This window comes from Enterococcus sp., assembly GCF_032555305.1.
Lineage (GTDB): Bacteria > Bacillota > Bacilli > Lactobacillales > Enterococcaceae > Enterococcus_A.
Genome location: NZ_JAWGOQ010000030.1, coordinates 1 through 57,671, shown reverse-complemented (window position 1 = coordinate 57,671; position 57,671 = coordinate 1). Strand labels below are relative to the sequence as shown.

General features: G+C 41.6%; 47 protein-coding genes (1 of these 47 running past the window's edge). 38 read left to right on the top strand and 9 right to left on the bottom strand.

The window, feature by feature from the left end; genetic code table 11:
- From ltrA to E6139_RS18260, 12 genes are all read left to right on the top strand, one after another.
- Positions 1 to 663, top strand: partial view of a group II intron reverse transcriptase/maturase gene (gene ltrA / locus E6139_RS18315; protein WP_410470550.1) — the final stretch only. The gene continues 669 nt to the left of window position 1, outside the view; only the last 663 of its 1,332 coding nucleotides appear in the window; its start codon lies off the left edge, out of view; the stop codon is at positions 661 to 663.
- 711 nt (positions 664 to 1,374) lie between these two features.
- Positions 1,375 to 2,304, top strand: coding sequence for a thioredoxin-disulfide reductase (trxB, locus tag E6139_RS18310; protein WP_316404970.1), 930 nt, complete (start codon positions 1,375 to 1,377; stop codon positions 2,302 to 2,304).
- Between the two features lie 129 nt (positions 2,305 to 2,433).
- On the top strand, positions 2,434 to 2,751 hold the full coding sequence (trxA, locus tag E6139_RS18305) for a thioredoxin TrxA (RefSeq protein WP_316404968.1): 318 nt from the start codon (positions 2,434 to 2,436) through the stop codon (positions 2,749 to 2,751).
- 46 nt (positions 2,752 to 2,797) lie between these two features.
- Positions 2,798 to 3,262 (top strand): glycine/sarcosine/betaine reductase complex selenoprotein A, encoded by a 465-nt coding sequence (gene grdA, locus E6139_RS18300; protein ID WP_316404966.1) that lies wholly within the window; start codon positions 2,798 to 2,800, stop codon positions 3,260 to 3,262.
- Positions 3,263 to 3,345: 83 nt separating this feature from the next.
- Positions 3,346 to 4,881 carry a glycine/sarcosine/betaine reductase complex component C subunit beta gene (gene grdC, locus E6139_RS18295; RefSeq protein ID WP_316404964.1) on the top strand — a complete coding sequence of 512 codons (1,536 nt, stop codon included), beginning with the start codon at positions 3,346 to 3,348 and terminating at the stop codon, positions 4,879 to 4,881.
- Positions 4,882 to 4,885: 4 nt separating this feature from the next.
- On the top strand, positions 4,886 to 6,043 hold the full coding sequence (gene grdD / locus E6139_RS18290) for a glycine/sarcosine/betaine reductase complex component C subunit alpha (protein WP_316404962.1): 1,158 nt from the start codon (positions 4,886 to 4,888) through the stop codon (positions 6,041 to 6,043).
- A 305-nt stretch (positions 6,044 to 6,348) separates the two neighbouring features.
- Entirely contained in the window at positions 6,349 to 7,674 is a 1,326-nt protein-coding gene (locus tag E6139_RS18285) for a glycine/sarcosine/betaine reductase component B subunit (protein WP_316404960.1), read from the top strand.
- 19 nt (positions 7,675 to 7,693) lie between these two features.
- The gene (grdH, locus tag E6139_RS18280; protein WP_316404958.1) at positions 7,694 to 9,013 is read left to right on the top strand and encodes a betaine reductase selenoprotein B; all 1,320 of its coding nucleotides are present in this window, start codon (positions 7,694 to 7,696) and stop codon (positions 9,011 to 9,013) included.
- A 71-nt stretch (positions 9,014 to 9,084) separates the two neighbouring features.
- The gene (locus E6139_RS18275; protein WP_316404956.1) at positions 9,085 to 10,590 is read left to right on the top strand and encodes a BCCT family transporter; all 1,506 of its coding nucleotides are present in this window, start codon (positions 9,085 to 9,087) and stop codon (positions 10,588 to 10,590) included.
- 180 nt (positions 10,591 to 10,770) lie between these two features.
- The gene (locus tag E6139_RS18270) at positions 10,771 to 11,469 is read left to right on the top strand and encodes a GntR family transcriptional regulator (RefSeq protein WP_316404954.1); all 699 of its coding nucleotides are present in this window, start codon (positions 10,771 to 10,773) and stop codon (positions 11,467 to 11,469) included.
- 42 nt (positions 11,470 to 11,511) lie between these two features.
- A complete protein-coding gene (locus tag E6139_RS18265) occupies positions 11,512 to 12,069 on the top strand; it encodes a DUF3841 domain-containing protein (protein WP_316404953.1) in 558 nt (185 codons plus the stop codon).
- On the top strand, positions 12,027 to 12,638 hold the full coding sequence (locus E6139_RS18260; RefSeq protein WP_316404951.1) for a DUF3841 domain-containing protein: 612 nt from the start codon (positions 12,027 to 12,029) through the stop codon (positions 12,636 to 12,638). Before E6139_RS18265 ends, E6139_RS18260 begins: the two co-directional genes overlap by 43 nt.
- Before the next feature lie 43 nt (positions 12,639 to 12,681).
- On the opposite strand, the gene abc-f is transcribed toward E6139_RS18260, so the two are convergent.
- Positions 12,682 to 14,175: a ribosomal protection-like ABC-F family protein gene (gene abc-f, locus E6139_RS18255; protein WP_316404949.1), complete on the bottom strand. Its 1,494-nt coding sequence runs from the start codon at positions 14,173 to 14,175 to the stop codon at positions 12,682 to 12,684.
- Positions 14,176 to 14,738: 563 nt separating this feature from the next.
- Here abc-f and E6139_RS18250 point away from each other — a divergent pair.
- The 7 genes from E6139_RS18250 (at position 14,739) to E6139_RS18220 (ending at position 25,446) form a co-directional block, all read left to right on the top strand.
- Entirely contained in the window at positions 14,739 to 16,487 is a 1,749-nt protein-coding gene (locus tag E6139_RS18250; RefSeq protein WP_316404947.1) for a glycoside hydrolase family 13 protein, read from the top strand.
- 75 nt (positions 16,488 to 16,562) lie between these two features.
- Entirely contained in the window at positions 16,563 to 16,934 is a 372-nt protein-coding gene (locus E6139_RS18245; protein WP_316404945.1) for a DUF1304 domain-containing protein, read from the top strand.
- Positions 16,935 to 17,082: 148 nt separating this feature from the next.
- On the top strand, positions 17,083 to 19,698 hold the full coding sequence (gene ppdK, locus E6139_RS18240) for a pyruvate, phosphate dikinase (protein WP_316404944.1): 2,616 nt from the start codon (positions 17,083 to 17,085) through the stop codon (positions 19,696 to 19,698).
- 629 nt (positions 19,699 to 20,327) lie between these two features.
- Positions 20,328 to 21,746, top strand: coding sequence for a dipeptidase PepV (gene pepV / locus E6139_RS18235; RefSeq protein ID WP_316404942.1), 1,419 nt, complete (start codon positions 20,328 to 20,330; stop codon positions 21,744 to 21,746).
- Between the two features lie 85 nt (positions 21,747 to 21,831).
- The gene (locus tag E6139_RS18230) at positions 21,832 to 23,751 is read left to right on the top strand and encodes an OPT/YSL family transporter (protein WP_316404940.1); all 1,920 of its coding nucleotides are present in this window, start codon (positions 21,832 to 21,834) and stop codon (positions 23,749 to 23,751) included.
- Complete coding sequence (locus E6139_RS18225) at positions 23,744 to 24,109, top strand: PqqD family protein (protein WP_316404938.1); 366 nt, start codon at positions 23,744 to 23,746, stop codon at positions 24,107 to 24,109. Before E6139_RS18230 ends, E6139_RS18225 begins: the two co-directional genes overlap by 8 nt.
- A 176-nt stretch (positions 24,110 to 24,285) precedes the next feature.
- Positions 24,286 to 25,446, top strand: a complete 1,161-nt coding sequence (locus E6139_RS18220) for an MFS transporter (protein ID WP_316404936.1) — start codon at positions 24,286 to 24,288, stop codon at positions 25,444 to 25,446.
- 19 nt (positions 25,447 to 25,465) lie between these two features.
- On the opposite strand, the gene E6139_RS18215 is transcribed toward E6139_RS18220, so the two are convergent.
- Together E6139_RS18215 and E6139_RS18210 are read right to left on the bottom strand one after the other, a co-directional pair.
- Positions 25,466 to 25,960: a hypothetical protein gene (locus E6139_RS18215; RefSeq protein WP_316404934.1), complete on the bottom strand. Its 495-nt coding sequence runs from the start codon at positions 25,958 to 25,960 to the stop codon at positions 25,466 to 25,468.
- 104 nt (positions 25,961 to 26,064) lie between these two features.
- A complete protein-coding gene (locus E6139_RS18210) occupies positions 26,065 to 26,343 on the bottom strand; it encodes a zinc ribbon domain-containing protein (RefSeq protein ID WP_316404932.1) in 279 nt (92 codons plus the stop codon).
- 249 nt (positions 26,344 to 26,592) lie between these two features.
- On the opposite strand from E6139_RS18210, the gene E6139_RS18205 reads away from it, so the two are divergent.
- From E6139_RS18205 to E6139_RS18185, 5 genes are all read left to right on the top strand, one after another.
- Positions 26,593 to 28,983, top strand: a complete 2,391-nt coding sequence (locus tag E6139_RS18205) for a Xaa-Pro dipeptidyl-peptidase (protein ID WP_316404930.1) — start codon at positions 26,593 to 26,595, stop codon at positions 28,981 to 28,983.
- Between the two features lie 198 nt (positions 28,984 to 29,181).
- Positions 29,182 to 30,090 carry a DMT family transporter gene (locus E6139_RS18200; RefSeq protein WP_316404928.1) on the top strand — a complete coding sequence of 303 codons (909 nt, stop codon included), beginning with the start codon at positions 29,182 to 29,184 and terminating at the stop codon, positions 30,088 to 30,090.
- Positions 30,091 to 30,169: 79 nt separating this feature from the next.
- Complete coding sequence (locus E6139_RS18195; protein WP_316404925.1) at positions 30,170 to 31,114, top strand: TMEM175 family protein; 945 nt, start codon at positions 30,170 to 30,172, stop codon at positions 31,112 to 31,114.
- 97 nt (positions 31,115 to 31,211) lie between these two features.
- Positions 31,212 to 31,760: a hypothetical protein gene (locus tag E6139_RS18190; protein ID WP_316404923.1), complete on the top strand. Its 549-nt coding sequence runs from the start codon at positions 31,212 to 31,214 to the stop codon at positions 31,758 to 31,760.
- Between the two features lie 203 nt (positions 31,761 to 31,963).
- On the top strand, positions 31,964 to 32,131 hold the full coding sequence (locus E6139_RS18185; protein WP_316404922.1) for a DUF3789 domain-containing protein: 168 nt from the start codon (positions 31,964 to 31,966) through the stop codon (positions 32,129 to 32,131).
- A 93-nt stretch (positions 32,132 to 32,224) separates the two neighbouring features.
- Here E6139_RS18185 and E6139_RS18180 read toward each other — a convergent pair whose 3' ends face one another.
- A complete protein-coding gene (locus E6139_RS18180) occupies positions 32,225 to 32,554 on the bottom strand; it encodes a hypothetical protein (protein WP_316404920.1) in 330 nt (109 codons plus the stop codon).
- Positions 32,555 to 32,791: 237 nt separating this feature from the next.
- On the opposite strand from E6139_RS18180, the gene E6139_RS18175 reads away from it, so the two are divergent.
- The gene (locus E6139_RS18175) at positions 32,792 to 33,286 is read left to right on the top strand and encodes an Lrp/AsnC family transcriptional regulator (RefSeq protein WP_316404918.1); all 495 of its coding nucleotides are present in this window, start codon (positions 32,792 to 32,794) and stop codon (positions 33,284 to 33,286) included.
- Positions 33,283 to 34,446: an aminotransferase class I/II-fold pyridoxal phosphate-dependent enzyme gene (locus tag E6139_RS18170; protein ID WP_316404916.1), complete on the top strand. Its 1,164-nt coding sequence runs from the start codon at positions 33,283 to 33,285 to the stop codon at positions 34,444 to 34,446. The genes E6139_RS18175 and E6139_RS18170 overlap by 4 nt, the downstream gene beginning before the upstream one ends.
- Positions 34,447 to 34,631: 185 nt before the next feature.
- Here the strand turns inward: E6139_RS18170 and E6139_RS18165 are convergent, their stop codons facing one another.
- Positions 34,632 to 35,822, bottom strand: coding sequence for an AI-2E family transporter (locus E6139_RS18165; RefSeq protein WP_316404914.1), 1,191 nt, complete (start codon positions 35,820 to 35,822; stop codon positions 34,632 to 34,634).
- Positions 35,823 to 36,058: 236 nt separating this feature from the next.
- Between E6139_RS18165 and E6139_RS18160 the strand changes: the two genes are divergently transcribed.
- Complete coding sequence (locus tag E6139_RS18160) at positions 36,059 to 37,186, top strand: AI-2E family transporter (protein ID WP_316404912.1); 1,128 nt, start codon at positions 36,059 to 36,061, stop codon at positions 37,184 to 37,186.
- 99 nt (positions 37,187 to 37,285) lie between these two features.
- On the opposite strand, the gene E6139_RS18155 is transcribed toward E6139_RS18160, so the two are convergent.
- Positions 37,286 to 38,680: an amino acid permease gene (locus tag E6139_RS18155; RefSeq protein ID WP_316404910.1), complete on the bottom strand. Its 1,395-nt coding sequence runs from the start codon at positions 38,678 to 38,680 to the stop codon at positions 37,286 to 37,288.
- A 401-nt stretch (positions 38,681 to 39,081) separates the two neighbouring features.
- On the opposite strand from E6139_RS18155, the gene E6139_RS18150 reads away from it, so the two are divergent.
- Positions 39,082 to 40,053, top strand: a complete 972-nt coding sequence (locus E6139_RS18150) for a hypothetical protein (protein WP_316404909.1) — start codon at positions 39,082 to 39,084, stop codon at positions 40,051 to 40,053.
- 17 nt (positions 40,054 to 40,070) lie between these two features.
- Here the strand turns inward: E6139_RS18150 and E6139_RS18145 are convergent, their stop codons facing one another.
- The gene (locus tag E6139_RS18145) at positions 40,071 to 41,036 is read right to left on the bottom strand and encodes a helix-turn-helix transcriptional regulator (RefSeq protein ID WP_316404908.1); all 966 of its coding nucleotides are present in this window, start codon (positions 41,034 to 41,036) and stop codon (positions 40,071 to 40,073) included.
- Between the two features lie 273 nt (positions 41,037 to 41,309).
- On the opposite strand from E6139_RS18145, the gene ptcA reads away from it, so the two are divergent.
- From ptcA to E6139_RS18100, 9 genes are all read left to right on the top strand, one after another.
- On the top strand, positions 41,310 to 42,329 hold the full coding sequence (ptcA, locus tag E6139_RS18140; protein ID WP_316404906.1) for a putrescine carbamoyltransferase: 1,020 nt from the start codon (positions 41,310 to 41,312) through the stop codon (positions 42,327 to 42,329).
- Positions 42,330 to 42,451: 122 nt separating this feature from the next.
- Entirely contained in the window at positions 42,452 to 43,873 is a 1,422-nt protein-coding gene (locus E6139_RS18135) for an APC family permease (protein WP_316404904.1), read from the top strand.
- Positions 43,827 to 44,924, top strand: a complete 1,098-nt coding sequence (aguA, locus tag E6139_RS18130; protein WP_316404902.1) for an agmatine deiminase — start codon at positions 43,827 to 43,829, stop codon at positions 44,922 to 44,924. The genes E6139_RS18135 and aguA overlap by 47 nt, the downstream gene beginning before the upstream one ends.
- An 11-nt stretch (positions 44,925 to 44,935) precedes the next feature.
- The gene (arcC, locus tag E6139_RS18125) at positions 44,936 to 45,865 is read left to right on the top strand and encodes a carbamate kinase (RefSeq protein WP_316404900.1); all 930 of its coding nucleotides are present in this window, start codon (positions 44,936 to 44,938) and stop codon (positions 45,863 to 45,865) included.
- A gap of 95 nt (positions 45,866 to 45,960) precedes the next feature.
- Positions 45,961 to 46,638 (top strand): CPBP family intramembrane glutamic endopeptidase, encoded by a 678-nt coding sequence (locus tag E6139_RS18120; protein ID WP_316404898.1) that lies wholly within the window; start codon positions 45,961 to 45,963, stop codon positions 46,636 to 46,638.
- Between the two features lie 174 nt (positions 46,639 to 46,812).
- Complete coding sequence (locus tag E6139_RS18115) at positions 46,813 to 48,147, top strand: PTS sugar transporter subunit IIC (RefSeq protein ID WP_316404896.1); 1,335 nt, start codon at positions 46,813 to 46,815, stop codon at positions 48,145 to 48,147.
- Complete coding sequence (locus E6139_RS18110) at positions 48,140 to 50,437, top strand: glycoside hydrolase family 3 C-terminal domain-containing protein (RefSeq protein WP_316404894.1); 2,298 nt, start codon at positions 48,140 to 48,142, stop codon at positions 50,435 to 50,437. The genes E6139_RS18115 and E6139_RS18110 overlap by 8 nt, the downstream gene beginning before the upstream one ends.
- 59 nt (positions 50,438 to 50,496) lie before the next feature.
- Entirely contained in the window at positions 50,497 to 51,465 is a 969-nt protein-coding gene (locus tag E6139_RS18105) for a LacI family DNA-binding transcriptional regulator (protein WP_316404892.1), read from the top strand.
- A 133-nt stretch (positions 51,466 to 51,598) separates the two neighbouring features.
- Complete coding sequence (locus E6139_RS18100; protein WP_316404890.1) at positions 51,599 to 52,987, top strand: glycoside hydrolase family 1 protein; 1,389 nt, start codon at positions 51,599 to 51,601, stop codon at positions 52,985 to 52,987.
- 64 nt (positions 52,988 to 53,051) lie between these two features.
- Here the strand turns inward: E6139_RS18100 and E6139_RS18095 are convergent, their stop codons facing one another.
- Both E6139_RS18095 and E6139_RS18090 read right to left on the bottom strand, forming a co-directional pair.
- A complete protein-coding gene (locus E6139_RS18095; protein ID WP_316404888.1) occupies positions 53,052 to 53,501 on the bottom strand; it encodes a hypothetical protein in 450 nt (149 codons plus the stop codon).
- Positions 53,502 to 53,571: 70 nt separating this feature from the next.
- Positions 53,572 to 56,145, bottom strand: a complete 2,574-nt coding sequence (locus E6139_RS18090; protein ID WP_316404887.1) for a transglycosylase domain-containing protein — start codon at positions 56,143 to 56,145, stop codon at positions 53,572 to 53,574.
- Positions 56,146 to 56,325: 180 nt separating this feature from the next.
- On the opposite strand from E6139_RS18090, the gene E6139_RS18085 reads away from it, so the two are divergent.
- Positions 56,326 to 57,276, top strand: coding sequence for a hypothetical protein (locus E6139_RS18085; RefSeq protein ID WP_316404885.1), 951 nt, complete (start codon positions 56,326 to 56,328; stop codon positions 57,274 to 57,276).
- The last annotated feature ends 395 nt before the right edge of the window (positions 57,277 to 57,671 follow it).

Genomic DNA, 57,671 nt, shown 5'->3' with positions numbered 1-57,671 from the left:
GAGCTGGATAAAGAGCTGCACTCACGAAACCTGCGGTTTGTTCGATACGCCGATGATTGTATCATCTTCGTGAAAAGCGAAATGGCTGCCAGAAGAGTCATGCGGAACATCGTTCACTTTATCGAGGAGAAGCTAGGACTGATTGTCAATGCGGAGAAATCAAAAATTATTCGCCCAAATGATCCAGACTTCAAATTCTTAGGATTTGGCTTTTATTGGGATTGGCAAGAAAAGAACTATCAGCCAAAACCTCACGCGATATCTGTGAACAATTTTCGTAAGAAAATCAAAGATCTGACAAAAAGGAATTGGGGCGTCAGTACGAGCTATCGAATAGAAAAGCTGAACGAGAAGATCAGAGGGTGGGTAAACTATTTTCGTATGACCAAGATGAAAACAGTCCTAGAAAAGATTGATAGTAACCTGCGAGTGCGTTTGCGAATGTGTATTTGGAAACAATGGAAAACACCTAAAAACCGACGAAAGCACCTACGCAAGCTCGGTATGTCGAAGAATGACGCATACAAAAACAGCTATTCCAGCAAGTCGATTGCCAGAATAGCCTACTCGTGGGTACTAACTACAACACTCACGAATGAACAAATAGCAAGCCAAGGCTTACTATTCGCTCGTTCATATTACCAAACAAAACATGTCATGTAAAACTGAACCGCCGTATACGGAACCGTACGTACGGTGGTGTGAGGGGACGATGAGTGAACTAATCACTCATCTCCTACTCGATCTGTTGATTGCGCAAAATTTTATTATCGAATTAGTCAATGGATCATTAAAAAATGAGAGGAAATAAAAAAACAAATTTTTCCAATTTAAGAGAACAGTAGCTGCAGATTTTTTCTAAAAATCAGTGATCAATAGTTGCTTTTCTTTAGCTAGTATTCGAAACAGTTATCAAAGAGCTTAGAATGGGTCGACGATGTAGCATCACACTCAAATAGAGAAAAGCAATCCTTCGACAATAGTAATTCTAAAGTGAAGTCAATAACGAACTTGAATAAAAAAGCATAACAGTTTTAATAAACTGGCTTACTATCAACTGACAGAAAATTTTCTAATACTTATTTGAAAAATAAATAACGAAAAATTTGAGTATAAAAGCGATTGCATAGTGTAATGATTGCTGATAGAATGAGTTTGAGTTCGTTAGTCGTTTGTCGACAATCGACTAATCGAACGGAAACCTGATTTTTTATGAGATTGAATTTTTCTCACCATTCAATTGTGACTCAAATCACAATATAAAGCTTTTTGTAAAGGTTCAAGGAAAAATCGGTCAAAATCAAAAAAACGATATTTTCAAAAATCACGATGATTAATCATCGTATTTTATAAAGAAAGGGATGGAGGATAGCTATGCAAGTGTATGACGTAATCATCATCGGTGCAGGACCAGCAGGTTTGTCAGCAGCCATTTATGCCGGTCGAGCGAGGCTAAAAACATTATTGATTGAAAAAGGAAAGGATGGTGGACAGATTATTCTGACCTCTGAGATTGAAAATTATCCAGGGAGTCTTGAAAAAGAATCTGGTCGCTCGTTGATCAAGCGGATGACGGAACAGGTAGCCTCCTTTGGGGTTGAACGGGCAGCAGATACGATCATTGAAGTAGATTTGTTGGATGACGTGAAGGTAATCAAAGGAAACAAAGAAGAATATCGTGGTCGTTCAGTCATTATTGCTTCTGGTGCGTATCCGCGTCCGATCGGCTGTGAAAATGAAAAGGAATTCATGGGTAAGGGTCTCTCTTATTGCGCAACCTGTGACGCAGCCTTTTTTGAAGATATGGAAGTCTTTGTGATCGGCGGTGGAAATTCAGCAGTAGAAGAAGCGATGTTCCTATCGACCTTTGCTCGTAAAGTGACGATCATCCAGAATTTAGCCGAGTTAACGGCAGATGCCATCGCGATCGAGCAAATTATGGCGAACGAAAAAGTTCACTATGTGTACAATTCGGTGGTGGAAAGTCTTGAAGGCGACGGCATCGTTGAAGCGATCACGATCCGCAACACTGAAACAAATGAAACGACCCGCTTCGAAGCTGACGAAGAAGACGGGCTGATCGGTATTTTCAGTTTTATCGGCTATTTACCGCAGTCGAAAATTTTTGAAAATGTCGTAGAAATGGAAAATGGCTACATCAAAACCGATGAAAAAATGGCGACGAACGTTCCAGGTGTTTATGCAGCAGGCGATGTCCGGGTGAAAAATGTTCGCCAGGTAGTGACTGCCAGTGGCGACGGTTGCACAGCAGCTGTCGCAGTCGAAAAGTATTTGCATCATTAGAATTTTTCTTGAAGTGTGGATTATTAATCTGAATAAGGATGTCAGTTCTGCTTCTTGCTTCAGTAAGCTTAGCAGAATGATATACGGCATGAAAATGAGACATTAATCTGAATAAGGAGTAGTGGACATATGAAAGTTTTAGACAAAAAGAATTTTGAAGCGGAAGTCTTACAGAGCGAAGGTACGATGCTGGTGGACTTTTTCTCAGAAACCTGCGAACCGTGTCAGGCTTTGATGCCTAGCATCGAAGAATTTGCTGACAAATATGGTGAAAATATTCCCTTCGCAAAATTAGATACGGCGAAAGCCAGAAGAGTGGCGATCGGACAAAAGATTCTTGGAATACCAGTCATTGCAATCTATCAGGATGGGGAAAAGGTCGAAGAGTTAGTCAAAGACGACGCGACTCCCGAAAATGTAGAAGCAATGATCAAAAAGTATATTTAACGGGTAAAACCGATTAAATAATATAAAAAAACAAGGAGGAATCAAGATGTTGCTGAAAGACAAAAAAGTTATCATCCTCGGCGACAGAGACGGCGTTCCTGGCCAAGCCATTGAAGAATGTGTGAAACCACTAGGCGCAGATGTAGTATTCTCATCCACTGAATGCTTTGTCTGAACGGCCGCGGGCGCAATGGATCTGGAAAACCAAAAGAGGGTAAAAGAATTTACAGAGGAATTCGGTGCTGAGAATATCGTTGTTGTTCTCGGTGCAGCAGAAGGCGAAGCTGCTGGTTTAGCGGCTGAAACTGTAACTTTAGGCGACCCTACGTATGCCGGTCCATTGTCAGGAGTCCAGTTAGGACTTGACGTATATCATATCGTGGAACCAGAAATGAAAGAAGCGATCGACTCTGAGCTGTATGAGGAACAAGTTGGCATGATGGAAATGGTACTAGACGTTGACGATATCGTTGACGAAATGACTTCAATTCGAAGTCAAATAGGTGAATAAGTTCAATGTACAGCTTTTTTGATGATGCTGGACATTGACTTGTCCAGCATCATCCCACAATTTTGAAAAGAAAGGATGTTTCTATGTATAGCGTATTGAAAGGGTCGAGCTATTTTCTTGCACATACCCCAGATATGGTAGTCCACAACGGCACTACTCAAACACTTCAAAGAAAAATTGATCCTGATTCAGAATACTTGAAAGAAATAAGCAAACATTTACGTGATTACGAAACTTGTGTATCCTATCCACCGAACCAAGTCTATATTGGCAACATGACACCAGAGGAACTCGAAAAGATCGAGACTCCTTGGTACGATAAAAAGTCTGTTGAAAAACGCCAAGGAGCTTTTGGTGAAATCATGCCTGAAGATGAATTCATCGGGATGATGAAATATGTCGATGTCTTTGACTTGGTCAAATTATCTGATGCGTTTAACAAATCAGTAAAAAGCAAACTAGATAACCATCCATTATTGGATGAGAAAGTTTTGGCAAAGTTTTCCGAGGAAGTTTCTTCTGAAGAAATCTCAGGTTTCATCGAAAATGAAAAGGCGGAGCCGATCTATTACAACGGCGAAGTCGTAGGCTGTGTAAAAGCCGCTCATAATTTAGATGATACCTTATTTGCCCATGTCATTTTTGAGAACCTTGTTTCAAAAGCATCTTGTACGATCGCGATCTTGCATTTACTGCAGCAGACTGGCATTGATCCAAGCGAAGTTGAATATGTTTTGGAATGTTCAGAAGAAGCCTGCGGAGATATGAATCAACGCGGCGGCGGGAACTTTGCGAAAGCAGCAGCGGAAATGGCTGGTCTGGAAAATGCAACAGGCAGCGATGTTCGCGGTTTTTGTGCTGGACCCACGCATGCCTTGATCCAAGCGGCTTCATTAGTGAAATCTGGTGTTTTCAAAAATGTCATTGTTGCCGCCGGCGGTTCTACTGCGAAGTTAGGCATGAACGGAAAAGATCATTTGAACAAAGGGATACCGATCTTAGAAGACTGTGTCGCTAGTTTTGCGGTATTGATCTCTGAAAATGATGGTGTCAGTCCAGAATTGAATATCGATATAGTCGGACGACATACCGTTGGAACAGGAGCGTCACCACAAAAGGTTATCTCATCACTAACCAGCATCCCATTGGAAAATGCCGGATTAAAATTAACAGATATCGATAAATATTCGGTTGAGATGCAAAATCCAGACATCACCAAGCCAGCGGGAGCAGGAAATGTGCCAGAGGCCAACTACAAAATGATCGGTGCACTAGCGGTCATGAAAAAACAAATCGAAAAATCCGAATTGGCTGATTTCGTCAAGCAGCACGGAATGGTCGGCTGGGCGCCGACTCAAGGGCATATTCCATCTGGTATCCCATATCTGGGCTTTGGGCGAAATGAAATTATGGCTGGTAAGGTCAATCGAGCAATGTTTGTTGGAAAAGGCAGCCTCTTCTTAGGCCGCATGACAAACTTGTTTGATGGAATTTCATTTGTAATGCAGAAAAATAGCGGAAAACAGGAAGAAACTGTTTCCGAAGATCAAATCAAGCAATTGATTGCGGAATCTCTCCGGGACTTCGCGAGCCATCTTGCTGGAAAGATAGAGGAATAATCCTATGGCCGGAAAAGAAACAAAACAGATGATCGCTGATGTGTTTCAAGAACTTGCGGATACGTTAGAGACCGGCCGAAGTGTTTCATCAACGGTAGCCTTGACTGCGCTAGGAAGCGAACATGATGAAGCGGAGTTGATTGAAGCCGCAAAAATGGCTGCGGATAAGGGAATCTCTGTAAAAGTCATCGGAACGCAGGAAATTGACTATTCAGGCATTGAAAGTCTTTTGGTTTCAGATGCAGATGAAGGGCATAAAAAATTAGAAGAGCTGTTGACTGAAGGCATTGCGGATGCTGGTGTGACAATGCATTATCCGTTTCCGATCGGTGTTTCCACTGTTGGTCGAGTTCTTACACCAGCCAAAGGGAAGCACATGTATCTGGCAACGACGACAGGCACTTCTGCGTTAACACGAGTAGAAGCGCTAGTGTTGAATGCACTATATGGTATTATCACGGCTAAAGCCTGCGGTATTGCGGAACCAACCATAGGATTATTGAATATTGATGGCGCGCGTCAAGCGGAGATCACTTTAAAAAAACTTGCGAAAAATGGTTATCCAATCCATTTTGCAAAATCGAATCGCAGCGATGGCGGAGCAATCATGCGGGGCAATGACGTGCTTGCAGGGACTTGTGATGTCATGGTGATGGATTCCTTAACGGGAAATATTTTGCAAAAGATCTTTTCTTCCTATAGTACTGGCGGAAATTACGAATCTCTAGGATTCGGCTATGGTCCCGGTGTAGGAGAAGGCATGGATAAGCTGATCATGATCGTATCACGTGCTTCAGGAGCACCGGTTGTTAGCGGTGCGATCGAATTCGCGGATGAATTGGTGCGAGGAAACTTCCAGCAAATTCAAGCAACGGAGTTTGCCAAGCTGAAGCAAGCTTCTTTAGACACGCTATTGAAGGAAGCGCAACCGCAAAAAGAAGCGGTGGAGGAAGAAGTTGCTCAACCAGATAAAGAGATCGTAACTGAGGAGATTCATGGAGTTGAAATTTTGGATTTAGAAGATGCTGTCCAACATTTGTGGAAGCAAGGAATATACGCTGAGAGCGGTATGGGGTGTACTGGTCCAGTGGTGATGATTGCGGAAAAACGCTTGTCTGAAGCAAAGGCTCACTTAGTTGATGCCGGTTATATCGGCAGCTGATCCAGCGTTCGTGATTTTCTAAACAAAAAAGTATCTGAATTTTACTCTATACAAAAGCATTCAATCGTTATGCATTGATTTGAGCTGGGATACCATTTTATCTGATTCAACCGGAAATGGTATCTAACTCGAAATTGAGAAAGGATTTCAATTCCTCTTTTCGCAGGGTTCATAATCAAAAAAACGATTCATGAAAATGACGGACTTATGAATCAAGCAGTATAGAGGAATGACATACGGCTCGAAGATAAGACTAATTTTTCCCAAGAAAAATTATTTCCTCAAAATGAGAAAGGAGCAAGCAAATGAAATTAGATATCGCAAATTTTCACGTCAAAGATATTCAATTTGGAGATAAAACAGAATATGTCGATGGTATCTTGACGATCAATAAAAAAGAAGCGTTAAATGTTGTTTTCGAAGATGAACACATCACGGAAGCAGAGCTGCATATTGTTAATCCCGGAGATGAAGTCCGATTAGTTCCGGTCAAGGAAGCGATCGAACCTCGTTATCGTGTTGGAGGAGGACCTGGATTTCCTGGTGTAACTGGAAAACTGATGCAGGCGGGCGATGGAGTGACTCATGCCTTGAAAGATATGAGCGTCCTAGTTGTCGGTCAGCATTGGGGTGGATTCCAAGATGGACTAATCGATATGAGCGGAGAAGGGGCGAAATATACCTACTATTCTCAACTTAAAAATGTCGTTTTGGTCGCTGATACCGATGAAGAATTTGAATGGCATGAACAGCAAAAGAAAAATCATGCTTTGCGTTGGGCAGGGATGCGTCTTGCTGAATACATTGGAGCAGTGACCAAAGGCTTGAAATCCGATGAAGTAGAGACGTATGAATTGGAGCCAGTTACGAAACGCAGTGAAGCAGTGAATAAATTACCGAGTGTAGTCTTTGTTTTACAGCCACAATCACAAATGGAAGATTCAGGATACAATGATTTGAATTACGGCTGGGACTGTAATCTGATGCTGCCGACCTTCATGCATCCGAATGAAGTATTAGATGGCGCAATGATCTCTGGTTCCTTTATGCCGTGCTCATCAAAATGGTCAACTTATGATTTTCAAAATTTCCCGATGATCAAACGTTTGTATGAAGAGCATGGGAAGACTATCAACTTCTTAGGGATTATTATGTCGAACCTTAACGTTGCCTTGGAACAAAAAGAACGTGCAGCATTATTTGTCGCACAAATGGCGAAAAGCCTGGGTGCTGACAGCGCAGTGGTTGCCGAAGAAGGATACGGTAATCCGGATGCTGACTTCACTGCTTGTTACGTGGCGCTGGAAGACGCGGGCGTGAAGACGATCGGCTTAACCAATGAATGTACTGGTCGTGATGGCGCAAGCCAACCACTTGTATCGATGGATGAAAAATGCGATGCGATTGTTTCTACAGGGAACGTGTCTACTTTGATTGAATTACCACCGATGAAGACTGTTTTGGGTGAGTTGGAAGCATTGGCTCGCGATGGACTTTCAGGCGGCTGGTCAAATGATGAGATCCTTGGAGCATCAGTGAAAGAAGATGGATCGATCATTATGGAAAACAACGCAATGTTCTGCGGAGACCAAGTAGTCGGCTGGTCAACGAAGACAATGGTTGAATTCTAGAAAATAGAGGAGGGAAACTATGAAAGCGATTTTATATCTCAATCAATTTTTCGGCCAGATCGGCGGCGAAGAATTCGCTGGCCATGAGCCGGAAATTAGAGAAGGAATTGTTGGCCCGGGGATGGCTTATAACAAAGCTTTAAAAGGCGAGGTAGAAATTACTCATACCATCATCTGTGGAGACAATTTCATGGGTTCGGAAACGGATGAAGCGATCAAACGCATTCTTGAGTTTTTAGATGATAAAGAGTTTGATATTTTCTTTGCAGGTCCAGCGTTTCGTGCGGGACGATATGGTGCGGCGTGTGGTCACATTTGTTCAGCCGTTCAGAAGAAATTTGGCGTACCTGCGATCACCTCGATGAATGAAGAAAATCCGGGTGTTGAAATGTATCGTAAGGAAATGTACATTTTCGAAGGCGGAGCAAGTGCGGCGGCAATGCGTAAAGATGTGGCGAAGATGACAGATTTTGCGTTACGTTTATTGTTTGGCGAAAAGCTGAATTCAGCCGCTGAAGAAGGCTATTTTGGTCGCGGCGTTCGTGATCAAATTTGGTTGAATCCTCCAGTGCCAGCAACAGATCGTGTCATCGACATGTTGCTGAAAAAAGTCAACGGGGAAGACTATCAATCTGAGTTGATCATTCCTAAATCGGAACGGGCACCAATCGCTCCAGCGATCCCAGCTGAAGAATTAGCCAAGATCAAAGTTGCTTTAGTGACTTCCGGCGGGATTGTTCCAGTTGGAAACCCAGACCGGATCCAATCTGCTTCAGCAACGAAATGGGGCAAATATAATGTGGAAGAAATGGACGAGCTGAAAAAAGGCGAGTTCATGACGATCCACGCTGGTTTTGACCCGGCTGCGGCCAATGATGATCCAAACGTGGTACTGCCACTGGATGTAATGAAAGAGTATGCAAAAGAAGGAAAAATCGGCGGCGTGTATCCATATTTCTACGCGACTGTGGGAACCGGAACGACACAAGCCGAAGCCACTCGGATGGGGCAAGAGATTGCTCAGGAATTGATTGATGACGGGGTTAAGGCCGTTATCCTCACCTCCACCTGAGGAACCTGTACTCGTTGCGGTGCAACGATGACCAGAGAAGTTGAAAAAGCCGGAATTACGATCGTCCAGATGGCGAACTTGATTCCAGTAGCTCGTACAGTAGGTGTGAACCGAATTGTACCGACGATTTCGATTCCATATCCATTGGGGGATCCTGCTACACCGAAAGATGTTCAACACAAGCTCCGTTACCATCGTGTGGGAGTCGCGTTAGATGCCTTATCCACTGAAATTGAAGAACCTCGACTCTTTGAAGTAAAAGTTTAATTGTCAAAAATAATGGCGAGCTGCTGATTGGCGGCTCGTCCAATAAAAAACTTTGAAGAGGAGATGTTCGGATGAAAAAAAATGTAGTTTTTTACGTATCTCTATTGATTACGGCCGTGATCGTATTGATCGGTCTGATCGCACCAGATCCATTTGCGCAAGCGATGAATAGCACGAAAGCCTTTTTGGTTGATACATTTGGTTGGTTTTATTTAATTGCAATGTTTGTTTTTGTCGTCTTCTCGTTATTGATTGCTTTTAGTCGCTTTGGCAAAATAAAACTGGGTCCTGATGATTCTGTGCCTGAATATAGCAATAAATCTTGGTTTGCTATGCTATTTGGAGCAGGGATGGGGATCGGCTTGGTTTTCTGGGGAGTTGCAGAACCGTTGAATCACTTTACAACTTTTGGCGGAACTGAGGAAGCTGCAAATATGGCAATGCAGAAATCTTTCTTGCATTGGGGCTTTCATCCTTGGGCGGCTTACTCGATTATTGGAATGGCCTTAGCTTATTTCCAATTTAGGAAAAAGACTCCCGGATTGATCAGCAGTATCTTCCTGCCGATTCTTGGAGAAAAAGGAGTTCGAGGTCCGATTGGAAAACTAATCGATATCTGTGCGGTCTTCGCGACTGTAGCCGGTATCGCAACGTCACTTGGTCAAGGAACCTTGCAGATCAATTCGGGATTAAACTATCTATTTGATATTCCTACTACGCGTTTAGTTCAAATCATCATTATCGTCGGTTTGACAGTGATTTATACATGGACAGCGGTCAGTGGGATCGATAAAGGAATCAAGCTGTTGTCTGATATCAATCTTTATCTGGCAATCGCTATACTGGTAGGCGCCTTCTTGATTGGTCCGAAAATCATGACTTTAAACATTTTTACCAACTCTTTTGGAGGGTATGTCAATAATATTATTTCAGAAAGCTTTTCGATCAATCCGTTCGGGGACAATTCATGGCTCGGCTCGTGGACGATCTTCTATTGGTCATGGTGGATCGCATGGGGACCATTTGTCGGGACGTTTATTGCCAGAATTTCCAAGGGAAGAACGATCAAAGAGTTTGTTCTTGGGGTTATGATTGCTCCTTCAATGGTCTCTTTCATCTGGTTCTCAGTTTTTGGCAGTCTTGGGCTTAACCTTGATATCGGGATCATCAAAAAAGCCAAAGAAGTGACGGAAACCGCGCTCTTTGTGGTCTTTGCTGAATATCCGATGGGCATGGTCTTTTCAATCATAGCAATCTGTCTATTGTGTACCTTTTTCATCACTTCGGCCAATTCCGGCATCTTTGTATTGTCGATGTTCTCATCGGAAGGCGACTTGAACCCCGGCAATGATAAAAAAATCTTGTGGGGTGTGATCCAAGCATTATTGGCGCTAGTTCTATTGATGACGGGTGGTTTAGATGCTTTACAAACCTGCTCGATCGTAGCAGCACTGCCGCTGACGGTAATCATGTTGCTGTGTGCCGCCTGTCTGTTCAAGGCGTTGATGCAGGAGAAAAATCAGCCAGACAAGATACCCGAGCCGCCAGAGCTAGAAAAATTAGAGGCTAAGCTATAGATATATGTGAATTAAAGTACAAGAAAGGAAGATAAATCAGCTACGTCAAATCAGTGGATTTGGCTGCAGATTCAGTACCGCTGAAACGATTGAAACGATCAAATTCCGAACGACAAGAGACTTAATTAAGGCTTTCTGATATAATTAATGCGTTATATCGGAAGGAGCGCTGATTTATTAATGGATATTATGCCTAGATACGAAAAACAAAGTTTAAGTGATATGGTCGTGTCCTATGTTAAAAATAGAATCTTGTCAGGAACTTTAAAGGGTGGCGATCGTCTAATCGAGACAGATATCTCAAATCATTTTAATATTAGCCGAGCTCCGGTAAGAGAAGCGATGCGTATCTTAAATGAACAAGGATTGATCACCTTTTCTCCTCGTAAAGGAAACCATGTGATCGAAATGGAACCTGCTGAAATAATGGAAGTATTTGAAATTCGGACCTCACTAGAAACACAGATTCTGCGTAAATTATTACGCAATCAAATGATCAAGGAAGAAGATTTTCAACGGCTGACAGAGATTGCTTTAGAGATGAAGGATGGCGAAAATCGCTGTCGAACGGAAGAGGACAAGGTTTATCTATTGAACACCCTGGATATTTCTTTCCATCGATACATTTGGCAATTGTCTGGAAGTGTGAGACGAGCACAGATATTGGAAAGCTTATTTTATCAGCTGCTGATTGTGATGAATGAAGATCTATCTTCTTTGGGAATTCTTGAGAAAAAATCGGAGGAGCATTTGGTTTTTGTCGAGGTTTTGCGGAAAAATGAACTGCCTTCTGTCGTTCGCGAATTTCATAATCATATTCAAAATTACGTGAAGGCTACTTTGCCGGAAGAGGAACAGAATTTTTGTTTGGATTGCTAAGAGCAAGCTATCTTTTGCTTATTTCTGATTTTTGGAGGAAATATGACAAATAAAGTTAAGGTTTGGACCAAACAACACGAGAATATTTTGCAAGTATTGGAACAATCTGGCAGGTATATTGCGAAAAGGGAATATATCGAACAGAAGATGGAGGACCACAGTAATCTTTATTTAGGTGTGTATGAGTGGTATGTGCATGCGGCTTCACGATTTGTTCCGCCGCCTCCAGATGTGAAGTATCCTATTTGGGTGTCCTTGTCAAAAGAAGAGAGCATTCAAAACAGTGAAGGAAATGCTATTTTGGAGATCGAGCTTGATGAGGATCAGCTGATCATCGTTGACTTGTTGAAATGGGGCAATATCGTTAATCATCTGTACATTCCTAAAGATATTGAGGATCAAAAGGAACACAATAAGATGCTGGAAAACTATGGAATTGATGACATTACTGCTTTTATGACGCCATTTTATCCTAATATTAAACGGAAAATCGAACAAAGCCATGAGCGCCTTTTTGATGATACCAGTGTGTTAGGGGATATGAAAGTGGGGACGATATGGGAAATTCGCGAAGAATGGATTACTCAGATAACCAAGTGACATTGTACACTTCTCAAAGCCAAGTGGTCGTTGATAAAATGCTTGAATCAGGCAGACACGTTGTTGAGAACACTTTTATAAAAGAAAAATATGGCGAAGCTTCGCACGTCTTTTTGCAAGCGTATAGCTGGTATCGTCAACATGCTGCGAGTGTCATAGAGCGGCCTTCTGATGCGGAGTCTGCCATCTGGACATTTTTGGATGTAAAGTACCTTGATTATTCTGCCGATTCGCAAATCATCAAGCTTCGTGTGCCAATCGAGAAGGTTGTTTTTTTTCGTATGTCTGATTGGAACAAGATTTTGAACTTGCGATTGCTGGGAACAGAAGAAGAGCAGGCAAAGTATTCTGAGAAGCTGAAAAAGTATCAGGTGGCCTACGAAGGTGATGTCTATACGACAGCATTTTACCCTCATTTAAAAACAGAGCTGGTTCGCAGCTGGCAAAAGTTGTTTCAATACGATCAAGCAATCAAGGAGACCAAAACGCTGCCTTTTGAAGATATTCAAGGCGGTATCTGGGAGCTTCGTAACGATTGGGTCGAATCCTTCATAGAATGGAAAATGTAGAAATAGCAAGAACCGTCCAAAGCTGATTTTTGGACGGTTCTTGCTATTTTTGTAAGGCGATTTGATTGGCGTGAACATTAGTTAAAAAGGTTTGATCATGCTCCACAATCAGCATTGTTGGTTTTACTTGCAATAACAGGTCTTCAAGCTGCTTTTGATTAAAGACATCTAGATAATTTAACGGTTCGTCCCAAATGTAGAGCTCGGCTTCTTGAGCCAGTGATTTGGCTAGCTCAACCTTTTTGCGCTGCCCCATGCTCATTTCCTCGATTTTATTTTGAAAGACATTCCGTTCCATACCGAGTTTTCGCAGATTGTTTAAAAAAGCAGAGTAGTCCAATTGATTTGCCTCAGCAAAATCTTGGAGGTTGCCGCGATTACTCTCATAATTTTGGCGAACATAACTGATTTTAGCGTTTGACCTCAGTAGTTCACCGTTGGCTTCACCTGCGAAGGTTCCTAACAAATAATGTAAAACACTGGATTTTCCAATGCCGTTCGGTCCGGTCAATGCAGTGATCTCACCCCGTTTCAGCTCGAAAGACAGCGGTGCGAAAAGGGACTCTTGTTCTGCATAATTCAGAGCTAGATTTTCGATTTTTAGCAGCTGGGCGTGCCGGCTTGATTGATAGTTCATCGTCAGGCGATCAACATCTTCTAGATCTTTTAACAATCCTTCTTTGGCTTCGATTTGATCGTACATCCGATTTTCGATATTTTTTGAACGTTTCATGGTACGGGCGGCACGAGCACCAACGAAGCCGGTATCCGCAACGCCACCACTGCCTTTTTCGGAGGGCTTGCCATATTTATCTGTTTCCCGTGAACGTGACCACTCCGCTTTTTCTGCGGCTGTTTTCTTCAGGCGCCCAACTTCTTTTTTGATTTTTCTGTTTTGGGCTAGTTCAAATTCGTCCCGCAGTTTTTTTTGTTCTTCATAGGTCGCGAAATTTCCTTGGTAAAGCACTAGCTGGCTTTTTTCGATGGCAAGGGTATGATCGGTGACTTGATTCAAAAATTGCCGGTCGTGACTGACGACGATAAAGCCATTTTTATGCTGCAAATAATTGGCGACGTGCTTGCGCCCTTGCAGATCCAAGTGGTTTGTCGGTTCATCGATCAATGGGAAAAGGTCTTCTTGCGTAAACAATAGAGCTAATAGTACCTTGGTTTGTTCGCCCCCAGAAAGGGTTTGATACGGCTGCCATAAGACTTGCGGATCTAATTGGATCAGATTCATTTCCCGCTCAAGTTCCCAGAGTTCAAAATCAGCGACTTCCAGCAGCGCGTAATACGTTAATTGATCAGACTCGTCGACCGTTGCCGGAAAATAAACCGGACGTAGTGGAAATTGGATTTCTCCCTGATAAGCATATTTTCCTAGTAGCAACTGTAACAGTGTCGTTTTTCCACGACCATTGCGACCGACTAGTCCCAGCTTCCAACTACTGTCGATCGTTAAGTTTGCATCTTCGAATAATAGATCGACTTGTTTATCAAAGCCGAAGGTCAAATGTGTGATTTTAATTGTAGACATAAAAATTCCTCCTTTTTGCTTCTCTAAGGAAACAAAAAATCCTAACCAATTTTCAGGAAAGGATAGGAGGTTGATGGTTTTTGCGAAGTTAACCGTCGAACTGACAGCTAGCTCATTAAGTAGAATTTATTTTTCCTACGCATATCATTTTTCTAACCTGCTAAAGCAGGTTAGAAAAACTGACAAAGAGACCATCCCTTGAAATCCTAAGCCAATCCTGAAAATCTGCCCACTGATCCAGTTGATTCGATATCAATCTATGATCGGTTTGCAGCTTCCAACATTCGCTTAGTTTTTCAATGGCATGATCCCTCGTTTCTGTTTTTATTAGCTTTATTAAAACAAAATTTTCTGGCTTTGTCAAAAAAATACGGACGCAGCCGCTTCCCCAAACATGCTACGCCCTGGAGTGATCCTCGATAAACGAGGCGAAGAAAATTTTTCTTCTATCATTATATTAGCATATTTTGGCAAAAAAAATGTGTTGGAACCCTTGGGAAATGTCTGAGTGGAGACGCTGTCAAAGTTTTTGGTACAATGAGAACAGAAATGGAGGTGGAGGGATGAATTATGCAGGAATTTATCATCGTCCCGAGAGCGAGTTTGCCTATCTGTATACGAAAGATTCAATGCGGATTCGCTTGCAGACAGCACGAAATGAAATAAAATCCGTTGGGTTGATCAGCGGAGATTTTTATACGTTCGCTGAGGAAAAATGGTATCAAAAGCAGCAATCAATGAACAAAGCCTATACGACGGATAATCATGATTATTGGGAGATTGAAGTGACTGCCCCGCACCATCGTTTGGCATACGCATTTTGTATTACGGACTATGCGGGCAAGAAAGTATTTTACACCGATCAAGGAGCTTTTGATTTTGAGGAGCAACGCTTGAACCGCGACAATCTTTATTTCCGGATGCCTTATTTCCAAGAGATCGATCGATTTAAGGTGCCGGAGTGGGTGGCGAAAACGGTTTGGTATCAAATTTTTCCAGAACGCTTTTATAATGGCGATCCTTCGAATGATCCCGATGATGTTTTACCTTGGGGAAGTGAGAAGCCAACACGGGAGAACTTTTTTGGCGGTGATTTACAGGGAATCATTGATAAACTTGATTATTTGGAAGACTTGGGTATAAATGGCTTGTATCTCTGTCCGATTTTTACTTCGCCTTCGAATCATAAATATGATACGGTGGATTATTATGAGATTGATCCGCATTTTGGGGACAAACGGCTTTTTCGTGAATTGGTGGAGAAGGCTCATGAACGGGGAATTCGGGTCATGCTGGATGCCGTGTTCAATCATTTAGGCGCGAGCTCACATCAGTGGCAGGATGTCGTATTACATGGGGAAGAATCAGCGTATGCGGATTGGTTTCACATCGATTCTTTTCCGCCGCGTTACACAGCAATTCCGGATTCGGAAATGGCAACAAATTTGAATTATGACACCTTCAGCTTCAATCCTCATATGCCAAAATTGAATACGGCCAATCCAGAGGTGCAAAAATATTTACTGGAGATCGCGACCTATTGGATTCGTGAGTTTGATATCGATGGCTGGCGTTTGGATGTGGCGAATGAAGTGGATCATCATTTTTGGAAGGAATTTCAACAGACGGTCTTAAAGCAAAAAGAGGATTTGTACATTTTAGGTGAAATCTGGCATACTTCTCAGCGCTGGCTGCAGGGGGACGAATTTCACGCAGTCATGAATTATGCCTTTACCGATAATATTAAAGCGTACTTTGTTGAGCAGTCAATCTTAATCTCACAAATGATCTTCGGAATGAATCGCCAGCAATTGCTGTATCGCGATCAAACAAACGAAGTAGCCTTTAATTTACTGGACTCTCATGATACACCTCGAATATTGACTCTGTGTCAAGGGAACAAAGCGTTGATGAAGGCAGTTTTAACCTTTATGTTTATTCAAAAAGGGACACCATGTATTTATTATGGTACTGAAGTGGGCATGGAGGGCGAAATGGATCCCGACTGCCGCCGTTGTATGATCTGGGAAGATCAGGATGAAGAGCTTCTAACATTTGTGAAGCAATTAATCGCTTTACGCAAGCAATTTTCGGAGGTATTCAGCTATGGCTCGATGTCTTGGCATTATGATGATGACAAAAAAGCCTTTTCTCTTACTCGCAGATACAAAGAAAAGACATTGATCGCAACCTTCAATGAGGGGGAATCCTTTGAAGTAGAGAAAACAGGTCGCAGATTGTTTGCTCAGAATTATCATGAAGGGAACACCTATCAGTTATTGCGCCACGGATTTGTCATCGAAATGCAATAGCCGCAAGTCGTTTTGATTGGAAAAAGTAAAAAAGATGAATATAGTAGTAGAATCAGTTGAAAAGAGGTTACTACTATGGAATTTTTCATTATTTTACTTTCAGGAATTATCGGCGTACTTCATTTAGTGATTATGGGGTTGGAAATGTTCGCGCCAGCAGAGAAACAATCTCAGACATTCGAAATGCCAATGGAGTTTGTCAAACAAAAAAATGCTCAGATCGCCTTGAAGAATATGGGGATCTATAATGGCAGCTTAGGGTTAGCGTTATTGACAAGCTTGCTCCTGTTTCAAGGTGATGCCAGATTAAAAGTTCTGTTGCTACTAAATCTGTTTGTGGTGATCGTAGGGCTCTACGGAGGGAAAACGGTGACAAAATCGATTTATTTGATTCAAGCCTTGCCGGCGTTGATCACTGCTCTCTTGATTCTAATCCAAATTTTTTAAAAGAAGCTTCGACTAGGAAATCTCTTAGTCGAAGCTTTTTTTGCATATATGTGCGTAATTAAAATGTATAAACATCTTATTGACTTTATATAAGCGTCATATTACACTGTTGTTAGGTTAAATAAAATTTTTTTAAGAGGAGAAGCGCATGAATCGTTGGGTTTACTTATTTTCAGAAGGATCTAAAGAACAAAAGGATTTACTAGGCGGGAAAGGTGCCAATCTTGCGGAGATGACCAAATTGGGTCTCCCTGTTCCGACGGGCTTCACTGTAACGACAGAAGCATGTTTACATTATCTAAATCACGGCAATCAGCTGATCGATGAGATGAAGGATCAAGTCATGGCTGCTGTTGAAAAATTATCTATTAAAACAGGCAAGAGATTTAACGACTTAGCGAATCCATTATTAGTTTCTGTTCGAAGCGGCTCAAAATTTTCAATGCCGGGAATGATGGATACGGTCTTAAACTTAGGATTGAATGATCAAACAGTGGCTGCTCTTGCTAAAAATAGTCAGAATGAACGCTTTGCATATGACTGTTACCGTCGCTTACTGCAGATGTTTGGCAATGTCGTGATGGGTTTGGATAATAATGACTTTGAGCATCGCATCACTGCGCTGAAAAAAATCAATGGTCTGTCCTTTGATAATGAACTGACCGCAGATCACTGGAAACAAATCGTAAGCGAATACAAAGAAATCTATCGAAAAAAATTGCAGCGAGAATTTCCGCAAGATCCGATTGAACAATTATATTTGGCGATCGAAGCAGTGTTCGGCAGCTGGAACAATCAGCGAGCCAAAACCTATCGCCGGCTCCATGATATCAGCGATGATCTGGGAACTGCTGTCAATATCCAAGAAATGGTCTTCGGGAACTTCGGTGAAACATCAGGAACTGGTGTAGTATTCTCGCGGAACCCATCATTGGGTGATCCCGGTCTATTTGGTGAATATTTAATCAATGCCCAAGGTGAAGATGTGGTAGCCGGTGTAAGAACACCTAAGCCGATCCTGGTTCTAGCTGAAGATATGCCAGAGCAATATAAACAACTAAAGGGTATCTGTGAAGATTTAGAGAAGCATTACCACGACATGCAGGATGTCGAATTCACGATTGAATGTGAAAAATTATTTATCCTGCAAACCCGCAGCGGGAAGCGTACCTCCAAAGCGGCGTTAACAATCCTGTTGGATTTTTATAAGGAAGGGATCATTGACGAAAAGGAATTAGTTAGTCGGATCGAAGCGAAGGATTTGGAAGCAGCCTTGCATCCGAACTTCGATGAAAAAGAATTGAAGAACCATGAATCATTTTTGTCTGGATTAGCGGCTAGCCCGGGCGCTGCTACAGGAGCGGCATACTTTACTGCCGAAGCAGCGACCGAGGCGAAAGCGCGGGGAGAGCGAGTGGTCTTAGTTCGTGAAGAAACATCCCCTGAGGACATCGAAGGAATCGCTGTTGCTGAAGCGGTAATCACTAGCCGTGGCGGCATGACCTCACACGCCGCAGTGGTTGCTCGCGGAATGGGTATCTGTTCAGTCGTGGGGTGTGAAGCACTGACGGTATTGGAAGGAAATAAGGCGACGGTTGGCGACAAGGTGATCGAAGAGGGGACAATCTTGTCTGTTGATGGAACTGCCGGGGACATCTATTTTGGCGAAATTCCGATGCAGGAAGTAACGAATACTGTCGCCTTAGACGAACTCCATGTGATTTGGGATCGTCACGCGAAGATCAAAGTTCGTGCCAACGCTGAAACACCAAATGATATCGAAACAGGAATGTCTTTAGGGGCAGTCGGTATCGGGTTGGCTCGGACAGAGCACATGTTCTTTGAAAAGAGCCGACTACTACAATTCCGCCAATTGATTCTAGCAGACAGCTTGGAAGAACGTTTAGCAGTGCTGAAAGAGTTGAAGGAGGTTCAAAAACAAGACTTCAAATTCATGTATGAAGCCGCTAAAGGTAAGCCAACAACGATTCGTTTACTTGATCCGCCGTTGCATGAATTTTTACCGAAGGGGGCTGACGAGTGCCGCGAAGTGGCGAAAGAATTAGGGAAGACGTATAATGAAGTGAAACGGAAAACCGATAATTTAGCTGAGGTCAATCCGATGCTGGGCTTCCGCGGTCTACGTTTAGGTGTTGCTTATCCAGAAATCTACCAAATGCAGGCAGAAGCAATCATTGAAGCGGCTTGCGAAGTAACCAAAGAAAATGAGTTTTCGATTCAACCAGAGATTATGATTCCATTCACTATAGATGCGGACGAGTTCGCTCGGGTACGTGCATCAATTGAAGAAGCGATCCAAAAAGGCCTGGAAGAAAAGAAACAAGCGATCGACTATCAAATTGGAACGATGATCGAGATCCCAAGGGCTTGCTTTGTTGCCGACGAAATCGCGAAGCATGCGGATTTCTTTAGTTTTGGTACCAACGATCTGACCCAGATGGCGCTTGGTTTGTCGCGGGATGATTCGCCGCGAATCATCAATCAATACATGGAAGAGGAAATTTTTGAGGATGATCCGTTCCAAGTCTTGGATGAAGCTGGGGTTGGAGCATTAATGAAGCTGGCGATCGAAGGCGGAAGAAAGGTCAATCCGAAGTTGAAGATTGGAATTTGCGGTGAAGCAGCAGCTCATCCTAAGTCCATCGACTTCTTAAATAACTTGGGAATTGATTATATCTCTTGCTCGCCATTCAGAATTCCACAGGCAAAAATGACATTGGCACAAACTGCGATTAAAGATTAGGGTGAATCAGGAATAAAAAAACAGCTATATGAGTTTTTGATTAAAATATAATAGGAATTAAAAAAGAGATAGTCTTTTAATAGGCTATCTCTTTTTTGTTATTAACAAGTTAATCCAAAAACTTAAAATTAATGATAGATAACAAATGGATGAGAAAGAACGTAGTTAAATGAATGAATTATAATTTGTAAACGGATTCAGTCTTCGTTATACTTCTTGTAGGGTTTAAATGTGTCATGTCATAGTAGAAATACCTCTTTTTTTTGACTTGCTTGAATAACATAAGTTTTTTAGAAAAAGCTTTATTTTTGATGAAAATCATCTTATTTCTGTTAAATGATAGTTTTTTCACAATGACTTATGAATAAAAATGCGGTATAATGCTGAACTGGGAGGTGAAACAAACTGCGGAATTAGGAATCATAGAATAACATTTCGGCATTCATAAACGGTCTTTTCCGTTGATTGTTTTGACGTATTGCATTCTCATAAAGGACGATGATTTTGTCTTTTTAAGGATATTTATTCTAAGCTGTCAAAATTTGAAACTATATTTAGACATGATCTTTCTAATGTATCTAACAGGTTCAAAAACTTGTTATAAAAAAAAGAAAGCAGGGATTAAAACAATGACAATTGATTGGCAAAAAGAAGTAGAAGCACGCAAAGACGACTTACTTAAGGACTTAGGCGATCTTATCCGTATCGACAGTGTTCGCGACGTGGAACATGGGACGAAAGAAGAACCTCTTGGACCTGGACCAGCGGCGGCTTTACGTAAAGTATTAGAATTTGGCGAACGTGATGGTTTCGTTACTAAAAATATCGAAAACGTGGCAGGTCATATCGAATACGGCGACGGAGAAGAAATGTTCGGATTATTAGGACACGTTGACGTAGTTCCTGTCGATGATAACTGGGATACAGATCCATTTGAACCAGTGATTAAAGATGGAAAATTATTTGCGCGTGGTTCAGCTGATGATAAAGGACCTTCAATCGCTGCTTATTATGCAATGCGCATCATCAAAGATTTAGAATTACCGATCTCTAAAAAAATCCGCTTCATCTTCGGTACTGACGAAGAAAGCGAATGGGTAGGGATCCACCGTTATATGGAAGTGGAAGAAATGCCTAAAGTTGGTTTTTCTCCAGATGCTCAGTTCCCAATCATCAACGGTGAAAAAGGAATCTTATCTTATGAGTTAACGTTCGCGCCTAAAGACGGTGCTGAAGCTGGTGACTTCGATCTAGTAAGCTTCAAATCAGGCTTGCGTACAAACATGGTACCAGGAGACGCAACAGCTGTTCTTAAGGTCAATGACGAAGCAAAAGTTGCTGATATGAAAGCTGCTTTTGACGCATTCATCGAAAAATCAGAAGTGAAGGGCGAATTTGCTGAAAACAATGGCGAAATCACCATCACTGTAATCGGTAAAGGTGCTCATGCCCAAGAACCGAAATTCGGTGTCAACTCTGCAACGTTCCTAGCAGCATTCTTAGCTGACTACAACTTAGACGGCAATGGTGCCAACTATATTCGTACAACTGCTGAATACTTACACCTTGATTACAACGGTAAGAAATTAAATGCTTACACAAAACATGATGTAATGGGTGAAACGACTTCATCAGCGAACTTGTTCGACTATACTGCTGAAGGTGACAAGAAGATTACGATCAATGTTCGCCATCCAGAAGGCATCGACAAAGATACGATCTTAGCCAACATGCAGGAAGTTCTTAAAGACGCAGACGTTTCAATCGCGATCATTGGCGACGTGAAAACTCCTCATTATGTTCCAGCAACGGATCCATTAGTGAAAACTTTATTGGACGTTTACGAAGAACATACTGGTCTTGAAGGCCATGAAGAATCAATCGGCGGGGGTACTTACGGACGAATCTTGGAAAATGGTGTCGCATACGGCGCAATGTTCCCAGGAGAAGAAAACGTAATGCACCAACCAAACGAATTTATGCCTATCGATAGCCTGTTCAAAGCAACAGCTATCTATGCTGACGCTATTTATCGCTTAGTTAAATAGTCGGTAATGAGTGCTAGGAATCCTGTAAGAACAGGATTCCTGCTCTCATTTTGGAAATGATAGTAAGGAAGGAATTTCAAAGATAATGAAAAAACTCTCAAAAGACGCTTTTGGTGGAGTAGCAGGGAAAGATTACGTCCCTTATGTAGCTGACAAGCCTAAAAAATCAGGCTCACCGATCATTATGATCTTAGGTATTTTATTAGCTGCACTATTTGCTGCGTCAACCGCTTATTCAGGTATGAAAGCTGGTTTGACCGTAGCTGCAGGTATTCCAGGCGCAATTATTGGTTCAGGGCTAGTCGCTCTGTTTGTAAAACCTAAAACAATTTTAGGTAAGAACTTATTGCAATTGATGTCAAGTGGTGGGGAATCTGTAGCATCAGGGATGATTTTCGTATTACCAGCCGTGATTTTAGTCGGCGGTAAAGTGAACTTTATCGAAGGTGTCGGAATCGGAGTTGGCGCTGTTTTACTAGGTGTCGGCGTATTCTCAATCGTTCAAGATTACATGCTGGTCAATGAGCACGGTAAACTAGTTTACCCTGAAGCAATGGCAATCTCTGAAACATTAGTCGCTTCAGATACTGGTGGCGATTCACTTAAATACATGGGAATCGGGTTTGGTATCGGCGGTATATTAACTGCTTTAACAGGTTCTGTATTTGGTGTTATGAACAACGTCGTTAGTTTTGTAAATGAAAGCTTCTACAAATGGAAATTTGAAACAGAAGTAAACCCTTTGTTAACAGGTATTGGTTTCATCGTTGGGATGGACGTGTCTGTCTTGATGTTTGCTGGTTCAATCTTAGCAAACTTCGCGATCGCACCTTTACTTGGTTACTTCATGGGCATGGCGGACAGCAGCGCGCACGTTTGGGATAATGCTTCTCAATTATTGAGTGCTTCAGACTTTGCTGTGATCTCAGGCTCATATGTTAAATACATTGGTGCTGGTATGATGATCTCTGGTGGTTTGATCGGTGCGATCAAACTGATCCCAACAATCGTTACTTCGATCTCTGCAACCTTAAAAGGTCGTAAAGAGGGTGCTGAAGTTGAAGGCGGCGGTATGCTACCATTAATCGTAGGTGCTGTAATGGGTATTGTAATGGGATTTGTGATTACTGGAAGCGTGGCAATGGCACTTGTTGCTGGTATCTTGTCAATCATTCTAAGTTTCCTATTCGTTATCGTAGCAGGTCGTTTGACTGGTACAATCGGTACATCAAACTTGCCAGTATCTGGTATGACAATCGCGTCAATGGTTATCTTGACGTTAGTCTTCGTTATGATGGGCTGGACTTCAGCTGAAAATACACAACAATTACTATTATTCGGTACATTCATCGTGTTAGCGATCTCTGTAGCGGGTGGTTATTCTCAATCACAAAAAGTTACTTTCGTAATGGGTGGAAACTTCTCAGAAGGTCGTCGTTACTTCTTGATTTCTAACATCGTTGGTGTCGTTATCGTTACTGGTATGATGGTAATCTTATCTCCACAATTAGCGATTACTGGATCAAATCCTCCATTTGGTTTGCCACAAGCGAACTTAATGGCGACATTGACTTCAGGTATCACTTCTGGCTCATTGCCATGGCACATGGTAATTGCCGGTATCGTGATGGGTATCGTGTTGCACTTCATGAAAGTGCCAATCATGACCTTCGCGATTGGTTTCTATTTGCCAATCTCAACAACTTCAATCATCTTGGTTGGTGCGTTGATCCGTCAATTGATCGATGTATTGAACAAAAAAGAAACAGAAGAAGTTGCGGAAGAACGCGTAACGCTAGGTGTCAGCTTGTCATCTGGTTTGATCGCTGGTGGCTCGATCATCGGTTTGATCGGAATCATTTTACAAGTAACTGGTGTGATCACTCCTGGAACTCCAACTGGATTCTTAGGTTCTAATGGGGCGGCATTCCTACTACTTGCAATCTTAGTAGTTGCGATCATTGTTCCTTTGTTAAGTGTAAAGAAAGTGAAACACAATGACTAATGAACAGCAAAATGCTGTAAACCCTGAAACAGAAGAGCTGCTACAGCGTGTTTATCGTCTTAAAGAAGACTTGCATTATGAAGTTCGTGACGGCATCGTTTTTGTCATCACCGAACAAAATGCATGGATCCAACGAGTCTTACGTAAGATTCACTATAAGATCCCAGAAACCTCTGAGATGGAATTAGACAAGTACGGCAGCTTCATTCTTCAACAAGTCGATGGGAAGCGGACGGTCAAAGAAATTGGTGAAAACCTTGGCGCAGCCATTGAAGAAGCCAATAATCAATTATATGATCGTTTGCTGATTTACTTGAATCATCTTGAGAAGAATGAAAAATATATTGAATTAGTTTAATTCGGAGCCCTTCAAGCATAGTTGCTTGGAGGGCTTTTTGTGCGGACGACCCTCCTGATAAAATAATCAATTTAATACCTAACAAAAGTACCGTTTAAAAGTTGAAAGCTCAGGTACAATAGATAGTAGTGATTTCTCTTCCATGAATTTCTAGAAGAGGACAAAGAGAGGGATATATGAAGAAAAGTATTCTATTTTTAGGTTTAATTTATTTAATATTTATTAGTTTAGGCCTGCCAGATTCGATTTTAGGTGTGGCTTGGCCAAGTATGAACCATGAGTTTCATGTCGCAGCAAGTTCTGCCGGAATCGTGGCGATGGTCGTTTCGCTTGGTACAATCTTGTCTAGTTTCCAGACCAATCGCATGATTCAAAAGATCGGTGTCGGCAACTTGATCGTGTGCAGTATCCTTTTTACGGTGATCGGATTGTGCGGATTTTCTTTTTCACAGAATTTTGTCTTTTTGATTATTAGCGTGATTCCGCTGGGATTAGGCGCTGGGGCTATTGATACAGCTGTGAATGATTATGTCGCGCTGCATTATAAGGCCCATCATATGAATTGGCTGCACGGATTTTGGGGGATTGGCGCAACGCTGGGGCCCATTATTATGGGGTTCTATTTGAAAAATCAGAACTGGCGAGGCGGGTATCTGATCTTAGCTAGTCTGCAATTTTTGCTGGTCGTTGTGGTCTTCTTTTCACGAAAACAATGGCGGCAACCCCAACAAACAACGCATTCTAGTGAGAAACAAGACTCCATGCTGACATTAATCAAGCAATCAGGGGTTCTTTTCTCTTTGCTTTGTTTTATCTTTTATGTCGGGATTGAAGCATGTATGGGATTATGGGGCAGCAGCTTTTTAGTCAGAGTGAAAGGTATTCCTGTTTCGACAGCTGCATTTATGACATCAACTTATTATGCTAGCTTGACTTTTGGACGCTTGGCGGCGGGGTTCATCACGTTTGTTCTTTCGAGTCGGAAACTGCTATATATGAGTGAATTATTATTGCTGCTAGGTGTTGTTTTCTTATCTTTAGGCAGTGGGAACTTCGCAGTTTTAGGTTTTATCTTCACGGGACTCGGATCAGCAGCCATTTTTCCGACGATGCTCCATGAGACGCCGGAACGATTCGGAACTAAAAATTCCGCACGGATTATGAGCTTGCAACTGGCATTGGCGTATACAGGGACAACGTGTCTGCCGCCTTTATTAGGTTTTCTAGCCGAACGCTTCAGCTTAGTCATTTTTCCGTATTTGCTGTTTTTATTCGGTCTCGTCTTGTTCTTTTCGACTGTTGTTTTAGAAAAAAAGGTGAGGGATAATCGAAATTAGTCGATTGTCTTTCACCTTTTTAGTTTAATCCTATCAGTACCACAAAAAAGGCCGAGAGAAGGGCCACAAAAATTCCGATTAAACAGCCTTTTAGAGCGCCGATGATGTGATGTTTAGGATTTCTGTAGTCCTTGATCATATCTTCGGTACCTGGAATCATTAGTTTTTTACTATGACAGAAGATGATCAAATCAAGCACGATCAAATCATAAAGATTTACAGTTGAAAATAAAACAAACACGTGAGCAAAGGCAGTTGTGAAACTTCTTTTTCCAGAATAGAACGCAATCACGGCAAATAGAACGGTCAAAAGCAGGCTGCCCAGAATTTTGCGTTTCCAATTTTTCTTCTCTATTTTATTAATGGAACTTTTGTATTGAGGCAGGCTGTAGACCCGTTGTCTGATCTTTGTTGGATACGAGGCAAACTGGGAGAATGGATCACGATATTGCGCTGGCAAAATAAGAAGCGTAAACAGACTGCATAGTATTAGGCATTGAAGAAATAAAAGCATGATTTTTTTCCTTTCCAAATCACGTAGTAGAAAGTTTTTCGTTCTATAATGAAAATAGAGCGCATTGAAAGGAACCCATTCAATACGGCTCTATAAAGACTGTATTAGCTAGATTTTTTCCAACGCTTTAAATCAGGGAAGAAGCTGTTCAAAAATTCTAAGGTTTCCTCTTCAGTTTTTCCTTGTTCCTCTAAAATCCCGGCTTCTTTCATATGCTGCAGACTGATAGCAATCATATCCTCCATCGTACAATCGTCCACGAAAGTACCATGTTTGTAGCAGTATAGACAGTAGTCATTATTTTGAGAGCCATCGTGTTCGGTCCCATGTGTTCCTTTCGTCAAGGGCATCCCGCAACTTTGGCAATAAGTCATTCCATTCATAAAAATCCTCCTTAAATGAAGTTCGGTAATCGTTTTCATTGAACTTTAACCGAACTTGTTGGTAGTATTTGTTATAATTATTTTATCAGAAAAAAAGCGATGCCAGACCAACTTTTTAAAATTCATTTATTAAATGTGATCGTTTATATCACAACAAGGTTTAAAAAGCAGCTGGAGGGCAGAAAGAGGGACCATTGGACTTATTTTTCTGAAAAAAATGACTATTACTATGAGCAAGGAGAGAAGTCAATGAAGATCAATCAATTTGGTTTAAAACGGGTATCGCTGGAGGATGCGAAAAAGGAATTAACGCAAGCGGGCTTTTTGACCATCGATTCAGCAAAGGATGCAACAAAATTATGGTTTGAATGTTTGCGGAAAAGTTTTCTTACAGTTCGTGATGAAGGTGGCTTTATCAATAAACTTGGCAATTTTTTAGCAGATGATCAAACGGATCTGAGTGAATTTTATCAAGCGCGTTCTCCTTTGACGAAGGAAGTTTTTTATACAGTAGGATTACAATTATTGGATTTTGAACCAACGATCGACTTTGAGCCGAGGGATGTTTTAGCAGAAGCAGAAAAAATCGGCATTCCAATGATTGATGGTGATTTTTCTACGAAAGAAACATTGATTGAAGCATGGTACTTATTATTGACCAGCCACACGAAAAATGGCTTGAACTACTTAGATAAGTTAGCTTCAGAAGGGTATTTTGAAGACAAAGAAATCAGCAAGCCATTCTTCTTCAATGGTAAAGCACAAGCAGTCTTTGACACGTCTAAATTGATTCGTGAAGTTGTTTATGTAGAGGCACCATTGGATACCGATAAAGACGGTAAACGCGATCTGTTGAAACTTGAGATTTTACGGCCTGCCGAAACAGAAGATGGTCTGCAAGTTGCCACTTTGTTTACTGCAAGTCCTTACAGCCAAGGCGTCAATGGACCAGCAGGGGAAGAGCTGACTTACGACGTCAATGTGCCATTGGAACGCAAAGAACCAACCGAAACGACTTATGAGGACATTCAATATAAGGCAGAAGCGGTTGAACTGCCACCGGAGCGAGAAGTGAAGGGCAAAAAAAATCACGCGACCGAAACCTTTACTCGGGAAAACAGCCATAGCTTGAATGACTTTTTCCTAGCACGTGGATTTGCGGTTGTTTATGGTTCTGGGATTGGGACGCGTGATTCTGATGGAATCCAAACCTGCGGATCGGTAGAGCAGACAACCGCCATGGTGGCATACATTGAATGGTTAGCAGGAAATCGTCGTGCCTTTACGAATCGGACCGACAATATCCGCATCAAGGCTTGGTGGAGCAATAAAAAAGTAGCCATGACTGGAAAATCTTATCTAGGCACACTTGCAACGGCTTGTGCTACGCGCCAAGTAGAAGGCTTGGAAACGATTATTTCTGAAGCAGCCATTTCTGATTGGTACCAATATTATCGTGATAACGGTCTTGTGATCGCACCGGGTGGATTCCCAGGTGAAGACGCGGATGTCTTAGCGATTGAGACCTTTAGTAAAATGCGCAATGCCGGTGATTATCTCCACAGTAAGAAATTTTTCTTAGATTACTTGAAGGAAATGGCCGAGCTGCAAGATCGCAGGTTCGGTAATTACAATACCTTCTGGGACGAACGGAATTACTTGCCATTCATTAAAGATATCAAGTGCGATGTGGTGATGGTTCATGGACTGAATGACTGGAACGTGAAGCCGCGCCAAGTTGGCGATCTGTGGGATGCTTTGAAGGATGTACCTGTCGCGAAGAAATTGATCCTGCATCAAGGACAGCACATCTATATCAACAACATGCCGTCAATCGACTTCCAAGACATGATGAATCTGTGGTTGAGCCATAAGCTTTACGGCGTGGAAAACAATGCGAAAGAAATTCTTCCAGATATTGTTTATCAAAAAAATACAGCTGCTGAAACCTGGGCTACCTTAAAAGACTGGGCACCTGCTGAAGAAAAAGTCTACCATTTAACTGAAAAAGGGTTAGCAGAAACACCAGCAGCGGGACAGTTCACCTTTAGTGATCAGCTGCCTGAGAAGCAATACCAAAGCTATACGAAAAATATTGATCTTTGGGAGAAGGAGCTTAAGGAAGAGGGTCCAATGGATGGGCATCGCTACTTAGCAAAAACAACAGCTTTGAATGAAGAGATCTTTTTAAATGGTCGTCCAACCGTCAAGTTAAAAGTCGCTTCAAGTGTGGATCTGGGGATGCTGAGCTTTGAACTGATCGACTTTGGTAATGCCAAACGTTTAAAACCCGTACCGGATGTTTTAGCTTTACATGGGTTGCCATTAGGACGGAATTGGCGTGAAGACAATTTAGTGGAGTTCAAAATAGGAGTAGAGGACGAGTACAAGTTGATCACACGTGGACACATTAATCTACAAAATCGTGAGAATCCTTGGAAGAACGATGATCTCAAAGCTAATGAATTTGTGGAGATCGAAGTGGTCTTGCATCCAACGATGTATCATTTGCCAGCCGGTCGACAAATCGGTTTGGCCGTTTATGGAACAGATTTTGGCATGACGGTTCGCGGCAATCAAGATATTGATTATACGATTGATTTGGCTGAATCTAAATTGATTCTGCCGATAGGAGAATAGGGAACATCAGAGAAGAACTTCAAAGGTTAGTCACACCGACTGATCTTTGAGGTTCTTTTAATGACAAAAAAACATTATGTGTATGTCTGAAGAGCTCAAGTCAGTGCTATAATGAGAAAAATAAAAAAGGATGGCAATCCTACTTTTACAGGTGAAGCAAGGAAAAACTGCTATCAAAAAATAGTTAAGGAGCAAGCAATGAAAATTCGGGGTGTGCTACTGGCCTGTTCGGCAGGTGCTCTGTGGGCGCTGTCGGGGATCATGTGTCAGATTCTTTTTGACGATTATCAAGTCTCACCGGAGTGGCTAGCGAGTGTCCGGCTTTTTTCGGCAGGTTTACTGCTGATCGCTATCAGTCTTTTTCAGCGAAATGTACCGCGTAAGAAGTTCTCAATGAACGACATCTTTAGCCTGGTATTGTTTTCGGTGATCGGTATGTTGGGCGTTCAATACACTTATTTCAAAGCAATCCAATATAGCGGTGCCGCGATCGCCACGATTTTACAGTTTACGGGTCCGATCTTTATTTTCATTTATTTAGTCTTGAATAAAGAAAAGCAGATCAAATTTATTGAAGTTCTACTGATGGCAGCGACCTTCATCGGAGTCTTTTTGATTGTGGCGGAAGGCAATCTTCAAACCTTGAATATCTCAACGATGGGTTTCGTGATGGGGATTGCCTCAGCAATTACGTTGGCATTTTATACGTTACAGCCGCGGAAATTATTAGTGAAGTATGGCGAGATGCGGATCGCCGGCTTAGGAATGCTTATCGGTGGAATTGCCTTTCAGCCAATACGTCCGAGCTGGCAGCCGGAATTTCAAATGGACAGTTTGTCGCTGGGATTAGTAATTAGTATCGTCCTATTTGGGACCGCTTTGCCTTTTTTATTTCAATTATCCAGCTTGCGGTTTATTGAAGCGTCGCTAGCCAGTGTTTTGACTGTCGTTGAGCCAATTTTAGCGACGATCTTGAGTGTGCTGTTGTTTAAGAGCCGATTCGCCGGAATTCAGGTATTGGGTTTCGTGGTGGTAATCGGTTCGGTGATTCTTTTGACTCGCTTATCAAATAAGAAAGTTCTACCAGAGGATGAACGAATTGAATAAAAATCGCTTTTCCTAAGCCCACCTTATCATTACTCTTTTTAATCGCTTTGGTATATGATTGGTCAGAGGAGTTGAGGATATGAAAGAACGCGTTGTAGTCTTTGGCGATGCGATCATCGCGATCATTCTGACGATCATCGTCTTGGAATTGCCGATTCGAACAGCGGCAAATGGTGCCGTTGATATGTATTCCCTGCTTAGAGCAGTAGGGATCTATTTTATTAGTTTTTGTTTTGTGGCAAATCTGTGGTTTCAGACTGGATATGCTTTTAATAAAATTGATCAGGTGAAAAATAAAGCTTTGGTCGCCTATTTATTGCTTTTATTTTTTCTATCGTTAGTACCATCTGCCACGCGTTTGCTGATTGAGGACACGACAAAGCAAACATTGATGATTTATGGGGTATTGACTCTGATCGTGACCTTAATAATGAGACGTTTGATCGTCGCTTTAACGGAGCAGTCATTGAAGCACGAAGAACAGTGCAAGCGTCGCATCAGTGAACTGAACAAACAGGATATGATGGCAATCGGTTTTCGGATTGTATTATTGATTTTTGGCAATTTTTTTGTACGACCAGCTTTGATCATCTATTTGATCCTGCCGATCATGGCTTTTTTACAAAACATCATTGATCGCGAAGAGGATAATCTGGTTGCTACTTTAGATGATGAACAGCAAGCGGACTATTTTCAAGATCGGAATCAGGTTTGGGGCAATTCAATGCGCAGGTATTCGAGCTTACTGCGGGATTCATTGAAGGCCAATGATGATCAAGACCCAGATCGCTGGCAGCAAGTGATGGCTGATTGGGAAGAGCATATCAGTAATGAAATCAATGAACGAAAACAGCGGCTTTCTTCAATGAACGAGCATGATAGACGTCGGACTGAAGCGGAGATTTCACGTTTAGAAAAGCAAAAACAGCGGATGACAATGCAAAAAGCGATGACTGAACGGCGCTTCAATCAACAGAAAGACAAGCAAGGTCCCCGTTTGAACCAACCGACGAAAAGAAATTAATATACCAAGGCGAAAAGCAACAGTTTTTTCGTCTTGGTATTTTTTTAGTCTCATTATATAATGAAGTATAAATATCGCAGGAGAGATAGGTGGTAAAATGGCAATCACTATGATCGAACATCCAATCAAAATGTATATTCGACGTGATCTGGGTATTACCGTTGAACAATTTGGCAAACTGGCAGGCATTCCCCAATCGACTTTAGCAACATGGATCAAACGTGAACGTCGAGTAGAAAAATTACCGATTGATTTTTATAGCGCCTTAGCGACAGTCCGCAAAGAGAAAATCGAAACCGTTTATGGCGAGCTGCTGGAGTGGCAGCAGCGTTATGACCGTTACAAGCAGGAAAGCCTGCAATCAATCGCAGAAGAGCAGCCATTGTTTTCGTTAGCAGCAGAAGAAGGGCGAACGGTTTATCGAATTTATCGTACGAAACAAATGGAAAGTCAACTGCTGGAGCCGTCGAGACGCTTGCGAAAAGCCATCGACCAATTAAATCCTCAATTGTTCATCCAAGTCATGATCGAGATCTACGGAACAGTTGAAATGCCGATGCCGACTTGGATCGCGAAGTCTTTTAACAAGAGCGAGCTGAAGGAAATCGGTCAGGCATTTTACAATGAACTATTAATGAAAGGATAAACGCCTGGCGGATATTATGATTCTTTTTCCGAACACAATCTAGAAGGCGAACTATTATGTCACCAAATCTCAAAGAAGCTCACAATTATCTATAAAATTCTCAGAGTTTTTTGATTGGAGAATTGTATAATTGATGTAGTCATTTGATAATGATAGTAATTGACTCGAGAGAGTGCGCTTTTTTTGAGAAGGTGGGAGAAAAAATGAGTATACTTATTGGCTTAGCATTATTTCTGCTTGGAGGTTTTTTGGGAGTCGCTGTGATGTGTATTGTCCAGGTTGGAAGTTTAGCTGATAAAGAAATTCGATATAGATATTCCGAACAGGAAGAAAAAAGCAATGAGAGCTCAAATAGAGAAAATTGGGTCTAGAGTATTTTTGGACAGGATGAAGCATCATTATAGAGATAAGAGGATTTATCGCAACTCAAAAGAAGAACTCAAAAGAAGCAATGATTCGCTTCTTTAGAGTTCTTCTTTAACTGTTTTGCTGATTTTCTTGAGTTCATCAGTCATCTGACCAGAGTGCTTGATGATATCTGATACTCGCAAGAAGCTGTTTTTATACATCGCTACTTCGCGGAATTTTTTATATTTTTCTTCAATCTCATTAAAGCTCGCTGGTTTGCGGTCGTCTTTTTCGACAGTTTCTGAACCATTCACATAATGCATCCCTAAAAATGAGAGAGCATCATTGATCCCATCTAAAAAAGCCTCATATTCTTCTTGGCGGATCTTGCCGTCTGCTAAACGCTGCCTCTGTTTTTCAATAAACATCTCGATTACTTGTTCCATTCACAATCCTCCTGCCTTTACGCATTTTGCTTGTAGCTCATCCTATTTATTGTACTATGAAACCCAGTGTTTGTGTTATAAAAAAATGGAAAAAATTTGAGTAAAAAGGGAATTTTTTGTCAATCTACCATTCATTAAGAAATTTTCAAAATAATTTGACAGTTTTTCTTTTTTTGGGAATAATAAACGAAAGATTAAAAGTAGCTAACAAATTGTTAAATTGAAGGAGACGTTCATATGGAACAAAGTAAACGCAAGCAACTATTGAAGCTAATCGAATCCGACTGTCGGTTGAGTATTGAGGAATATGCGGTGATGCTGGGCGAAGATGAAGTGATCGTTTCTGCTGAAATCAAACGACTGGAACAAGAAAAAATCATTTGCGGCTACAAAGCGTTGATTGATTGGGACAAAGTAGAGGATGATTGGATCGAAGCACTAGTTGAAGTCCAAACGATTCCTAAAGGTGAGGAAGGCTATCGTGAAATCGCTGAACGTGTAAGAAAGTTTCCTGAAGTCAAATCGTTCTTTTTTGTCAGCGGCGGCTTTGATTTTATCCTGCTGCTGCAAGGGCGCAACATCAAAGAGATCTCAAAATTCATTTCTACCAACTTAGCGTCAATTCCCGACGTTTCTGGGACCCAGACGCATTTCTTGCTAGACAAATACAAGGAGTGGGGTATCGACATGTATCAGGATGACTCTGACCCTAGAATTCAGGTGAGCCCATGAGAAATTTTTTAACGAAAAAAATCACGGATATTCAACCATCCGGTATAAGAAAATTTTTTGACATCGTCTCAGAACAGCCCGATGCGATCTCTCTTGGTGTGGGAGAACCAGATTTTGATACACCGTCTCATATGGCTCAGGAGGGCGTTCGATCGATTCAGGAAGGTCGCACCTTCTATACCGCCAATGCGGGTTTGATCGAATTACGGGAAAGAATCAGCGACTACCTGCTTTATCGCAATAAAGTTAAATACGATCCGAAGACAGAGATTGTGGTTACGGTCGGCGGTAGTGAAGCGATCGATATCGCTTTGCGCACGTTTGTTGATCCTGGGGATGAAGTGATTATTCCACAGCCTTGTTTTGTATGTTACGAACCTATCACACAAATTGTTGGAGGCACCCCAGTAACGATTGATCTGCAGGCGGAAAATCAGTTCATGCTGACACCTGAAGAACTGGAGAATGTTATTACTGAAAAGAGCAAGATCTTGATTTTATCCTTTCCGAATAATCCGACTGGCGGTACGATGGATCGCGAAGCTTTGATCAGGATAGCAGATGTCGTGAAGAAGCATGATCTGTTAGTCATTAGCGATGAAATTTACGCAGAGTTAGTCTATGATGAGCCCTTCACCAGCATTTCGGAATTGCCGGGAATGCGTGAGCGGACAATTGTCATCAATGGCTTCTCGAAAGGCTTTGCTATGACCGGCTGGCGTTTAGGTTTTATGGCTGGACCAGAAATGTTTATGGAGCAGCTTTTGAAGCTGCATCAGTACACGATCATGGCGGCGCCAACAGCAAGTCAATATGCAGCATTAGCAGGGTTGAAAAACAATTGGCAGGAAACAGTGGAACGGATGCGCTTGTCTTATGAGGAGCGTCGAAATTACTTGCATCATGCATTGGAAAAGATGGGGCTGCCTTGTTACAAGGCAAAGGGCGCCTTTTATCTATTCCCGGATATCAGCCAATATGGTTTAAGCAGCGAGGAGTTTGCTTTGCGGTTATTAGATGAAGAAAAGCTGGCGGTCGTTCCCGGCTCGGCTTTTGGAAAAAGCGGGGAAGGATTTTTACGTCTTTCTTATGCCTATTCGATCTATGAGCTAAAAGAAGCAATCCAGCGTTTGGAGCGTTTTGTGATACGATTGAAGTAAGAAACAGCAAAAAGGAGTGGAGGGATCCACTCCTTTTTGCGCGTTACGCTTTATGCAAATGATTTGGAATGTATTTTCTTTTAAGGGGCACGTACTAAACAATGAATGGAGTAGTTCAGTGAAATTATACGCGTACGAAAACAAAGCTCATTTTCCTTTTCAAGAAAAATGAGCGAGCGACACACCTAGTTATTGGGATATTCTTCTTGAGAGAATTCGGTATTTTCATATTCTCCATCATCCTTGCCATAATAACGATTATAGCGCTGCTTGAATTTACGGAACAGAAAAACGCCAAAAGCTTTAAAAACAGTGTAAGTTGGGATACCGAAAACTAAACCAAATAATCCAAATAGGTTTCCCATGACCAATAAAACTAGCACAATGGTGACAGGATGGACCTTCAATTGATCGCCTAAAACTTTCGGTTCAATCACATTACCATTCAAAATTTGTTCTACTATCCAGACGATGATCAGGCCGATCAGCATTTGAAAGGAATGCAACAGGGCGATTACCCCACAGGGAACAAAGGCAATAAATGGACCGATGTAAGGAATGATTGAAGTGACTGTAACCAGAATAGCCAGCGGAAGGCTGTAAGGCATACCGATAAGTAAAAATCCGACAAAGACAATCACACCATTAGCTAAAGCGACGATGAATTGCCCCTTTAAATAGTCGCCAACTTGGCTATTCAAGATCGCCCCCAGTTCATTGGAGTCATCACGAAACCTTGGCGGCAGCAGCTTCAAGAAATAGCTGTGAAAATGATGTGCATCCTTTAATAGGAAAAAGGTGATGATCGGTGCCGTGAACAGGATGACAAAAAAGCCGCTCACCGTTGAGAAAAGACTTCCGACAAAGGTCTGAATATCACCAAGAGAATTAGACAGAGTATTGATGATCTGATAGACAACATCCTCTAAGGAACCAAAGATTTCTTCTACCGGACTCTCAAGGACTGTCCCGTTTGCCAACTGCTGTAGGGTTTGATTAAAACTATCAATATGCTTCGGAAAATCATTCACCAGACTCGCTGTTTGACTATAAATCCTCGGTACCGCCCAGACACTGAAGGCGCCTAAGAGAAGCAGTAAAACAACGACGATTCCTAAAATAGAAATGATTCGCTTCACACCTTTTTTCTCAAAATAATTAGCGATCGGGGCCAATAAATAGTACAAAATCAAGGCCAGTAAGACCGGAGCGAAGACGGTCTTAAAAATAATCAATAGCGGATCAAAGATAAATCGAACATGGTAAAAAATAAAAATCAAAGCTCCTAGCAAAACTCCGGCAATCAACGTAAAAATGAGGTTCCGGCCGCCGATAAACTTGATCCAACGGGTCGCTTTTGTCGATGGTCGTTCCATTATTATCAAATCCTTTTTTTCTTTTAATTGTAACGAAGAAGGAAATAGGACACAAAAATTAGGCTTGAACCGTTTATTTATTAAAAAAAGGATCGGAAAAGTCCCAATCCTTGAATAAAATTGCCGCTTATATAAAATTTCTCTATGATTTTTACGAAAACCGTGTTTGCTTTTACTCATAAATGATAAGATGAAGCCATATCCTGGGGGATAAGAATTTTTTTAAGGAGGCTTTTATGCTGTCACGTTTCAAGCAATCAAAATTGTTCTTTTGGACTGCTGAGATTGTCTTAACTATTATCGGAATTTATTTTCTTTTGCAAATGCCGAATATCTTCAAACCAGTCGTTGGGATGGCTTCTGCGATTCTAATGCCGTTATTGATCGCGGGATTTCTATATTATATGTTTGATCCGATCGTTGTTTTTTTAGAGGAAAGAGGCGGGCTTCCACGTGTTGCAGGATTTTTAATTTCCTTTGTCGTGATTATGTTCATTATTATATTGATCATGATGAACGCTGTTCCTAAGATGATCGAGCAAACGGTCCAGCTTACACAGAATCTTCCGGTCTATGCGGAGGAAACAGGCCGGTGGATCAATGAGCTGGCTAGCAGAGAAGAGTTCAAGAACTTTAACCTAGAGGAGCAATTGGCTTCAGCAAATTTGACGATCAATAACTTGCTTAGAGTGGGGATCGTTAGTGTCACCTCAAGTTTGTCGCGAATCGTAGGTTTTGCAATGAAATTCTTCGTTCTTTTGTTCACAGTACCGTTTATTTTGATTTTTATGTTCAAAGATGGGCATAAATTCTTGGATGCTGCTTCGCAGTTTTTCCCTTTGTCTATTCGCAAAGAGCTGCGGCAGACGGTTCGCGAGCTGAATGAGACTCTGTCTGCTTATATCAGCAGTACGGTTTTAGACGCTTTTATCATTGGGATTTTAAGCTTTATTGCTATGACAATCTTCAAGCAGCCCTATAGCGTGCTACTGGCCATCTTCTGCGGAGTCACCAACATTATTCCCTATGTCGGGCCCTTTATCGGAGCTGTACCTGCTGTGATCGTCGGCTTGTTCATTTCACCGCTACAGGCGCTTTATATGGGTTTATCAATATTGGTGATCCAACAGCTGGATGGAAACCTGATCAAGCCGCTGTTGTTTGGTAAGTCATTGAATATTCATCCATTGACGATCATTTTAGTTTTGATTGGAGCTGGCAGTGTAGCTGGTATCGTTGGGATGCTGATCTGTATCCCGGTGTATGCCGTGATCAAAACGTTGATTATCAATCTCCACAAAATCTATCAGCTTCGCCGCGAAAGTCATTTGTTCAAGGACACTGGCGATGGACCAATAGAATAATAATCATGAAGAACCGCCAGCCAAAATGCGAGTCATTTTGGCTGGCGGTTCTTATTTGTGAAATTTCTGCATGTACAGTGATGAAAAAAATAACTACTTTTAATTACGATTGTCAGAATGGTGCAAAAATTTACTAAATATCGGTTTATTCCGTTCGAATTTGAAATGATAAATCGCTAGAAGTGCGATAAACCAGATTGGTGAAAAGATCAACGCTTCACGAGTATCAGCGGCTAGTGCCAAAACAAACAAGACAAATGCTAAAAATGCGAAGATCAGATAATTCGTATAAGGAAAGAGGGGCAGTTTAAACGAGCTCTTTGCAGCTAACTCAGGATTTGTTTTACGATAACGCATGTGAGTAAAGACGATCATACCCCAAATAAAGATAAAACAGATCGTCGCAACCGAACTAATTGTCGTAAAGATGTGGCTAGGGACGAAGAAGTTCAAGATTACTGCGATAAAAATGACGAGGGTCGAAAACACCAATGCGCTTCCGGGCACACGATTACGAGTTAGTTTTGTAAAACGTTTTGGCGCACTGCCTTCTTGAGCTAATGAACGCACCATTCGACTGGTACTGTATATAGCGCTGTTGCAGGCCGACATAGCAGAACTTAAAACAACTAAGTTTACAATCGAAGCGGCTGCGGCAATCCCAATTTCAGAAAAGACTTGAACAAATGGACTTTGATCCGCAGATAAACTTGACCAAGGATAAATAGACATAATCATGAATAGTGAGCCAAGGTAAAACAAAATAATGCGAAGCGGGATAGTGTTGATGGCTTTTGGAAGCACTGTTTTAGGGTCTGATGTTTCTCCACCAATTAGTCCAACGAGTTCAACGCCACAAAATGCGAAGGTTGCCATCTGGAAGGAGAGCATAAAACCATTTATCCCTTTTGGAAAGAAGCCGTGGTGACTCCAGAGGTTGCTGATAGATACAGGACCAGCACTGGTCTTGAAGCCGGCAAAAATCATAATTGCTCCGGCGATGATTAATGCGATGATGGCAACAACCTTGATCAGGGCAAACCAAAACTCCAATTCACCAAATAGTCCAACCGCTACTAAATTCAGTCCAAGCAAAAGCACCAGGGCGACTATTTCCGGTAGCCATTGGGGGATATGGGGCAGCCAGTAGCTAACATACAGACCTGTTGCCGTTAAATCAGCCATGGCGATGGCAATCCAGCAAAACCAATAGGTCCAGCCAGTTACAAAGGCCGCTTTATTTCCTAAGTAATCTGCAATAAAATCTAAAAATGAATGGTAATTTAAGTTCGAGAGCATCAACTCACCTAAAGCTCGCATGATTAAGAAAATGACACAGCCGGTGATCGTATAAGATAGAAGAATCGAAGGACCTGTTAATTGAATGGTTTTCCCAGCACCAAGAAATAAGCCGGTACCGATCGCTCCTCCAATTGAAATCAATTGGACATGCCGATTTTTTAATCCTCTATCCAATTCTTCATGTGTTTCCAATAAAATCAGTCCCTTTTTTAAGAATAGAACGAGTTTATCAAAATTTTGGAGATAGGTTAAAAATTTGCCCTCTTTATAATAAAACGGTTATAAAGCTCTAATAAATTTAAAATAACAAAAAAATAAAAAGAGTTGCTAAAGATTTCACTATAACCGATGTTTTGTAAAAGCTAAAATGCTATAATGTTGGCAATTGCCAGTTTTATTTCTGACTTTAGTCAGTTAGTAAAATGGTATGCGAAAAGAGAATAAGACTTTTTTTTCAATGAAAAAAGAATTCATAAAAATCGAAATAGCTGCTAGTTTCATCGTTGATATTTTTCATAGGCAGTGGTTAGAAAAAATACATGCGCTGCTTTTAGCGACATGACAATTTAAATAGTGAATAAGGGGGACCCGCTTTGAACAAGAAAACGATCGGTTGGGTGATATTAGGACTGGTTGTGTTCGGCGCTGTCAGTTTTGCCAGCTACCACATCTTTCAAGAAAAAATGAACCAAACGGACGAAGAAAATAAGAAGGTTCTGAATGAGCGTTTAACAGATCTATATGAAGACCAAAAATCTGGCTATTTTAAAGCTGATATCTCAGCTGAAGCATTTGACGAACTAGCTAATGAGGTCAAAAATCAGCGTGGAGAAAGTCAGACATTAGAGGATATTGATCAAGCAAAGAAAAATTTTCAGCTTCAAGAGAATTTGAATAATTTATTTGAATCGGATGTTTTAAACGGCTTGGACTTATCCGCACGGCCGATTTTGAAAAAGCCTGAGGAAAATAAGATCAAGGAACTAAAGGAAGAGTTGAGTCAAAGTACGGCGAAGGACAAGGATTGGGGTCAGGACATCCAGATGATTCTGAATATCGCCGAGGCTCAGTCCAAGGATTTCGTGAATGGCGAAAACGAGGTGAACGATCTAGTAAACAAGGGGAATAATTTGACCTTGTCGGACTACTTATCAGGGGTGAAAACACTTGCGATCCTACCTGACGGAAAATTTAAGCAGCAGCTTTTGGATGAGCTGACGCCCGTTAAAAATCAACTGTCGAATGAGAACAGTAGCTTTGCCTCCCAGATCCAGCAAAGTGACGCGTCCATGGCAGCTGCCGAACGAAGCTATCAAGAACGACAAGCCAAGGCTTTAGCTGAGCGTAACAAGGAATTGAACGAGTTGAAAAAGGATTTAGCCGAAAAACAGGCGACCTATGATTCCTACAAGGATATCTTGGATTCAATTGACGAAAGCAGAGAGGAAGAATCCTCTCGCAAAAAGGCGGAGTCAGAATCGAGTTCTCGAGAATCGGATTCTTCCAGCTCGTCAAGTTCATCAAGTTCCAGCTCGAGTTCAAGTTCATCGTCAGAGGATGATTAGCAAAAGAGCAACGATTTCTATAAGAAATCGTTGCTCTTTTTTAAGGTGAGTTTTTCGTTGGATGCTGACTGATATTCCTCAAATAATGGGAAAATCTGCGTCCGCTTCTTGATATCTAGTTTGATGAATATATTGTGGACATGTGTTTTAACTGTTCCTAGTGAGAGAAATAACCGATCAGCAATTTCCTGATTAGTGCAGTGGAACAAAAGTAATTCAAAAACCTCGGATTCTCGTTGCGTGAACTGGTGAGCATGACAAAATCTCTTAATCATCATAGCTTCCTCTTGCTCTTCAGGCGTTTCTTCCTCTTGGACTTGACGGCCTTTCAAGAAGAAGTGAATCATCAATAGGCAGACGACGATAGAGAAGATATCTTCGGAAATACTCCGATTGTATATTTTAGTCGTTAAGGAGCTGTACTGGTCAACGTTAAAGATCACAAAGCTGTCTTCAATAACGATCAGGATGCTAAACAAGAAGCTGATGATCGACAATTTCTTCAAATAGCCCTTGTTGAGGTCCGGAAGTTCTTTTTTTGTTCCATACCAGCAATAAAATCCTAAGTAAAAGAGGAAAACTTGATTTCCTAGATAGTAAAGCCACACTTTAAAGGCTGAATTTGGCAGTAGTGGGATCGAGATCATCCAAACAGCTAACGCGATCAGTAGGGCATAATGATACGGTTTGAGCTTTTCCTTCCGTAATTCCGCAATAATAGCAACAGAAAAGAAGGCATTTCCCATAAAGATGATGGTCTTAACTGCAGGTGCGCTCATAAACGCCTGGTCATAGCTTTGGGCAAAGGTATTGATAAATTCGGTCATATAAATAATGATGTTGTCAAAAATAAAAAATGCCAGATAGAGACTAATCAATAGAAATATTTTGTTTTTTTCTTTTAAATAGAAATTTATTGCAAATGCCATGGTTATGGAATAAAGAATGATCAAAAGGATATTGTAAATAAAGATAGCTATCATATTGTATCCCCTTTCATTTTGAGATCAAAAGAACTGGTTCTTGACTTAAGTATAACATCATTTATTCCTACTTCGCCTCAAAATCCACTAAACTTTTCCCTAAACTTTTCTAAACCCTTGAAAAATAAAAGGTTTACATCTAAAAATAAACCATCACTGTGAAGGGGATAACTCTAAATGATAGCGTTTACATCCTTTAGCTTATCGTAAACTTGTGCTTTTTCACCTAAAGTAAAGATGCAAAAGCAAACAAATTACTTAGGAGGCGTCAACATGGCAAAAAGAGATTTCATTACAACAGAAAATTACACGAAGGAGGAGATTCAATACATCGTTGATTTATCACTGAAAATCAAAGCTTCTATTAAGAACGGTTTTTATCCGCCATTATTAAAAGATAAAGTGTTAGGCATGATCTTCCAACAATCTTCTACTAGAACACGGGTTTCATTTGAAACAGCGATGACTCAACTCGGCGGACATGCAGAATATTTAGCGCCAGGTCAAATTCAGTTAGGCGGACACGAAACAATCGAAGATACGAGTCGTGTTCTATCTCGTTTAGTAGATATCTTGATGGCACGTGTTGAACGTCATCACAGTGTTTATGATTTAGCGAACAACGCAACAATTCCTGTTATCAACGGAATGTCTGATTTCAACCACCCTACACAAGAATTGGGCGACCTTTGTACAATGATCGAACATTTACCAGAAGGCAAGAAAATTGAAGACTGCAAAGTTTCCTTCATTGGTGACGCTACACAAGTATGTTTCTCATTAGGCTTAGTCGCAACTAAAATGGGCATGGAATTTGTACAATTCGGTCCTGAAGGGTTCCAATTGAATGAGGACCACCGTGCAAGATTAGATAAAATCTGTGAAGAATCTGGCGGGTCATACACAGTTTCTGATCAAATCGAAGTAATCGAAGGCTCTGATTATGTCTATACAGATGTTTGGTATGGCTTATATGAGGCAGAATTATCAGAAGAAGAACGTATGAGCACCTTCTATCCTAAATATCAAGTAAACGATGAATTAATGAAACGTGCTGGCGAAAATGCGAAATTCATGCATTGCTTGCCTGCAACACGTGGGGAAGAAGTGACAGATGAAGTGATGGATGGACCAAACTCAATCTGTTTCGATGAAGCAGAAAACCGTTTGACTTCGATTCGTGGCTTACTGGTTTACTTGATGCATGATTACGCAGAAAAGAACCCAATTGATGAAAAGAAAAAAGCAGCAGCAAAAGCAGATTTGGAAGTCTTTTTAGGCAAAGCACTATAGACCCCAGAGGTGAGGACGGAAATGATCTGCAGCTATAAGCAAAATTCATCAAGATTGTTTCCATTCGGGGATTGAGGAAATCCTCAATCCCTGTTTCCCTTGTACCGGAAAGGAAGAAAACAATGGGAGAAAAGAAGAAAAAGTTTAGTTTGATGAGTGCAATCTTATCCGTTATCTGTGTCGTATTCGTGGCAGAGGCAGCGGCGCCGGTTGCGGCGATCGGAAATTCACAGTTTTTTTGGTGGATCTTCCTATTAATCGCGTTCCTTTTGCCATACGGTTTGATTTCTTCAGAGTTAGGAACGACCTATATTGGTGACGGCGGTATCTATGACTGGGTTACCCAAGCATTTGGACACCGTTGGGGCTCGCGGGTATCTTGGTATTATTGGATCAATTATCCTTTATGGCTGGCTTCATTAGCAGTTGTTTGTCCCGATCTATTGACAACAATCACAGGGATCGAATTTTCGACAATCCCGGCTATTTTGATCGAGTTGGTCTTTATTTGGGTAATCGTTTGGATTAGTTTTTATCCAGTTGCAGACAGTGTGTGGATTTTGAATGGCGCGGCTGTAATTAAGATGCTTTTGGCAATCTTGATCGGTGCTTTAGGGCTATACACGTTTGCGACAAAGGGTGCAGCGAATGAGTTCACATTATCATCAATGCTGCCAAGCTTTGACCTGAACAGCTTATCCTTTATTTCGGTTATCATATTTAACTTATTAGGTTTTGAGGTTATTTGTACCTTTGCGGATGACATGGAAAATCCGAAAAAACAAATCCCACAATCAATCATTGCTGGTGGTTTAGTGATCGCAGCGATCTACATCTTCTCAGCATTCGGGATTGGTGTGGCAATTCCAACGGAGCAAATCAGTACCGGTAGCGGTTTGATGGACAGCTTTAAACTATTGACGGGCTCAACTGGTGGCTGGTTCATCATCGCAATGGCCTTCCTGTTCTTGCTGACACTGTTCGGCAACATGATTTCTTGGTCATTAGGTGTTAATAATACCGCTTGCTACGCAGCTGAAAACGGCGATATGCCGAAAATTTTCGCTAAACGCGGTGGAAAAGATGAAATGCCAATTGGGGCAGCAATCATGAATGGGATCGTTGCTACCGTTGTCGTTGTCATCGCGCCAATTTTACCAAATCAGGATCTATTCTGGGCCTTCTTCTCATTGAACCTAGTAATGTTCTTGATGTCGTATGTTCCAGTTTTTCCAGCATTCTACAAATTACGCAAAATCGATCCAGATACACCGCGACCATTCAGAGTTGGCGGGAGCGATGGCTTGTTGAAAGTTTTAGTGGCGCTGCCAATGATTATGATCGTAATTTCATTGATCTTCACAGCATTACCGTTACAATTCGATGCGGAAACATTAAGTCAACAACTACCGATTACGATCGGAGCTGTCGTCTTCACCTTATTTGGTGAAGCGATTATATGGGTGAAAAAAATCAAGAAAGAAGGAGTAATTTACAATGGCGAAGAGAATCGAAAAGACAACACCGAAACAAGACGGGTTTAGAATGCCTGGGGAATACGAACCACAAGAAAAAGTTTGGATGATTTGGCCTGAGCGTCCAGATAACTGGCGTGATGGAGGGAAACCAGCACAAGAAGCGTTTACTGAAGTGGCAAAAGCCATCAGTAAATTTACACCAATGAATGTAGTGGTTTCACAACAACAATTCCAAAACTGTCGTCGTCAATTACCAGACGATATCACTGTCTATGAAATGTCTAATGACGATGCATGGATTCGCGACTGCGGCCCAAGCTTCGTGATCAACGACAAAGGTGAATTGCGCGGTGTTGACTGGGGTTTCAATGCTTGGGGCGGACTTGTTGACGGGTTGTATTTCCCATGGGATCAAGATGATTTAGTTGCTCAAAAAATCTGTGAAATCGAACATGTCGATTCTTACCGGACAGATGATTTCATTTTAGAAGGCGGTTCTTTCCACGTTGATGGCGAAGGCACTGTATTGACGACTGAAATGTGTTTGTTGAGTGAAGGTCGTAATCCGCACATGAGCAAAGAAGAAATCGAACAAAAATTGTGCGATTATTTAAACTGTGAAAAAGTACTTTGGTTAGGGGACGGGATCGATCCAGAGGAAACAAACGGTCACGTGGATGACGTAGCCTGCTTCGTTCGTCCGGGTGAAGTGGCTTGTATCTATACTGAAGATGAAAATAGTCCATTCTATGAAGCCGCGCAAGCAGCTTACAAGCGTTTGGTTGATATGACGGATGCGAAAGGCCGCAAACTAAAAGTTCATAAAATCTGCTGCCCAATCGAAAACGTTCAAATCGATGGCAACTTCAAGATTGATTATGTAGAAGGAACAATGCCGCGTGAAGATGGCGACATCTGTATCGCTTCTTACATGAACTTCTTGATTACGAACAATGGGGTAATCGTACCGCAATACGGCGACAAGAATGATGCTTTAGCATTAGAACAATTAGAAATGATCTTCCCAGATAAAGAAATCGTGGGCGTAAATACAGTAGAAGTTGTTTATGGTGGCGGAAATATTCATTGTATCACCCAACAACAACCGAAAAGATAAGGGGGATACAAATGTCAAAAATCGTTATCGCGCTTGGAGGAAACGCCCTTGGCAATTCTGCCAATGAGCAGCTGACTAAAGCCGAATTAGCAGCAAAATCAATCGCTAATCTAATCACCGCTGGACATCAAGTCGTGATTGCTCACGGAAACGGTCCACAGGTCGGAAAAATCCGTTTGGCTTTTGAAGAAACCAGCAAATCAGCGGAAGATACAATGCCGTTTCCAGAATGTACTGCGATGAGCCAAGGCTATATCGGCTATCACTTGCAGCAAGCTATTGATGAAGAGTTGGTTTCACGCGGATTAAACGATATTCCAGTTGTGTCGATGCTGACACAGGTTGTGGTTGATCCAAAAGATCCAGCATTTGCGAATCCGACAAAACCGATCGGCGGGTATTACACTGAAGAAGAAGCCAAAAAACTGATGGATGAAAGCGACGATGTTTATGTCGAAGACGCAGGTCGCGGTTGGCGACGTGTCGTACCTTCACCAAAACCAGTCGATATCTATGAAAAAATTAGCTTACAAACCTTAGTCGACGCGGGGCAAGTCGTGATCGCCTGTGGTGGAGGAGGCATTCCGGTGATTTACGAAGGCACGCGTTACAAAGGTGTAGATGCCGTGATTGATAAGGATTTTGCTGCAGCGAAAATGGCTGCATTGATCGATGCCGATGTCTTCATTATCCTAACAGCCGTAGATCATGTCTTCGTCAACTTTGGCAAGCCTGATCAAAAAGCGTTGGAAACAACGTCTGTAACAGATATGAAGCAATACATCAGCGAAGACCAATTCGCGCCAGGTAGTATGCTGCCAAAAGTGGAAGCAGCTATCGACTTCGCCGAATCAAAAGCCGGCCGTCGTGCGATCATTGCTTCATTGGAAAAAGCTTCAGAAACACTGGATGGAAACAGCGGAACAACCGTACAGATGTAATAAAACGGCTCATGTCTTTCTCAATTTGAAAAAGACATGAGTTTTTTGACATTTTTAAAATGATATAATGGGGAAAAAGCGATTGGAGCAAATCATTGAAGGATTCTACGATTGAACGCGTTTGGAGTATAATTTTGGGATTAGGATTAGGAACTCTTTTCATAATTTTGAATATTTTTCTTAATATGAGCTTTACTACTGCTCAAGCGATTGATTGGAGCAAAGGTAGGATGTTTGCTAATTTGTTCTGTTGTCTTCTAGCTGTTGTGAGTGTATGGATATTGCTTTTTGCCCTTAAAAAAATAAGTGGTATTACTTTCAAGCTAGATTCTTTTTCCAAAAAAAGTTTAGTGACCATTTTTTTTGGCTTAGTAATCTATCGTTTACTTACCATACTGTGTTTTCATTTTATGATGCAAAAGGGAATGAGTACTACGATTAATGATCAAATGTTAAATCAATCCTTCAAGGGAGTTCCTCTGTTTGTAGTAGTTTTTATTTACGGTTTTTGCACACCTATTATGGAGGAGATGGCTTTTCGAGGTGGGATAATTGGACTTGTCTTCAAAAAAAATCAAATGCTCGGAATACTTTTTTCAAGCATTCTTTTTAGTGCGCTGCATAATCCTTCAGAAGTATTTAGTTGGATCATTTATGGTGGTTTTGCGCTGATAGTTGGATATGCTTATAGTAAAACCAAAGAGCTTGGCGTTCCCGTTGCTATTCACATACTCAACAATGTCATTGGTATAGTAGGGCTGCTTCTGCATTAGCACATCTACTTTATCTAGTCATGAGTAGTTTATTGATTACCAATTGTTAGAGGAATGTTCATCCTAAAATTGAACCGGTTCAAAAATATTCTTGAAATCTATTGTAATTCTTGAAATCGTTTGCTATTATTCTTTTTTGAACCGGTTCAAAAATGAATAATAGGGAGTTTTATTATGAATCTTGTAGACAAGCTATCGGAAAAATTATTGCCCATTGTGTCAAAAATCAATAATCAGCGCCATCTCTTAGCCATTCGTGATGCCTTTATCATTACTATGCCGCTTGTAATGGCTGCCTCTTTTATGGTCTTATTAAATGCTTTAATTTTTTCTAATGCAGCAGTGCAAAAAATTATTGATTTGAGCATTTTATCCGAATTAGCGGTGATCGTTAATAATGGGACAATGAGTATTCTAGCGGTAATTGTTTGCTACAATATCGGCGTAAATTTAGCCAATTATTATATCAAGACAAAGGCCATTGATGATCCTGCTTTTAATGCTGTTCACGCGGGTGTCTTAAGCTTAGCAACGATGTTCATTTTGATGCCAGTTAACACATTGGTTACACTGACAGATGGTACAACGGCTGAAGTGGGAGGCGTTTTTTCTCAGGAATTGACTTCTAGTTCAGGTTTAGCTACAGCCATGATTTGTGCATTATTAAGTACCGAGTTGTTCGTCCGATTCGCAAAATTTAAAAAATTTAAGATCAAAATGCCAGACGGCGTGCCGCCTGCAGTAGCGACGTCATTCAATTCGCTAGTTCCTGAAGTGCTAGTCATTTTAATTTTTGGAACGTTTGTTTTCGTCTTAAATAAAGCGACTGGCATGAATGTACCTGATTTAATTAACTTAGCGATCCAGACACCATTAAAGGGCTTTGTATTATCCGTTCCAGGGATGCTGTTCATCCAATTCTTCTCTGATTTTCTATGGGTATTCGGAATGCATGGTTCTAGCATTTTGGCTCCCATTAAACAGGCACCGATGCTGCAATCGATCGAAGAAAACATGCTGGCGTTTCAAAATCATGAAGCCATTCCCAATATTATTACCGAACCTTTTGCGAATGCTTTTGGTTTGATTGGCGGCGGCGGATGTATTCTTCCATTAGTGATTGCCATTCTGTGGGTTTCTAGACGGAAAGATCAGCGCCAAGTAGCCAAGCTTGGCTTAACGACCTGTATGTTTAATATTACGGAACCGGTAATGTTTGGGCTTCCTGTCGTAATGAATCCAATCTTCATGATTCCATGTGCGATAATCCCTTCGATTAATTTGATTATTGCTTATTTCGCGACAAGTATTGGGTTGGTAGGCAAGACGGTAGCAGCAGCGCCTTGGATTACACCACCGGTTATCCAATCATTCATTGCGACTGGTGGAAATGTAATGGCCAGTGTACTAACGATCTTATTGATTGTACTGGATGTATTTCTATTTATGCCATTTGTGATCGCTTCAAATAAGGAAGCGCAAATGAGAGGAGAAGAGTTACTTGGGTAATTATCCTTACCAAAATCCTGAACGAACGATTCGAGAACGTGTTCGTGACCTTTTAGATCGAATGAGCTTGGAAGAAAAAGTCGGCCAAGTGAATCAGCATCTTTATGGCTGGGAGTGCTATGAAAAACAATCGGATGATCAAATTCTATTCACAGACAAATTCAAAGAGCACGTGAAATGGGGGGGCGGCATAGGCGCGTTGTACGGACTGTTTCGTGCTGATCCCTGGTCTAAGGTTGGGTTTGAAAATGGCATTGCTCCAGAAAAAAGCTGGAAACTAGTTAATCAAATACAGGAATACGTGATCAGTCAATCACGTTGGAATATTCCTGCATTGATTGTCGAAGAGTGCCCCCATGGACATCAAGGATTGGGTGGAGTTTCCTATCCGACAAATATTGGACGGGGAAATAGCTTTAATTCTGAACTTATCAAGCAGTCAAGTCAGTTGATGGCACGGGAATTGGCGGCTAAAGGGGTCCATTTGGCCCTTGTTTCAACATTGGATTTAGTTAAGGACCCGCGTTGGGGACGCTCTGAAGAATGCTTTGGGGAAGATCCAATTTTAGCTTCGAAGATGAGCGAGGCAGTTGTAGCAGGATTTCAAGGAGACTTGATTTCTGAAGAAGCCAGTTATTTAGACCAAACGGTTGCTGAAATCAATCGCCGACCAGAGCAAATCGGCGTGGTGTTGAAGCATTGCATTGCTCAGGGGGAAGCGTTAGGCGGACATAATTCTGGAACGGTGACGATTGGAAATCGGGAGTTCAACGACGTTTATTTGCCGCTGCTAGCGAGTACTCGTAACGCAATGGGTGTCATGGCTGCGTACAATGATGTGGACGGAGTGCCTTGTCATATCAATGGTCAGCTATTCCAAAAAACACTGCGAGAACAGCTAGGCTATCAAGGGATCGTCATGGCGGATGGCATTGCGTTAGACCGATTGCAGGATGTTTTTGCTGACAAAGTGAACAGTGCGAACGCTGCCTTAAAAGCTGGTGTGGATTTGAGTCTTTGGGATGAGACCTATTTAACAATTGCGGAAGGTGTAAATACTCACATTATTTCGGAAGAAAATTTGAATGAAGCCTGCGCTCGTGTATTAGGAATCAAATTTTTATTAGGTCTGTTTGATGATCCATTCATCAAGGACCCGAGTAAAACATTTTCTAAACTCATTTCTGAATCGAAGGCACTAAATTTGAAAACAGCGGAAGAATCATTGACCTTACTCAAAAACAATGGAATTTTACCTTTGCAGCAGTCAATGAAAAAAATCGCGGTAGTGGGACCAAACGCGGATAATATTTATGCGCTGTTAGGGGATTACTCCGCACCTCAGACTTCTGATATGCAGAAGCAAACTATTTTCCGCGAAATCCAAAAAGCTTTTGCCGCGACGGAAGTCGTTTACGCGGAAGGCTGTGAGGTTCGTAACAAGCAAAACCAGCAGGAAAAAATCAACACTGCGGTCGCTGCCTGTCAGGATGCAGAGGGAATCGTTTTAGTTCTAGGTGGTTCAAGCGCGCGTAATTTTGATATGGAATTTTTGAACAATGGAGCGGTATCCTCTAAGGGAATCAATATGGATTCCGGAGAAAACGTTGACGTTGCTTCATTAACTTTGGGCGGTCAGCAGTTGGCACTTCTAAAAAAGCTACATGAGCTGGGAAAACCGATCGTGACAGTTCTGATTCAAGGCCGAACCTATGATATTCAAGAAGTTGAGAAGCTTTCTGATGCGGTGTTAGTTGGCTGGTTCCCGGGGCAAGAAGGTGGCGCAGCCATTGCTCGAACCCTACAAGGAATAAACAATCCAAGTGGGCGACTTAGTGTCAGCTACCCGCGGAATACAGAACAATTGCCCGTCTACTATTATCAAAGAGCCGCATCAAAAAAAGATGACTACTACGACGAACCTGGTTCTCCGTTGCATGAATTTGGTTATGGGCTCAGCTATACGAGTTTTTCTTACGAGAACTTGCAAGTCAACACAGAGTCTGACAAAATAATCATAAGTCTTACTGTAAGAAATGACGGAGAAGTTGCTGGGAAAGAATCAGTCCTGTTGTTTGTTCGATTGTTCGGTGGATCAGTCATTCAACGCCACAAACAACTGAAAGAGTTTATTAAAATCGAATTGGCACCGCGTGAAACAACCGAGGTCACCTTTAGATTGCCAAAAAAAGCCCTTTGTTACACCGATTTGGATCAAGTGTATAAACAAGCGGATGGGTGTCGAGTGATGGTGAAACATCTTTCAGAAGAAATTTATTTTGCTGACTAGCGGTTAAACTCCAGTCTACTTTCATGCAGTATTAACATGAGTAAGAAAGGAAAAATGAGATGTCATCTATTCGGAAAGTTGCGGAATTGGCGGGGGTATCCTTAGGTAGCGTGTCGCGCTATCTCAATGGTCATCAGCTGAAAGAACAGAATATGAAAAAAATCGCGGCTGCCATTAAGGAGCTGGATTATAAAGAGAATATTATCGCCAAAGGACTAAAAAACAATCGTAGTTTTTCTGTGGGCTTTTTGATGAACAGCATCTCTAGTCAATTTGGTGCAGAGGTCGTCAGTGGAATCGAAGAGGTCATGGAGAAACATGGCTACTCTGTTTTATTGAGCGGATTTAAGGGCGATGTCTCTCTGGTGGATCAAAAGATTGACTATTTAATCCAACATGCAGTGGATGGTTTAATTGTTTTCATGTCCGAACAAGATTGGGATGGAATGGAGCGTTTAGCTGAATTACCTATTCCCGTATTAACGATTAACAGTCCTGTGAAACTTCCTGGTGTTGATCGTGTTCAGGTGGACGATCGAAAAAGTGTCCGCAAGGTAGTAGAACAGTTCGTTCACGAAGGGCACACACAAATCGGTATTTTAGCTGCTCCGCAAAATGACTATGTAGCGAGAGAGCGATTATTGGGTGCCAAGCAAGCGGTTGAGCAACACTCTGATGTTTCTTTGGTGATTGAATATGGGGATTATTCACGAATCAGCGGCTATCTGGGTAGCGAAAAATTGCTGAAACAGGATATTACCGCACTAATTGTGACAAACTACAATATGATGACAGGCGTTCTGGAGTATTTACAGCACTCTAAACTTTCTGAACAAAAAAAGCTCAGTTTAGCTCATTATGATTACACAAGTGAGATGGCTGAATTATTGGCAGACCGAATTATTATAAAAGCGCCAACAAAAGAAATTGGCCAACGTTCTGCGCAAATGCTGTTGGATCGTATGAATGAAGAGCAGCCCTCGGAAGGGAAAAACGAGATTATCGAGAATGAGATTTTTGGCCTTTAACAACCAATCAATGGTATTTAGGATGGCGATTCATGCTGAAATGAATCGCTATTTCTAAGAAATAAATCAATTTTAGTCAGCGTTAAGATATGAACGAACTAAATAAAATAGAAACTGAATAAGGAGATACATGATGCTTCAATTTCCAAAAGATTTTTTATGGGGTGCTGCCACAAGTGCACCTCAATCAGAAGGTGCTGCAAGTAAGGATGGAAAGAGTCCGACAACTTGGGACAAGTGGTTTGAAATGGAGCCTGAGCTTTTTTATGATCAGGTTGGTCCAGAAAATACTTCAAACGTATATGCGTTGTACAAAGAAGAAGTTGCAAATATGAAGGCGATGAAGTTGAATTCTTATCGCACATCCATTGCTTGGGCGCGATTGCTGCCGGATGGTAAAACACTTAATCCCAAAGCGGTGACCTTTTACCGCTCTTATTTTCAAGAGCTTGTAGCGAATGGGATCGAGCCGATCATTAATTTATTCCATTTCGACATGCCTTGGTGGCTGATGGAAAAGGGTGGTTGGGAAGTAAGAGAATCAACTGATCATTTTGCCAATTATGCAAGTGTTGCTTTCGAACAGTTCGGTGACATCGTAAAAAAATGGGTCACATTCAATGAGCCGCTGGTACACATCGAATGTGGGTACTACGGGGATGCTCATTGGCCAAAGGTTCGAGACTTTAAACGTGCCTTACAAGTTGGCTATCATACAATGCTGGCCCATGCTAAAGCAGTGGAAGCTTTTCGACTTTCACGCTACAATGATGGGAAAATCGGGATCATTTTGAACTTGTCGCCTGTCTATCCCAAAAGTGATTCGCAAGAAGATGTTGAAGCGGCTAAATGGGCTGATCATATTTATATTCGCAGCTTTTTAGACTGTGCAGTTAAAGGATATTTTTCCGAGGAGTTTGTTCAAAAATTGAAAGCTTCGGATTTATCACCTGAAACGAATGAAGGGGATAAAACAATCTTCAAAAACAACACGGTGGACTTTATCGGCTGCAATTATTATCAGCCGCTGAGAGTACAAGCCGTTTCAGAGGAAAAGAAAGTTGAAACAATAAATGGTCCTCACGATTTATTCCAAGGGTATGATTGGCCTCAAAAACGAGTGAATCCTCATCGTGGCTGGGAAATCTATCCACGTGGGATTTATGACATTGCGATGCGGCTAAAAAATGATTATGAAGAAATCCCTTGGTACATTTCCGAAAATGGAATGGGGGTTTCGCAAGAAGAGTCCTTTGAGGATGCGGATGGAATCATTCAAGATGACTATCGAATCACATTCATTCAAGACCACTTGGAAGAGCTGCATCGGGCAATTTCTGAAGGAGCGAATTGCTTTGGTTATCATCTATGGACATTTTCAGATTGCTGGAGTTGGTTGAATGCGTTTAAAAATCGTTACGGATTTTACCGTGTGGATTTGGCGAATGACTATAAAAGAACTCCTAAAAAATCAAGTTTCTGGATGTCTGAAGTCATCGAAAGAAATGGTTTTGAAAAGTGACCGTTGCTTGGAGCAAAATGAAAAATACCGACTGCTCGGATGTCTGAGCAGTCGGTATTTTTCATTATCTTGGTAATGTTGATTTTGGGATTTGAAGTAACAGCGTTTCCACATCTCTTGATATCAATCGCTGCATGCTTTCTTTATACTGACTTAAATCCAAAGACGCTACCTTCTCCTGTATTAACGGGATTAATTCGGGTTTGGCATGCGCCAAATGAATTAAATAAGGAATGCATTGGCGAACGACTGGGGCTTTGGGATCGTCTAGGACCGCCAAAATTTCATCGAGATGTGCTTCGATATTTTTTTGCGAATCCCAGCGTGCGTTGATCATAAAAAATTTGAAGGCACGTCCACGGCCGCAGGATCGATCTGCGGTGAGGGCAGGAAGAAACACCTCCAGATTACCCGCGTAGATTGGTTCTGCGATACATTCAGCTTCTAATTGTTTGAAAGCGGCCATAGCTTCTTTTGTGTCCTTTGATATCAATAGTTCTAATACATCCTTCATGATTTCGCTCCTTTTCAAGTCTTCTAACATTAACTATAGCAAAAACAGTCGCCAATTTGGCGACTGTTTATTAATCTCTATCTCTTTCTTTTTCAACCTGCTTTTTCAGATCATTGATTTGCTTATCTAGGTCTTTACTTTGATTTTTTGTGTCATTGATCTGATCTTTGACCGCATTCAACGCTGAGTCACGTGCCGCTTTTTCATGAGCATATTCGGCTTCCTTATTACGGTAAACGTTCGTATACTGGTCAGAAAGCGTACCACCGGAAGGCTCGACCTGTTGAACGAGGGCGAAAACCTGCTGGGCGTACTGATCAAAGGTTTGCCAGTTATCCTGAGAATCGGTCACGATGATCTCAAATTGACTGAGAGTATCGATTCGATCAGAGATCAGCTGGTTGCTGAAGGTTGTAGCTTCTTCCACCATCGGCGTACTCAGCTTGGCGGCGGTCAATTCATTGGCCTTCTGTTTCGCCAATGTATCAATATTAGCCGTTGCTGTTTGTAGTGCATTTTGTCGAGTAGCTAAGACTTGCTTTGTTTGACTTGAACGAGTGACTAGCTGTCCGCCAACTTTTTGTACAGAAGACGGCATTTGGAAATCAACATCTTCTTTGCCATTATTCAAAAGATCCATCGTTTGCTTGAAGATCTCTTTGGTAGCTTGACCAACACTAGTGTTGTCTTGCGGCTGCGGTGTATCATCACCGGCCCATACAGCTACCGTGTAATGGGGAGTGGCACCGACTGTCCATAAATCCTTCGCTTCATCGGTTGTCCCGGTCTTGACTGCCCAATATTGATTGTGTGCCAAGGTCAAGCCAGCGGCTGTTCCGTCCGCATTTTGATGGACAGCTTTCATCGTGTCGATTGTTAAATAAGCCGCATCGTCGCTGTAAATTTTCTGTTGGGCAAGGTCGTTCTGAGAAAATACCTCTTGACCATTATCCTTGCGCTTGATAGTTTGGATGTTCATCGGTGCGCGGTAATTTCCCTGATTTACTAAAGTCGCGATTCCGCTAGCCATTTCCTGCGTTGTTGCTCCGTAGGTCATTCCACCGACAGCGATAATAGGATTGTCATCTTCCACATCCAAACCTGTAAATTGCATTTGGGCAAGTGGCTGGTAGACGGGTTCCTTCAATTCGTTGCGGTTTTCATCCGCTAATTTATAAGCTACGACGTTAGAGGAAACCGCCAGAGCGTTTCTCAATGTTAAATTCCCTTTAGAGCTATTATAAACATTATTTGGATACGTATTATTCGGACGATCATCTGAGACCGCACTGGTTTCCAATAATCCCCGTTCATATGCTGGGGCATAGGACACCAGCGGCTTGATCGCTGAACCAGGCTGACGGTAGGAAAGGAAAGCGCGGTTGTAATGATTGCCATCCTCACCGCGGCCGCCGATACTGGCTACCACATCGCCTGTTTGATTATCGATCACGGTCATCGCCGCCTGTTTCGTATAAAAATTATTGTCACCGCCGCGATCCTGCCACGCATTCATGACATTGCTGACAATTCCCTGCAATTGATCGTGCAGTCCCGTGTCAATGTTGGTGCTAATCTGATAGCCGCCGGATAGAATCCGTTGGTAGACTTTGTTATAAGCCGTTTGATATTCTTTGTTGTAGCGATCTTCCTCTTCCTTCGAATCAAATTGGTATTGGAAGCGGAAGTCCTGCTGGCCCATCAGAATTTTTGTTGTCGAATCAACTGCCAAAGCAACCTCGTTATTGTCTAATTGATTGTTCAAAGCGTTGCTGTGAATCTTAGCGGTAAAGTCATCTGCCACCGCTTTATCGTATTGCTCCTTTGTGATGTAACCTTGGGCGTTCATTTCCTTTAGGATCAATTTTGCCCGCTTCAACGCATTTTTCTTGTTGGTCGTTGGATCAAAGATGCCAGGATTGTTAGTTACCCCTACCAGAGTCGCTTTTTCTAAAAGGCTGGTATCGTTGATGGATTTACCAAAATAGACTTTCGCTGCGGCATTGATCCCATAGGCGCCGTGACCGAAATAAACGTTATTCAAGTAGTATTCCAAGATTTGATGCTTCGTAAATTTCTTTTCTAATGACTGAGCCATGACCATCTCTTCGATTTTACGAGAAATCGAGACTTCCGGTGTCAAATAGATATTTTTCACCAGCTGCTGGGTGATGGTAGAAGCTCCGCGAACCCCGCGACCTGTCGCTGCATTTAGCGCAACAGTCAGTAATCCTTGCGTGTCGACGCCGTTATGTTCATAAAAACGTTTGTCTTCAATAGAGATCAGTGCTTGGGATACTAATGGGTCCATCTTGTCATACGTCAAATAATCGCGTTCCTGTGTTTTCAGTTCCTTAATGACCTGCCCATTTTTATCCAAGATCGTTGTAGGATGGTACTGCTTGAAGTCGCTCTCTTGGATCTTTGCCGCATGTTCCTCGCCCGCATCGATCGCGGCGGTAACTTCTTTTCCGTATTTTTGGAAAAAGAAAATCGTTCCAGCAATCACCATCAACAGCATCACTGCAAGTACACTTAGCGAAATCTTGGTTGATTTTGCCAGCTTTTTGCGTGGTTCTTTTGTCTCTGCTGTTCGGTCTTTCTTTTCTTTTTTTCTTTGATGTCGTTCTTGTCTCTTTGCCATATCCGCCTATCCTTATAAAATCATTTCTTCTAGTGTAATAGAAAATGACAAGAATAACTATCATAATCATATTTTTCCAAGAAAAATTTAGATTATTTCATAAAAATAGGCTAGTATTCATCAGAAATACTTGACGCTCGCTTAATTAGTCGCCACAATAAGTAAGAGAAGAGGTGACCCATGAACACATCAAAAAAATGGTTGATCTTTTGGGGCGTGCTGGCTGCTTTATTTGTCGGGATTTTTGGCGTTGTCCTGAGCGGGAACTTTCCACAATTCACGATTCCCTTCAGTGTCTTCGCTAGTGACGATAAAGCCAAAAAGAAAGAAGAATTACCGAAATTAAAAGTATTGGCACTAAGAGATATCAATGATCAAACATTATTAGAAGAACAAACGAAAAAAATTGAAGACTTAAATAAGGAATTTGAAGACAAAAACAATTTTTCCAGTTCGCAGGCGATGGCTTCTGCCATTGAAAAAGTCTATGGACCAGCGAAAAATTCAAAAAATATTTTCGATCTTTATCGAAAAATCTACCCAATGGTGAGTTCGGATGAAAACGGCTTTGTCAGTGTCAGTCTGATTGGCTTTGGTCAGCGTTTAGTCAATGATCAGCCTTTAACGACGCAGCGACAAGTCTGGAGCTTTACAGATACCAGCGGATCCCGTCACGATTATACAGTGAGTCTGCGCTTTGATGGAAATGAATTGGCGGATCTGACCACTGAGGAGGGCAGTGACGTCAAATCAGTCATCACCAAGGATGATACCTATCTGGATAAATCCGCTGATTTTGAGACGGCTTGGACTGAAGTCGTTCGTCGCGGAACGGATACCCAGCTGTATCGGGAAATGAAGAAAGCTGGTATGGATAAGGATCAAACGGAGTTTAAGGCTTTGGAAAAGAGCATTGATATTACTGATCAAAGTGGTTTTTTTGAATTATTCAGAGATACCCGCGGAGATTTGGCTCATGCCTATCTTTCTGGCTTTTACCACACGAATACACCAACGGACGGACAATCGGACTACTATTTCCGCGTGCCGACATCTGAAAAAAATATTGCAGAATTTGTCGTTGTCTATGATCGCCTGCAACAGAAGATCGTTTCGATCAATCGCCAATAATGTTAATGTGTGGTCGATCATTAACGAAAGAAGTAATTGAAAAGAGTAAACACAAAAGGAAGCATCGAAACAATTTGATGCTTCCTTTTTGTATTGTACAGAATGCGATAAAAAACGCTATCTTACTTAAATATCCAAGCATGTTTTATGAGAGGAAGTTGCCAATCAATTTATTAAAGATATTATAAAATATATGGTATTTAGCGACAGTTTTTCGTCATAATTCAAAGATTTTTTTTGAATTTTGATGGATTATAGAAATATATCACAATAATTGTTATATTTGGAGCAACAGGAAAATAACCCAAAAGATCACATTCTTAGAGGTGGGGAAATTGAGAGAGCAATTCCTGTAATTAGACATGTTTATTGGACATGTTCATTTGATAGGGGGT

Coding starts and splice junctions, on each gene's coding strand:
- E6139_RS18225 (WP_316404938.1), top strand. CDS start 23,744: ATGACTAATGAACAGCAAAATGCTGTAAACCCTGAAACAGAAGAGCTG.
- arcC (WP_316404900.1), top strand. CDS start 44,936: ATGTCAAAAATCGTTATCGCGCTTGGAGGAAACGCCCTTGGCAATTCT.
- E6139_RS18250 (WP_316404947.1), top strand. CDS start 14,739: ATGAATTATGCAGGAATTTATCATCGTCCCGAGAGCGAGTTTGCCTAT.
- E6139_RS18220 (WP_316404936.1), top strand. CDS start 24,286: ATGAAGAAAAGTATTCTATTTTTAGGTTTAATTTATTTAATATTTATT.
- E6139_RS18285 (WP_316404960.1), top strand. CDS start 6,349: ATGAAATTAGATATCGCAAATTTTCACGTCAAAGATATTCAATTTGGA.
- grdD (WP_316404962.1), top strand. CDS start 4,886: ATGGCCGGAAAAGAAACAAAACAGATGATCGCTGATGTGTTTCAAGAA.
- E6139_RS18275 (WP_316404956.1), top strand. CDS start 9,085: ATGAAAAAAAATGTAGTTTTTTACGTATCTCTATTGATTACGGCCGTG.
- E6139_RS18160 (WP_316404912.1), top strand. CDS start 36,059: ATGCTGTCACGTTTCAAGCAATCAAAATTGTTCTTTTGGACTGCTGAG.
- E6139_RS18145 (WP_316404908.1), bottom strand. CDS start 41,036: ATGATAGCTATCTTTATTTACAATATCCTTTTGATCATTCTTTATTCC.
- E6139_RS18105 (WP_316404892.1), top strand. CDS start 50,497: ATGTCATCTATTCGGAAAGTTGCGGAATTGGCGGGGGTATCCTTAGGT.
- E6139_RS18175 (WP_316404918.1), top strand. CDS start 32,792: ATGGAACAAAGTAAACGCAAGCAACTATTGAAGCTAATCGAATCCGAC.
- E6139_RS18245 (WP_316404945.1), top strand. CDS start 16,563: ATGGAATTTTTCATTATTTTACTTTCAGGAATTATCGGCGTACTTCAT.
- E6139_RS18265 (WP_316404953.1), top strand. CDS start 11,512: ATGACAAATAAAGTTAAGGTTTGGACCAAACAACACGAGAATATTTTG.
- E6139_RS18195 (WP_316404925.1), top strand. CDS start 30,170: ATGAAAGAACGCGTTGTAGTCTTTGGCGATGCGATCATCGCGATCATT.
- E6139_RS18230 (WP_316404940.1), top strand. CDS start 21,832: ATGAAAAAACTCTCAAAAGACGCTTTTGGTGGAGTAGCAGGGAAAGAT.
- E6139_RS18180 (WP_316404920.1), bottom strand. CDS start 32,554: ATGGAACAAGTAATCGAGATGTTTATTGAAAAACAGAGGCAGCGTTTA.
- E6139_RS18095 (WP_316404888.1), bottom strand. CDS start 53,501: ATGAAGGATGTATTAGAACTATTGATATCAAAGGACACAAAAGAAGCT.
- E6139_RS18260 (WP_316404951.1), top strand. CDS start 12,027: ATGGGAAATTCGCGAAGAATGGATTACTCAGATAACCAAGTGACATTG.
- trxB (WP_316404970.1), top strand. CDS start 1,375: ATGCAAGTGTATGACGTAATCATCATCGGTGCAGGACCAGCAGGTTTG.
- abc-f (WP_316404949.1), bottom strand. CDS start 14,175: ATGTCTACAATTAAAATCACACATTTGACCTTCGGCTTTGATAAACAA.
- trxA (WP_316404968.1), top strand. CDS start 2,434: ATGAAAGTTTTAGACAAAAAGAATTTTGAAGCGGAAGTCTTACAGAGC.
- ptcA (WP_316404906.1), top strand. CDS start 41,310: ATGGCAAAAAGAGATTTCATTACAACAGAAAATTACACGAAGGAGGAG.
- E6139_RS18085 (WP_316404885.1), top strand. CDS start 56,326: ATGAACACATCAAAAAAATGGTTGATCTTTTGGGGCGTGCTGGCTGCT.
- E6139_RS18135 (WP_316404904.1), top strand. CDS start 42,452: ATGGGAGAAAAGAAGAAAAAGTTTAGTTTGATGAGTGCAATCTTATCC.
- E6139_RS18190 (WP_316404923.1), top strand. CDS start 31,212: ATGGCAATCACTATGATCGAACATCCAATCAAAATGTATATTCGACGT.
- E6139_RS18215 (WP_316404934.1), bottom strand. CDS start 25,960: ATGCTTTTATTTCTTCAATGCCTAATACTATGCAGTCTGTTTACGCTT.
- E6139_RS18100 (WP_316404890.1), top strand. CDS start 51,599: ATGCTTCAATTTCCAAAAGATTTTTTATGGGGTGCTGCCACAAGTGCA.
- aguA (WP_316404902.1), top strand. CDS start 43,827: ATGGCGAAGAGAATCGAAAAGACAACACCGAAACAAGACGGGTTTAGA.
- E6139_RS18210 (WP_316404932.1), bottom strand. CDS start 26,343: ATGAATGGAATGACTTATTGCCAAAGTTGCGGGATGCCCTTGACGAAA.
- E6139_RS18270 (WP_316404954.1), top strand. CDS start 10,771: ATGGATATTATGCCTAGATACGAAAAACAAAGTTTAAGTGATATGGTC.
- E6139_RS18165 (WP_316404914.1), bottom strand. CDS start 35,822: ATGGAACGACCATCGACAAAAGCGACCCGTTGGATCAAGTTTATCGGC.
- E6139_RS18090 (WP_316404887.1), bottom strand. CDS start 56,145: ATGGCAAAGAGACAAGAACGACATCAAAGAAAAAAAGAAAAGAAAGAC.
- ppdK (WP_316404944.1), top strand. CDS start 17,083: ATGAATCGTTGGGTTTACTTATTTTCAGAAGGATCTAAAGAACAAAAG.
- E6139_RS18185 (WP_316404922.1), top strand. CDS start 31,964: ATGAGTATACTTATTGGCTTAGCATTATTTCTGCTTGGAGGTTTTTTG.
- E6139_RS18170 (WP_316404916.1), top strand. CDS start 33,283: ATGAGAAATTTTTTAACGAAAAAAATCACGGATATTCAACCATCCGGT.
- E6139_RS18205 (WP_316404930.1), top strand. CDS start 26,593: ATGAAGATCAATCAATTTGGTTTAAAACGGGTATCGCTGGAGGATGCG.
- E6139_RS18115 (WP_316404896.1), top strand. CDS start 46,813: ATGAATCTTGTAGACAAGCTATCGGAAAAATTATTGCCCATTGTGTCA.
- grdC (WP_316404964.1), top strand. CDS start 3,346: ATGTATAGCGTATTGAAAGGGTCGAGCTATTTTCTTGCACATACCCCA.
- pepV (WP_316404942.1), top strand. CDS start 20,328: ATGACAATTGATTGGCAAAAAGAAGTAGAAGCACGCAAAGACGACTTA.
- E6139_RS18200 (WP_316404928.1), top strand. CDS start 29,182: ATGAAAATTCGGGGTGTGCTACTGGCCTGTTCGGCAGGTGCTCTGTGG.